This is a genomic window from Halococcus sp. PRR34 (assembly GCF_028617175.1).
In the GTDB taxonomy this organism is placed as follows: Archaea; Halobacteriota; Halobacteria; order Halobacteriales; family Halococcaceae; genus Halococcus; species Halococcus salifodinae.
This window is the reverse complement of record NZ_JAQJDA010000009.1, coordinates 55,526-108,442: the sequence shown is the minus strand read 5'-3', so window position 1 is coordinate 108,442 and position 52,917 is coordinate 55,526. Positions and strand designations below refer to the sequence as shown.

Genomic DNA, 52,917 nt, shown 5'->3' with positions numbered 1-52,917 from the left:
TCTCCCGCTGGCCGAGTCATATCCGTCAGGCCGGCACTCTGCCCGGTGAACAGCGCCATCGCCTCGATATCGCCGGTCACGTCGGGCGTGGCGAGCGCCTCGTCGTAACGCTCGATCTGCTCGCCACCCTCTCCCTCGGCGACGACATCGGTCTCGCCGGGCCGCCGCCCGGATGCGGGGCGATCGGCGTCCTCCCAGCGCTCGATCGTTCCGTTCCGCACGACGCGGTGGGCCATCCCTGGCCACCCCTTGTCGAATAGATCGGTGTACTGGGTATCGGTCTCGTCGATTTCGGCGACCCGTTCCCGGTACGTGTCGTGGACGTTCGCCTCCCGAGTGGCGAGAAAGCGCGTGCCGAGCCAGACGCCGTCGGCACCGAGTGCGAGCGCCGCCGCAATACCGCGACCGTCGGCGATGCCGCCCGCGGCGATCACCGGGACCGATACTGCGTCGGCCACGCGCGGGACCAGCGCCATCGTGGCCACCTCGCTCTGGATGTGGCCGCCGGCCTCCCAGCCCTGCGCCACGACGACATCGACGCCCGCCTCGGCGGCTTCCCGAGCCTCGGCTGCGCTGCCGACGGTCTCGATCACGACGGCACCCGCGTCGTGGACCCGGTCGACGTGCGGTGCCGCCTCGCCGAACGAGAACGAAACCACGTCGATGTCTTCGGCGAGGCAGGCGTCGATGTGGGTTTCGGTGGCGACCGATTTCGCGCGTTCGTCGAGGACGACGTTGACCCCGATCGGCGCGTCGGTCAACTCCCGCGTCTCCCGGATCGCGGATCGAGCGTCGGCCCCGTCGCGCCACGTGACCGCGAGGGTGCCGAGCCCGCCGGCGTTCGCGACCGCGGCGGCGAGTGCGGGGCAGGTCGCGCTCCCGATCGGGGCCTGGACGATCGGGTACTCGATCCCGAGAACGTCACAGAGTGGAGTTCGGAGGGTCACAGTTCCTGCTTCCGTTTCGTCACCACGTGCACGTTCTCGATCGTGGTCTCGGGATACTGCCCGTCCTCGTCCTTCTCGGCGGCTTTCGTCATGTCCCAGATCGTGTTCAGTCCGGTGGTCACGCCCTGCAACGCCTCCATCTCACACCCCGTCTTCCCCGTGGTCTCGACCGCGACTTCGAGGGTCACGATCTCGTCGCCGAGGTCGAAGTCGGTCTCGACGTTCGTGATCGGGATCTGGTGACACAGCGGGATCGTCTCCCACGTGTGTTTCACCGCCTGTATCGCGCCGATCCGTGCGGTGGCGAGCACGTCGCCCTTCCCGATCTCGTCCGCACGGACCGCCGCGACGGTCGACTCGCGCAACCGGATCGTCCCGCACGCTCTCGCCTGGCGCGCGGTGTCGGGCTTGTCGCCGACGTCGACCATCTGCACGTCGCCCTCGTCGGTGGTGTGGGTCAGGTCGTCGCCGGTCGCATCGCCGTCGTCACTCGTCATCGTCGCCCCGGATCGCGTTCGGCACCGCGTCGAGCAGTTCGGAGGCGAGCAGCCCGTCGCCGCGCCCGAGGCGTTCGGCCGCCCGGCCGTTGGCGTAGGGGGCCATGCAGGCCGCATCGAACGGGTCGTGGGTGGCGAGGAAGGCCGCCGTGATCCCCGCGAGCACGTCGCCGGTCCCGCCGACGGTCATGCCCGGCGTGCCGGCGCGACAGATCCGGGTGGTCTCGCCGTCGGTGATCACGTCGTCCTTTGCCTTCGCCAGCACGACGTGACCGAGATCCGCGGCGAACGACTCGATTTCGTCGGTCGCGCTCCGGAGGTCGTCGACGTCCGGTCCGCCCATTTCGGCAAGTTCGTGGCGATTGGGAGTGCAGACCAGCGTGGCGTCGGTGTCGATCCCGGGCACCACTGAGAGCGCGTCGGCGTCGACCACTGCCCGACCGTCGAACTTCTGGAGGAACTGCTCGACGGCTTCGAGCGTCGTGTCGGCGGTGCCGAGCCCCGGGCCGAGCACCACCACGTCGTCGTGGTCGGTCGCGGTCTCGACGAGGCCCTCGGCCTGGTCGGGTGAGAGCTGCTCGGCGTCGTAGGGCTGGACGATGAGATCCTCGGCGTAGCCCGCGATCGGCTCGAAGACCTGCTGTGGGACCGAGACGAACGCGAGGTCCGCGCCCGCACGCAGTGACGCCTCGGCCGCGAGCGCGGGTGCGCCAGTGTAGGGACCGCCGCCGATCACGAGCACTCGTCCCGAATCGCCTTTTTCGGCGTGGGGATCACGGGCTTTCGTCCGGAGATCCCCAGGGCCGACGAACCGCTCGGCAGCCGCCGGGATGCCGATGTCCGCCACGCGTACCGTGGCGTCGCGCTCACCGAGTCCGGGTTTCGCGTCGTGAAACGTCACGACCTGATCGGCCGCGACCGCGCCGCTCGCCACCTCGCCGGTGTCGGCGTCCACACCCGAGGGAACGTCGACGGCGACCACGGTCGCGTCGGTAGCGTTGATGGCTGCGGCGGCGGTAGCCTCGGGCTCGCGGAGCGCACCCGTGACGCCCGTCCCGAGCATCGCGTCGATCACTACGTCGGGATCGTCGAGGTCGAGAGCGCGCGAATCTCGCACTTCCGTGGCGTCGTACTCGCCCTGTTGGAGTGCGTCCCAGTTCTCGCGGGCGATCTCGGTCGTGATCGTTTCGGCTCGTCCGAGCAGCCGAACGCGGACGTCGTACGTGTCGAGAAATCGGGCGGCCACGAACGCGTCGCCGCCGTTGTTGCCCCGGCCGGCGACGATCGTGACTCGCGCGCCTGGCTCCGCGACGTCGCGGACGGCGCGCGCGACCGCGTTGCCGCTCGACTCCATCAACTGTTTCCTGGGGACGCCGAGCGCCGCGGCGTTCGCGTCGACGGCGGCCATCCGATCGATTGTGATCATGCCCGATCCGTCGTCCGCCGGCGGATTAAGCGTGCGGGCTATCGCCGGATCTCGAAGCCCGACTCGTCCTCGGGGTCGGCGTATTCGACATCAACGTCCTCGACGCTGGCGGCATCGCTGCCCGTGTGACACCACTCGACCATCGACTCGACAGCGTCCGCCTCGCCCTCGAAGACCGCCTCGACCCGACCGTCGTCGAGGTTTCGCACCCAGCCGTCGACGCCCTCCTCACGGGCGGCGTCACGGGTGCTCGCGCGGTAGTAGACTCCCTGCACGGTTCCAGAGACGAACACGTGTGCGCGGGTTCGATCCGTCACGACTGGCTGTTCGGCCACCGGACACAAAACTGTCTCCCGATCCGGATGGAATCCAACGGCTCGGCGATCAGGCGTTGTCGGGAACGTCGCCACCACCTCGGAGGTAGTGGAACACGTGAGTCTGGACGTAGCCAGCGTACTCGCCGCCGAACGCCCGACGAATGGCTCGTGAGGTCTCGGTGTAGGAGCCACGATCACAGTCAGGAAAGTGCTCGGCGATCGCGGTCTGGATCCACGTATCCAGTGGGACGGCTTCGAGATAGCCGAGCGAAAAGAGGAGCACGCAGTCGGCCACCTTGTCGCCCACGCCCATGAACTGCTTCAGATGCTCACGGGCGTCCTCGTACTCGCGTCCGCGGGCGTTCTCAGGTAATACCTCACCGCTCGCGACGAGTTCGGCGGTGCGCTCGACGTAGGGTGCGCGATACCCGAGCGAACAGTCCCGGAGCTCTGCCTCTGTCGCGTCGGCCAACTGTTCGGGCGTCGGGAAGGCGTGGTAGGTCTCGCCGTCGAATTCCACGACTGAGCCGAACTCCCGCGCGAGCGCGCGCTGCATTCCGTGGATCCGCCCCACCCGCATCTGCGCCGAGCAGATGAATGCGATCAGGGTCGCAAAGGGCGGGTCGCGGACGAGGCGCAGCCCACGGTAGGCGTCGAGGGCGGCGTCGATCAGCGAGTCGTCGGGTGTCGCCGCCCGGAGCGCGTCGAGGTCATCGTCGAGTCGGAGCAGGTGTGTCAACGGGGTGACCGCGTCGGTCGTCGCCTCCCATTCCAGTCGGCCGTCGATCTGCCGCACGCGAATGACCTCGCGCTCGCCCGTGAATCCTTGCGGGAGCGCGGTCGTGTACCACGCTGATCCACCGGAGACCGCCGACTGTTCGTAGGTTCGGCCGTCTTCGCGGGACCAGCAAAAGGACTGGCCGCTTTCGAGTGTCGCCTGGAGGTCGATCCCGCCTGCGAGGCTGTCGAGATCGATCGTCCCGGTTTCCATCGTCGACATCCACGGTTCGGGACGGATTGGCGCTTTCGACTCGGCGTGCCCCCAACGTTGATACCGTCAGACTGAGAAGAGTACACATGGATTGTCGAGTCGTCGTCGAGGCCGCCGTGCCCGTCTACGACGTCGAGACGGCCGACGAGGCCGTACGGATCGGCATCTCGAAGACGGGTGAGATGCTCAACCCCGACCTCAACTACGTCGAGATCGAGATGGGCACGCGGACGTCGCCCTCGGGCGAGGAGCTGGAGCCCGCCTTCATCGTCGCCGACGAGGCACTCGTCGCGCTCGAACTCGAAATGACGGTGTTCAGCGTCGAACGCGAGGAGCACGCCGCGCGGATCGCGCGCACCGAGATCGGTCAACGTCTCGAAAACATCCCGCTCGAAGTGCTCGAAATCGAGGTACTCGACGACGATGGCGACGCCGAGGAAACCGAAAGCAACGAAGGAGAGTCTGAAGAGAGCGAAACCGAGACCGATGAAACGGACGACGTCCTCCCCGAGTTCGACGAACTGCTCGACGACGAATCGGAGTAGACGGCGCTGACGCTATGGAGTGTGAGGTCGACAGGAACGCCGTTGTGCCGTTCAGTCGGCAGCTGCCGGGACCGTCTCGCTTTCGGTGTGACGCATCTCACCGGTGATTCCTTCGGCGAGCGCGAAAACGGCTTCCTTGTGGTCGGTCTTCGATTTGTGAATCGATGTCGGTCGGACGCCGAGGGATTCGTACCCCTCGTACTCGACCGCCGTCCCTGTTCGAGCTTGGTGGTGTTTGCGTACCTCTGCAAGCAGGCCGTGGAGGTGGATGAGCTCCTGCTTTTTCATAGGCAACTGGTTCTAGCGACTGGAGGGTTATAGTAGTGTATTGAGGTCCGTTAACACACGACCGCGGGGAAACGGCGGCTCAGCCCCGTTTTCGGCGAATAAGAATCATGAACGACATGCACGGCTGTTCGGGGTTCGAACGGGACGGTGACGCGGGGTGACTACTGGAGCTGTTTGAGCGTACTGAGATCGCGATCGGTCCGCATGAACTCGGCGATCCGATAGCTCGCGTGGCAGTTCGGACAGTGAAACACCGATCCCTGGGCGGGAAGCTCGCGTGGCGTCGATCGCCAGTTCTTCGCACACTCCGGACACAAAAGCTGGACGGCTGCTTCGTCCATGTCATCGACCGACACGCGAGAGCTACAAAAAGGTTCGCGTCAGTCAGGCTGCCATCACGTCGCCCTCGGCTTCGAGGAGCTCCTTGTACCGATTGCGGATGGTGACCTCGGAGATGTCGGCGACCTCCGAAACAGCGCCCTGGGTGACTTTCTCGTTGGTGAGGAGCGCAGCGGCGTAGACCGCAGCAGCCGCCAGCCCGACGGGGCTCTTCCCGCTGATGATACCCTCTTCCTTCGCGGTGTCGAGGAGCTGTCGAGCACGTCGCTCGGACTCCTCGGAGAGGTCGAGATCGGAAGCGAACCGGGGGACGTAGCTCGCGGGGTCGGCGGGCTGGATCTCGAGGCCGAGCTCGCGCACTACGTACCGGTACGTTCTGGTGAGCTCCATCTTCCCGACCCGGGAGACGGTAGCGATCTCGTCGAGCGATCGCGGGGTACCGGCCTGCCGTGCCGCCGCATACAGCGCACTGGTCGAGACACCCTCGATGGAGCGCCCAGGCAGAAGGTCCTCGTCGAGCGCGCGGCGGTAGATGACGCTCGCGGTCTCGCGCACGCTGTCGGGAAGCCCCAGAGCGGAGGCCATCCGATCGATCTCGCCGAGGGCCTGTTTGAGGTTTCGCTCCTTGGAGTCGCGGGTGCGGAAGCGCTCGTTCCAGGTGCGGAGGCGCTGCATTTTCTGGCGCTGACGGCTGGAGAGACTGTTGCCGTAGGCGTCCTTGTCCTGCCAGCCGATGTTGGTCGAGAGGCCCTTGTCGTGCATCATGTTCGTGGTGGGGGCCCCGACGCGGGATTTCTGGTCGCGCTCGGCGGAGTCGAAGGCGCGCCACTCGGGGCCGCGATCGATCTCGTCGGCCTCGACGACGAGTCCGCAGTCAGTACAGACGGTCTCGCCGTGTTCGGTGTCGCTGACCAGTCGGCCGCCACACTCCGGACACACCAGCTCGTCCTCGGGGGCCTCCTCTTCCTGTTCGGTTTCGGCTTCCTGGGTCTCTTCCTCGCGGTTGATTCGGGTCGTTGTGTCGCTCATGATTGAGTTAGTGGGGTCTGAAGCGGTCGGCTGCTGGGGATGGTTCGTTGACAGTCCCAGAACTCGGTGCTTAACCAATCGTTAGTCCGTAAAGCACTTAAATCTGTCGGAGAACGGCGGCTGAGAACGGCCGTCTCACAGCCTAACGAGCGCGTAATCGCGCACCTCAAAAACCCTGGCAAATCGATGGTTTTTGGTGGGCTGATCGGCCCTGAGCGTCCGTGGTTCGGACCAGTCACGCTCGGCTCTCGGATAGCTCGTGGCAAGCCTTCGATCGTCGTCGCCGAGCGATCGTCGTTCGAATCTGAAGAATCGCTTCGACGTTTCGAAATCAGTCCCACGTGACCCACGTGAGAAACGCGATGCCGGCGAATTCGAGGGCACGCAGCGTCAACATCGCCTGCTGGGCGATCGTTGGCACGAAGCTCGGGTCAGTGACCCACGCCGTGAGGCCCTCGAAGTTGAAAACGAAGAAAACGATCGACAGCGCGTTCTCTGCGAGGAGCAACACGGCGAACACCAGCAGGCCGAGCGTGTGCTTCGAGCGGAACCGATAGAAGTTCCGCCCCCAGACGTACCCGAGGCCGATGAGGAGGGCCACGTTGAGCGCGCTGAGCACGCGCATCGCGTCGATCAGGACGGCCATCTACTGTCTCCTACCCTGTACGGCTGCATATACTCTTTCCCAATTCGTACCATACTCACTCCACCTGCTCCATGATTTCCTCGATGGTGTCCCAGTGATGGCGCGCCTGATCCGTCGGCAGGTAGATCGCGCCGTAGTCGTCGCCGCTGTCTTGTAGCACGCCGTTGTCTTCGAGCACGTCGAGGTGGTGTCGGACGGTTTTGTAGTCGAGTTCGAGGTCCTCAGCGAGCTGGTTTGCATTTCGCGGTCGCTCGTCGAGGGCGCGGAGGATGCGCACGCGGTTCGTGCCGCCGCGAGTACCCGTCAGCACGTACCACAGGACGGCCTCCATCGAGCGAAACTGACACACCCACCCCTTGTAAGCGCACCGACCGCGCACGGCGTTTCACACCGTGAATAGGTCATCCTCCGTGGGAACCACGAACAGCCCGATCCGCGCGCCCGCATCGAGCCACGCGTGGCCGTACGAAAACGCCGCGAGCGCGTTCACCATGTCGTCCGTTTCGCGGAAGTGCCGGCCGTCGTCGAGGTACGACTGCGCCATCTCCTGGTACTCGGCCGCGAATTCGGCCAGTGGAGTTCCGTCCGGCGGCGCGACGCTCGCCGCGTCGAGCGCGTCGGCGAGGAGGCGTTCGTAGCGATCGGTCTTCTCGTCGAGATCGGCGGGCATACCGATCGAAGCGGCGGTCGTGACCTAAACGCTTCGAGCGTCGCCGCGTTCGAGCACAAGGTAGTTGTTCGTGGCTGGCCTACTCGAATCCATGACTGGAGGCTCGGAGCCGGAGCACCACCGGCTCGTCGTCGCGGGGTCGGGGATCGCGGGACTGACGGCGGCGATCTACGCCGCGCGCTCGAACAACGCGCCCCTCGTGCTCGAAGGGCGCGAGCCGGGCGGCCAGCTCACCCTGACGACCGACGTCGCGAACTACCCGGGCTTTCCCGAAGGGATCGGCGGCCCCGAACTGGTGAACGACATGCAGGCCCAGGCCGAGCGCTTCGGCGCGGAGATCCGCCACGGCGTGATCGAGCACGTCGACGATTCGGACCGCCCCTTTGAGATCGAACTCGCCGACGGCACGCGCCTCACCGCCGACGCCGTGATCGCCGCGAGCGGCGCGAGCGCGCGGACACTCGGCGTGCCTGGCGAGGACGAACTGATGGGCTACGGCGTCTCGACGTGTGCGACCTGTGATGGAGCCTTCTTCCGCGACGAGGAGATGATCGTGGTCGGCGGCGGCGACGCCGCGATGGAGGAGGCAACCTTCCTCACGAAGTTCGCCTCCAAGGTGTATCTGATTCACCGCCGCGAAGCGTTCCGCGCGGAGGACTACTGGATCGATCGGCTCGAAGAGCACGTCGAGGCCGGCGAGATCGAGGTCGTGCGCAACACCGAACTCACCGAGATTCGCGGAACGCCCGAGGATGGCATCGGGGGCGCGTCGCTCGTCCGCCACCCCGAAGGCCACCCCACAGAACGGCTCGACGATCCCGAAACCGAACGCTTCGAGATGGACGTCGGCGCGGTTTTCCTCGCCATCGGCCACACGCCGAACACCGGCTATCTCGGAGATACGGGCGTCGAGATGGACGACGCGGGCTACCTCGACACCCGGGGCGGCGCTGGCGGCGGCCAGACCAGAACGGGAGTACCAGGAATCTTCGGCGCTGGCGACGTGGTCGACTACCACTACCAGCAGGCCGTGACTGCCGGCGGGATGGGCTGCAAAGCGGCGCTCGACGCCGACGACTACCTCGAAACGCTCGACGAGGAGCCCGCGACCGATGCCGAGGCGGCGCTCGCCGAGTCCGACGACTGATCCACAGCTGAAGTTTCGAACCGCCGACAGCGGACTATTCTTGTGATTTCGCCTCAGAGATAGTCGAACGCACCGTCGTCGACATCGAACGCGGCGCGGTCGTGGGACCACTCGAAAGTGGCCGGATCGTCGAGGTCCTCGAAGTAGCGCACGATCTCCGTGCCGACGTCCTCGCCGTAGAGGCGCGGCCCCGACCCGAGGCGGTCACGGGTGGCGTCGTTGGTGAACGCGTACTCGACGATTTCGGCCATCGATTCGCCGGATACGGGCGGGACCAGCAGGTTCGTGTTGGCGTCCATCACCGTCTCGGGGCGGTCAGTGTTGAACCGGGCGGTGAGACACCGCGTCTCCCGGATGTGGTTGAGTTCCTCCTGGACGCTACCGGAGTCGGTGAGCGCCGCGAAACACTGCCCCGAGCGGAAGAACTCGTAGACGTGGGCGTGCTTCTTCCAGAGCCCAGTAAAGAGGAAGTTGTCGTTGTCGGCGGCGAGGCGTTCGAGTTTCTCGCGGAGCCCGTACTCGTCGAGCGCGGTGCCCGTCGCGTGCAGTTCCACGAAGTTGACGTTATAGCCCGCCTCGACCAGGCGGATGACACAGTCGACGATCGCACGGAACCGATCGGGGAGGAGGTTCGCGCGGCGGTGGACGTCCACCCGTATCCAGTCGTCGCGCTCCTCCAGTTCGGGGTAGACGTCGAAGACCGACTCCCCGCCCTCAGCGTCGGCTTTCAACTCGATGGCATCCACGACGGAGTTGCCGACCACCGGGATGCGCTCCTCACCGTCGACGGCGGCGGGGTAGCCCTCGCGTGTGAGGTGATCGCGGTTCAGATCGACCGGCGCGAAGTGATAGAGGCAGGCCGCCGAGCCGACGAACGTGTCGTACTGCTCGGGGAACGGTTCGGAACGATCGAGGGACCACTCGCCCTCCCACTGATCGCGGACGAATGCGGCGGCGTCCACGTCGTCGGCGGCGTAGGCGTCGAACGACGGAGCCATGCCACGGAGGCCCGCCTCGTTGTGAGCGGCGTACTGGTTGGTGGCGAACGCCCACGCCTGGGGAACGACGCCGGCGGCGTGCGTGTCGCCGTGGACGAGGGGGAGTATCGTCGTCTCTGGGTAGTGCTCGTCGAGGTGGGCGGCGACGTCGGCGACGCGGGTCGTGACCTGAGCCGTCTTCTCGGAGAGGCCGCCGCGCACGCCGAGATCCACCGCTATCGCGTCGTCGATGCCGTACTCCACGAGGCCGTGCCCGAGCACGTCGTCGTAGTGTTGCCCAGTGTGAAGAACGAAACACGGGAACCCGCGGTCACGCGCGGCGGCGACGACGGGAGCCTGCTTGTAGAAGTCGGGTTTGGTCGCCGTCACCACCGCAAGGGCGAGATCGGCGTCACCGCCGTCGAGTGCTGCATCGAGTCGATCCTCGTGGATCCGAAGCCCAGCCATTTCGTGGTCGTTTCCGCGTCGCCAGCTTATACGCTTCCCTTCCGCTTCCGACAGCTTCGTCGGCTCCTTCGGCGGGAAGACACGGGCGAAACGCTCAATCCGCGACGGTGTAGGAAAGAACGATACCGTCGTCGAGTCGGTCGGCGGCGGCCAATGTGAGCTCCGGAAACTCGTCGACGAACCCCTCGCCGTCGGCGAGCGTCGGCGCGTCGCGTCCCCCGATGATCTGCGAGCCGACGAACACCGAGAGCTCGTCGACTACTCCCGTCTCGAACGCCGAAAACAACAGTTCGCCGCCGCCCTCGATCAGTAGCCGGTCGATCCCGTCGGTTTCGAGTTCGGCGAGCGCCGCGGCGAGATCGACGCGCTCCGTGCCAGCGGTGACAAGGTGTGCGTCGGCGTCGCGGAGTGCGCCGCACCGATCGTCGGGGGCCGTCTCGCCAACCGCGACGTAGGAACGGGCCACGTCGTCGAGCACGCGGGCATCGGGTGGTGTTCGTGCGCGCGTATCGGCGACCACGCGGGCTGGATGGTCGGAATCGCCGCGCTCGCGTCGCTCGGCACGGAGGTCGGGATCCTCGACGGTGAGGTGGGGATCGTCGGCGAGGACGGTCCCGACGCCGACCATGACCGCATCGCAGTCCGCCCGGAGCGCGTCGACCCGCGCGAAGTCCTCGTGGCCGCTGATCCGGATCTGCTCGCGTCGGCGTGAGGAGAGCTTGCCGTCGGCGCTCATCGCCGCGTTGACTACGACGTGCATGAGGGGCTTCCCCGTCGCTCGGGAAAGCCGCTTTCGGTGGGATGGCGGAAGCGGTGGCCAGAAAGCGGTGGCCGGGCCACAGACTTTTGCGCTATCCCGTCGTCGCGTGCGTATGGACTCCGACGTGGTCCACACCGACGACGTTCCGGTGACCGACCTCTCAGAGATCGACGAGCTCCCGCCCGACCTCGACATCCGCTCGATCGACGACGCCCTCGGCACCGACGAAACGAACTGCAAGCTCTGGTACTTCGATCCCGGCGAGGAGATCACCTATCACGCCCACTCCGAGCAGGAAGAGCTCTACTACATCATCCAGGGTGAGTTCTCGCTCAAACTCGGCCGGTCGGGCGAGGAGGAGTACCACGAGGTCGGCCCGGGAACCTTCTACGCCGCCGGTCCCGAGGTCGGCCACGGCCACCGGTATCTCGGCGACGATCAGGGGATCGTCCTCGCCATCGGCGCACCGTCGGTCGAGGACCCCGGCCTCGACCCCCACGAGATCGACTGACCGCCTCGCCGGCCGCACGACACCGCTACTCGCCACCACTGCGCTACTCGACGTCGATTTCGGCCCCGGGTGCGTTCCGGCGGACGCTCCGCAGCCCCTTCAGTGCGTTCTGCTTCGAGGCGTACCCCTCGCCACCGTCGGCGATCACGTTGCCGTTGCGGTGGACGAGCCGCCACCGCCACTCGTCGGCTCGATCGCGAAACACCTCGAACCGCGCGAGGCTCTCACTCGCGGTCTCCTCGCCGGTCACCGACGGCGCGTCGGTCGTCTCGTCAGTGCCGTCGTTCTCGTGCTGCACGACGCTTTCCTCGCTTGCAGGTTCTGACCACTCGATCTCGACCTCGAACTCCACGTCCGATCCCTCGTCGGTTCGCTCGCGCTCGAGTTCGATCTCGATCGTCGACCGGTCGGGCGGTCGTACGGTCACCGATCGGCCGTTGTCGGCGAGCGTCACCGTCCCGTCGTCGAACTGATCGGCCAACGACCGGAAGATCGCGGCGATCTCGGTACGGTCGCGGGTTCGCTCGGTCTCGAAGAGAGTCTCCTCGGCCATACTCCTCCGTTCGCCGGGCGAACATATGAATGCGACTCCCCCACTCACCCCTGCCGACGAAGTGGTTCGTTCGTCAGGCCGCGTAGGAGGTGTCGAGGTATTCGACGATCCGTTCCGATTCGGCCATCGTGATCCCGCGGTCGTCGTCGACGAGCACCGGAACCGCGCGCTGGCCCGACACCCGCTTGACCTCGTCGCGCTTCGAGTGGAGACCCTCGGTCCAGACGCTCTCGAACTCGACGTCGAGTTCGTCCAGTCGATCGACCACGAGTTCGCAGTACGGACAGCCTTCGAGCCGGTAGAGCGTGAGGCTCATACTCCACCACGGAGTGCCACGGGCAAAAGCGTGTTCCGCGCGGCACACTCACCTCGACGACCGGAGGCTTTTCGCCCACGGCGGCCGATGGCGGGGTATGCCACCGAGCGAGGGCGAGCGCGCGCCGGATTTCGAAGCGCTGCTGTGCGACGGCGAGACCTTCCGACCGCGACGGCTCGCCGACGTGCTCGACGGCGGCTGTGTAGTCGTCTTCTACGGCTTTTCGTTCAGCGCCATCGCAGAGAACTGGTGGAAGCGCTACGACCGTGCCGGCTGGGACGCCTTCGACGTCCCGGTGGTCGGCGTGAGTCGCGACGGACCGTACGCCCAGAACGCCTTCCTCCGTGATCTCGACAGCCCGTTCCGCCTGTTCAGCGACGTCGAGGGCACCGCCGCCGATGGGTACGACCTGCTGACCGAACGCAACGGGATGGGATCGACCCGGACCGCACGCCGCGCCGTCTTCGTTCTCGACGCCGATCGACGTGTCGTCGATCGCTGGCTCGCCGACGACTGGATCTCACCGGTTCCCCGCGAGGAGATCGAGGCCGCGGTCACAGAGACGACACGATAACGTTCGGGAAAATCGGAGACTACCGTCGAGTTCAGTCGTTCGTCTCTGGCTCGACAGGCAGCAGTTCCGAGAGTTCGGAATGCTCGGAGAGAAGCGTCGACTCGTCGCGGTAGTCCGCGTACACGTCCTCGGCCCACTCGCGGGCAGTGGGGGAGGCGGTGTCAATGTACGTCTTCAGGAGTCCGGTTTCGTCGTCGTAGAGCCCGATCCCGATCCGGTCGTCACACAGTGTGAGCCCGAACGGGATGTCGTCGTGGACTCGCAGCGTGAGATTGCCGCTCTCGAAGGCCTCGTGGGCGCGATCCGGATTCGATTCGAGAAGCGATTCGACGACGTCGGGGAGGAAGATCGCGTCGGTCTCCATCCCTGCGACGATGCGTGCGTGAAGCCCGTCGAGATGGAGCGGGTGGATCGCGGTCGGATCGACCCCGCGAAGGCGCTCGGAGTCTTCGACCAGCGACATGAACCGGCGCACTCCTCTGTACGGATCACCCGGTTCGGCGGTCGTCACGGTCGCATCGCCGAACGCCTCGCGGACGAACGCCGGATCACCGTCCGAAACGACCTCGAACACCGGTTCGACCCGCCGTGCGGTCTCGACCGTCCGCCGAAACTCGGCGACGGCCTCGGCAACGACTTCCCCCATCGGCGTCAGCGAGAGCTCCCCTGACGATCGCTCGACGAGTCCCTGGTCCTCGAACGAGCGTGTGAATCGGTGAGCCGTCGGCCGGGACACCCCCAGACGCTCTTGGAGCTCCCGTCGGTCCAGCGCCCCGTCGCGCAGTACCGCAAGCGCCGACGCCCGTCTGGCGAGCTCGACCAACTCATCGGACATCGGTTATCGTGGCATATGCAGCCACAACACTTAAATTGCTACCAAAATCTCCGAAACGGACCCGTTCAGCGAGGGCGTTCTGTCCGCTGCCGCGACGGAGCACCGATGGGAACGAGATCCCGTTCATCTCCGTGAGAGCGATCGATGATAACAGCCCCTCGGCAACCATTCCAAGAAGTAACTGATCGCTGTTCAAACCTGCTGGAACGACGATGAGCGACGACACCACGATGGCGACGACTGCGATGCCAACCGCCGGGGAAAGCCCGGCCACCACCGTCGGTAGCGCGGCCGGGAGCGAGGCCTTTCGTTTCCTCGCGTTCGAACAGCCGGGGACGTACACCTACGAGGTGACGACGGGCGGTGCAGACGGTCAGAAGCAGAGCGGTGAGTACGTCATCGATGTCGTGCAGGCAGCCGAGGACCAGTACGAGGTGCAGGTGTCGTTCTCGATGGGTGAGATGTCGAACCAGCAAACGTTCACCGGCACTCGCCAAGCGATCCAACAGCAGATGCTGAGCAGCCAGGTCGGTGCTTTCCTTGCGCCGCTCGCGACGATGACTGGGTTCTACGGCGGTCGTCCGCTCCAGGTCGGTCAGAGCTGGTCGTACTCGTCCCAGCAGGGAACGGTGGGCTTCGAGGTCACGGGCGAGGACTCCTACGCTGGCGTCGACTGTTTCGTCCCGCAGGCCAGTGTGAACGGCACCACCGTTCACGAAGCGTGCGTTTCGCCCGACAGGGGGCTGGCTCCCTACACCGCCTACTACGACGAGAGCGGCACCCTCACCTTCGAAATGGAGCTCACCAGCTACGAAGCTGGGTGAAGACAGCGGGAACGACTATCCACCCGCTCTCCATCGACTTACGGAACGGAACCGGAAGTGACCAACCCGCTCGTGGTCGACGCCGACGATCGCTCGACCACCTCGAATCACGGCGAAGCGTTATCCTCACGCCGGGAGACGCACCGACATGCGACTCGACGGCGTTCGCGTGCTCGATCTCACGCGCTACCTCCCCGGCCCGTACGCCACCCAGCTCCTCGCCGACGCCGGCGCGGACGTGCTGAAAATCGAGGACACGGACGGCGGTGATCCGGTTCGTGGGATGGCGCTCACTGATGCCGACGGAACCCTGTTCGACGCCGTGAACCGTGGCAAGCGAAGCGTCGCGCTCGATCTCAAGTCCGATGCGGGCCGCGCAGCGTTCTTCGCACTCGCCGCCGACGCCGACGTACTGATCGAGGGATTCCGGCCCGGCGTGACCGACCGTCTCGGGATCGGCGACGATTCCGTCCGCGAGCGCAGTCTGGATATCGTCTACTGTTCGCTGTCGGGCTACGGCGCGACCGGGCCCCGGCGAGCGCGCGCCGGTCACGACCTGAACTACGCCGCGTTCTCGGGGCTGCTCGACATGACGAGACACGGTCCCGACTCGCGACCGTCGATCCCCGGCGTCCCCGTGGCCGACATGGCTGGCGGCCTCTTCGCAGCGTTTTCGATCGTCGGCGCGCTCTGCTCGCGTGAACTCGGCAACACCGGTGGCGAGTACATCGACGTCGCCATGACCGACGTGTTGCTCTCGTTCTCACAGGCGATCGCGCCCGACGCGTTCGTGGACGAATCCGCACGCCCGCGACCCGGCGAGACCGCACTGACCGGCGCGCTGCCGTGGTACGACGTCTACGAAACCGCCGACGGCGGCTACGTGACTCTCGCGGCGCTCGAACCCGCGTTCTGGCGGGCCTTCTGCGAGGCGGTCGACCGCGAGGACCTCGTCGACAGTCACGGAAGCACCGATCCGGCAACCCGGACGGCACTGCGCGAAGAGCTCGCCGAACTGTTCGCCACCGAGACCCGCGCGGAGTGGGACGAACGGTTCGAAGGTATCGATGCGACCGTCGAGACCGTCCGCACCCTCTCGGAAGCGATCGATCACCCACAGACCGCCGTCCGCGGCGTGATCGAGCGGCCCACGAACGCACCGCCACGGATCGGGTTTCCGGCACAGTCGTCCGACCACGCCGACGCCGCCGAACGCGTGCCGGACCACGGCGAGCACACCGCTGCGGTGCTCCACAAGGTGGGCTACGACGATGCCGACCTCGAACGTCTCCGCGAGACGGGGGCTGCGGGGTTCGGCGACTGATCAGGCTCCGTCCGAACCAGGTCCGCGACGGTCGACCAGCATCGACCGATCGAGCTCGTCGAAGCTCGTATGTCCCGAGAGCGCGAGCGTCAGGTCGAGATCCGCGAGGAAGTCGTCGAGGACGCTCCCGACGCCAGCCTCGCCGTCGATCACGAGACCATAGGCGTAGGGTCGTCCGAGCAGAACGCTATCTGCCCCGAGCGCGATCGCCTTCACGACGTCCGCCCCGCCCCGGATCCCGCTGTCGAACAGTACGGGAACGTCGACGGCCTCGACCACGCTCGGCAGCGCTGAGAGCGCGCCGATCGCGCCGTCAACCTGGCGGCCGCCGTGGTTCGAAACGATCACGCCGTCCGCGCCACACTCGACCGCGCGCTCGGCGTCCTCGGGGTGGAGCACGCCCTTGACGACGAGTGGCAGGTCGGTCTCCTCGCGGAGTGCGGCGAGGTCGTCCCAGGTCAGTGACGGATCGCCGAAGATATCGATGAACTCCATCACCGCCGAGCCTTCGTTCTCCTCCGGTGGAACGTCGAGGCGATCGCGGAAGGCCGGGTCCGAGAAGTAGTTTGCCACGCCCTTGCCGTCGAGGAAGGGGAGATAACCCTGTTCGATGTCGCGCTCGCGCCAGCCGAGGAGGGGCGTGTCGAGCGTGACCACGATACCATCATACTCCGCCGACTCGGCCCGGTCGATGAAGCTGTGGGCGATGTCGGGGTCGGCCGACCAGTAGAGCTGAAACCATTTCGGCGTCTCACCGAGCTCGTCGGCGACTTCCTCCATCGTATAGGACGACGCCGAACTGAGCACCATCGGCACGTCGCGGTCGGCGGCCGCCCGCGCGACCGCGAGCTCGCCCTCGTCGTGGACGATCGAGAGCACGCCGAGCGGAGCCAGCAGGAAGGGGACTTCGATCTCGTCGCCGAAGAGGTCGACCTGGAGGTCGCGCTCGGCGACGTCACGGAGCATTCGCGGGACGATTCGCCAGTCGTCGAACGCGCGGCGGTTCTCGGCGACCGTGCTCTCGGTGCCGGCCCCGCCGGCGACGTAGGCCGCGGCCTCCTCGCTCAGCGCCTCCTTTCCTTTGCGTTCGAGGTCGGCGTACCGAACCGGATAGCCGGGCGGATCGTCGGCGAGCATCCCGGAGGCGTAGACGTCGCGCTGTCGGTTCTCCCCGTACGGCTCCGACGACTCCGACGGTTCGTCCGTCATCGTCTCACATGCACTCGCCCGACGGAAGTAGGTTTACCCGCCTGGCCATCACTCCGACTTTTCGACGCCGACGAGAGCGAGCACGTCTCGGGGATCCCTGATCCGGTGGTCCACGACGGGATCGTCGGGGTCGGCGTCGGCCGCGCTCCCGCCGAACGCCGCAGTATGAATCCCGGCTCGCGACGCCCCAACCATGTCGTTCTCGTAACGGTCGCCGATCATCAGCGTCTGTGTGGGCTCGATACCCGCTTTTTCGAGAGCGGTCGCGAACATCGCTCCGTCGGGCTTGGTGCGACCGACTTCTTCGGAGGTCGTCACGGCGTCGAGGTGGGCCGCGACGCCGAACTGTGCCAGCAGCCGCTCGGCCTCCCACGTGTCGATGTCGCTGACGATGCCCTGGTGGACTCGTCCGTCAAGGGCGTGGATCGTGTCGACTGTCTCACTCACGGGTTCGAGCTGCTCGCGGGTCGCGCGCTCGAACGCCGGTAGCCAGTCGTCCTCCGCTACCTCGTGGCCGACCACTCCTTCGATCGCGCGCTCGTAGCCCGTCCGGGCGCTCCGGAACACGTTGCCGTCACGTTCGCGGAAGTGGGTGCCGAGCTCGTCGCGCCACGTTTCTAGCGCCGTCGCCTCGTCGAGATCGTACTCGTCGGCGAGCGCCCCGACGAACGCGCGGTGGCCCGCCCGAACCGAGCCGAGATCGAGGAGCACGCCGCCGATGTCCCAGAACACCGCCTCGTAGCGTGTTTCGTGGCTGTCAGTCATCTCCCTCCAACGACAGATCCCATGCGTATCGAACTCCCGGTTTCATCCCAACAACAGTTATACACCGTGAGCACACTCCCAAACATGTAAAAAAATAAAACCATTGTTCCATTGGAGACGTTCGCGTTGTTCGTCATGTGTCCACCGCTGGCGCTTCTCGCGCTCGTTCTTTTCCCAGTGACGTTGCTGGTGGTGTCTCAGCGACCTCGTCCGCGACCCTTACCCCTCCCTCGTCCTCTCTCGCCGCCCCGCCCTCGACCGCTCCCGCTGCCCCGACCGCGGTCGTCGGCTGCATCGCCTGGATCGTAGACCCAGATCATGTTCGGCGGATCGTGGCTCGCTTCGGTGCTGTCCTCGCCGATGATGACCCGGCCGTCGGGCATGACGACGATGTTGTCCGGGTTGGCGATGGTGTTCTCGGGATCGACCGCCGAGTTCGAGCCGAGCATGTGGGTTCCGAGCACTCCCGAAGCCTCCTCCTGGTTCGGGTTGAACGAACAGTCCGCACACACGCTGCTTGCCGAGTTGGGGCTCGCGTCGTAGGGACAGCCACCACAGATGTTCGCGTCGGGCCCACCGGTGACGACCGGCTCCATCCGCCCGACGTCGTAGTTTTCGTCCAACTGCATCCGATAGACCGCGCCGTAGTCGTTGCCGGCGAGCTGCACGTCGTCCTCCTCGTCGCTCATCGTCTCGTTGATCTCCGACATCGCCATGTAGAGGTGGTCGCCGGGTCGGGCGTCTCGTTTGATGTTGACGCCCTCCATCTTCCGGAACTCGTCGGTCGCACCGACCGCGGCGGCCGCCTTCCGGGATTCGAGGAAGGCCACGCGGTCGTCGTCGGCGTTCCCGTTCGCCCACGCCTCGATCTCGCGATCGGTGATGTAGTCCGGGTCGTTCTCGGGGTCTTGGCCGTCGTATTCGGCGATCCACTCCTCGATTTCGTCGTCATCGCCGTGGGCGAGTTCGATCCATTCGAGCGCGAACCCGACCGCTGCGGGGTCGTCACCGGATTCCTGACTCGCTCTCGCGGCGTAGAGCGTTCCCGCGGAGAGGTCGCCCGGCTCGTCCGCGACGAACTTGAAGAACACCGTCCCGGTACCGTCGTCGCTCATGTAGGCCGTCCGGCGATCCGGCATGACGACCGCGTTCTCGTGGGCGAACCGCCCCATCGTGAAGTGTTTCCGGGGTTCGGGCTCGGCGGTCGGTTCCTCCAGTTCGACGATGTAACCGTACCGATAGGCGTTGCCGAAGTCGCCGAGATACTCCTCCATCGTCTCCTCGCGGTTCCCGTAGGTCTGCTGGTCGGGCTCGAACCACGCCTCCGCGTCGGGTTCGTACTCCTCTGAGGTCAGGGGTGTGCCCCACGGGCTCACCGTGCCGAAGCAGTTGTTCCAGGTTCCCTCGACGTCCCGGAAGTCGATGTTCCGCTTGCCGAGGACCTCCCACTCGTGGTTCGTACTCTTTCCGCGCCGACCGGGCATTCGGAGATGGAGTCGGCTCACCATCCCCGGGGCGGTCTCCCAGTTGGTGAACAGATACGCCTCGTTCGGGTGGTCACCCGGAACGAACCCGTTGTAATCGGGCGTGTTCCCGTCGGTCATCGGATCGCCCGCTGCCGAGTACGGAACGCCAAACTGCTCCCCATCGTCGGTCGGGTCGCCGCCGTTGGCGAGCGGCTGGTGGCGACCGACGGCGGTGTGGACCGTCCCGCTGGCCTCGTCGTCGGGAACCTGCACGCTGGCGAAATCCGACGGTAGGTCGTGGAGGTTTGCCCCGGTCAACGCGCCGACGGTACCCTCGTCGTAGGGGTCGTCGTTCGTGGCGTCGGGATGCTGGACGTTGAAGAAAAACCGTCCGTTCCGCGTGAGGAACATGCCGGTGACTTCCGCGCCACGGACCGTGGTCGCGAGGCGGTTGAGTGTCGGACCGTCCTCGTGATCGTGGTCGTGCCCGCCTCCCGGGCCACGACCGCGCGCAGCGATCGGCTCGCTTGCGATGCCGCCGAGTCCCAGTGCCGTCAGAAGCCCGATCACGTCGCGTCGCGAATGATCTGACATCTGTTCACGCGTTTCGTGGGTATCTTATCAAACTATGGTTATCAATACAACTCGACAACAACCGGAATTTTCCGAATGTTTCTCTACTGTCGACGTCCGGGCTCCTCCCAGCGATACGGGCGGACGTTCGGGCACGATGTCACCTGGCTACCGGGATTTATTATCGCTCCACCCGTCGCATCCGACGCGATGACAACAACCACGCGGAGGTGGACGCGGTGACGACCGACCAGTTCAGCGTCGACGGCGACACCGCGATCGTCACGGGTGCATCGAGCGGGATCGGGCGGACGATCGCGGAGCGGTTCGCCGCCGACGGCGCGGACGTCGTGATCTGCTCGCGCGAGCAGGACAACGTCGATCCGGTCGCCGAGGGGATCAACGAGAGTGACGGCGGCCGCGCGGTCGCGGTCGAGTGCGACGTGCGCGACCGCGAGTCGGTCGAGGCGCTGGTCGACGCCACCGTTTCCGAGTTCGACGGGCTCGACACGCTGGTGAGCAACGCGGGCGCGAGCTTCATGGCGAACTTCGAGGAGATCTCCGAGAACGGCTGGAAGACCATCGTGGACATCAACCTCCATGGCACGTACCACTGCGCACAGGCCGCGGGCGAAGTGATGCGCGAGGGCGACGGCGGCACGATCGTCAACTTCGCGAGCGTTGCGGGCCAGCTCGGCGCACCCTACATGAGCCACTACGCCGCCGCGAAGGCGGGGATCATCAACCTCACGTCGACGCTCGCGTTCGAGTGGGCCGATCATGGAGTCCGAGTGAACTGCATCGCGCCGGGCTTCGTCGCCACGCCCGGCGTCGCGAGCCAGATGGGCGTCACAGCCGAGGAGATCGACAGGGACGACGTCGATCGCCGGATCGGCACGAGCGAGGAGATCGCCGATATCACGCAGTTCCTCGCCAGCCCCGCCTCCTCGTACATCGTGGGCGAGACGCTCACCGCACGCGGCGTGCCGGACATCATGGAGTCCACGCCCGAGGCATGACCGATTCCACTGACTCCGCTGATCCCGACGCCGACCGCGAGGTGTTCCTGCCGGTGGCGGCCCAGCCGAGCGTCGATGCGCTCTGTGAGCAGGCCGTTCGAGCCGAACAGCGGGGCTACGACCGGGCGTGGCTCCCCGAGACGTGGGGTCGCGACGCCGTGACCGTACTAACGAGCATCGCCCACCGAACCGACGAGATCGGGATCGGGACCTCGATCGCACCGATCTACTCGCGCTCGCCCGCGCTGCTCGGTCAGACCGCCGCCACACTCCAGGAGGTCTCGGAGGGCCGATTCCGGCTCGGACTCGGCCCGTCAGGTCCCGCAGTAATCGAGAACTGGCACGGCGTCGACTACGGCAACCCGCTCCGGCGCACGCGCGAGACCGTCGAGATCGTGAAGGGGGTGCTCGCCGGCGAACCGGTCGAGTACGACGGCGAGTACTTCGACCTCTCGGGGTTCCGTCTGCGGTGTGAGCCACCCTCCCCGCCGCCCGCGGTCGATGCGGCCGGGATGGGACCCAAGGCCGTGGAGCTCGCCGGCCGGTTCGCCGACGGCTGGCACGCGCTGATGGTCACCAGAGAGGGGGTTCGGGAGCGCCTCGCGGATCTCGAACGCGGGGCCGACCTCGCCGACCGGGACGCCGACGAGGTGCGGGTGACGCTCTCGCTGACCTGCGCGGCGCTCGACGACCGCGAGCGTGCCCGCGAGTCGGTCCGTCAGCACGTCGCGTTCTACGTCGGCGGGATGGGAACGTTCTACCGCGACAGCCTCGCCCGCGTCGGCCACGAGGAAACGGCCAACGAAATCTACGACAACTGGCAGGACGGCGACCGCGAGGCGGCGATCGCGGCCATCGACGATGACCTGCTCGACGCGCTCGCGGTCGCCGGGACACCCGACGAAGCCCGCGAGCACTTCGAGAAGTTCGCCGCCATCGATGGCGTCGACGCGGTGTCCGTATCCTTTCCGCGAGATGCGACGATGGAGGAAATCGACGCGACCATCGAAGCACTCGCTCCCTGACACTCTCCCACGGTCGTATCGATTCGAACTGACGGCATGGTTTCATGCCGGAACGAACGCCGTGTTCCGCACGGATCAGGATCGCCGAAACGGGCCGTATCTGCGCATGGCTGTCGATGTGAATCGACCACAAACGCCCCAATCGAGCTGTCTCCGTCCTGATTCGTCTTCCCGAGATCGTGGGATTTACCCGTCCAAACGCGCTCATGCCGAGCACTGTTCGTGAGCGATCATCGACCGACATCGTCGACCGAACGGAACCGGTTGTGGCATCGGAACTGTCGGAATAATTTACTACCTCGAAGGCGGGACGATCCCGGCCGGCGTGACCGACCGTTCGTCGCTACACCCCCGACACAGTTCCATCCCTAACGATGGATCTGTGGCACGTGTTCGGCCTCGACGAGGCCGACTGGGGCGAGACCGGGCTGTTCTTCGTGACGATCGGGGTGTTGGTGGCGCTGGTGACGGTCGGACTCGTGAACCCGACGCTGTTGACCAGCACGCTGAACGGCGCGTACGACTGGGTGTTGCACAACTTCGGGTGGTGGTTCATGCTGCTCGGCGGCGTCATGATCGTGTTCGGCCTGTTCATGACGCTCTCGCGGTACGGAAAGATCCGCATCGGCGGGGAGGACGCCGAGCCCGAGTTCGGCCTCTACTCGTGGATCGCGATGGTCTTTACCGTGGGCTTCGGGAGCTCCATCGTCATCTGGGGCGTCGGCGAGCCAGTACAGATCGTGAACAACCCGCCACCGCAGCCGTTCCCCGTGGGTGGAGCCGCGCTCAAACCGCTCGCGCTCGCGTTCATGTTCCTCCACGAGTCGTTCCCGGGGATGGCGATGTGGTACATTCCCGTGACGCTTTCGTTCGCTCTGATGATCTACACCCAGTCGGTCTCGGAGTACAAGCTCAGCTCGATGCTCGACGTGGTGTTCGATCGGGAAGAGCACGGCTGGCTCTACTGGCTCGTCGATCTCTCGGCGCTGGTGGCGATGGTCGGCGGCATCGCGACGTCGCTCGGCTTCACCGCCCAACAGCTCGCGACGATCCTCGATACCGTCTACGGATTGCAGGCGACGACACTCACCTACGGGCTGTTCGCTCTCATCGGCCTGGTCTTCCTCGGCGACGTCTGGCTCGGGCTTCGCAGCGGGATCCAGAACGCGGCCCGGCTGACGATGGTGTTCATGGCGCTCGCGGCCGCACTGTTGCTGGTCGTCGGCCCGACGCTGTTCACCCTGAACCTCACGCTCGACGCGACCGGGATCTGGCTCAACAACCTCCCACGCCTGATGTTCTACGCTGCACCGACCAGCGGCGGAAGCTGGCCACAGCAGTGGACCAGCTTCTGGTGGGCGTGGTGGGTCGCATGGGGTCTGTTCGTCGGGAGTTTCGTCGCTCGCGTCTCGAAGGGCCGCACCATCCGCGAGACGTTCGTCGCGCTGGTGCTCGTCCCCTCGGGGCTGGTCTGGGCCCAACACGGCATCATCGGCGGCTGGGTGCTCTCGCCGGAGTACTTCGGTCCCGTCAGCGACGCCCTCGCCGCGAACGACATCCCGGCAGCCGTCGCCAAGGCCATCAGCATCACGCCGTACGGCAACGTGCTCGGCGTCCTGCTCGTGCTCGTGATGGTTGGGTATATCCTCACGACGCTCGATTCGGCGGTGTTCATGCTGTCGGCGATCACGCTCGGCGACGAGAACCCGAACGCGCGCAACCGGGCGTGGTGGGGCGTGTTGCTCGCCTTCCTCGGTGTCATGACGCTCCAGCTTCCGGCGTTCAGCGCGATGCAGTCGTTCTCGCCGGTGATGGCGCTGCCGTTCACGCTGTACTTCCTCGTCTTGGTGTACGGGAGCTACATCACCGCTCGGGACTACTACCGCGAAGAGCTCGCCACGCCCGACGAGGAGCCGTTTTTCTCTTTCACCACCCGGACGGAGTCCACGACCGGGGGTGAACCGGGAAGCGGTGGTGATGGCTACACCACCGACGGTGCAGGAACCGAAAACGACGACTGACGCGCCGACGACGGTCGCCGCGACCGTCAGGCAGTCTTCTCAGCGAACTTCTCGCGGACCTTCTCGATCTTCGGCTGGGCGTGGAACGAACAGTAGGCGTCCTCGGGATTTTTCTCGTAGTAGTTCTGGTGCTCCTCACTCGCCTCGTAGAACGTCTCAAGGGGCTCGATCTCGGTCACGACTGGATCGTCGTAGCCACCCTCGGCGTCGAGCGCGTCGATGTACGCTGCGGCCGTTTCGTGCTGGGACTCGTCGTGGGTGAAGATCGCCGAGCGGTACTGGGTTCCGACGTCCGGACCCTGTCGATTCAGCTGTGTCGGGTCGTGGACGGTGAAGAGCACGTCGAGCAGGTCCTCGTACGCGATGCGATCGGGATCGTATTCGATCTGGACGACCTCTGCGTGGCCGGTGTCACCCGAGCAAACCGCTCGATACGTCGGATTCTCGGTGTGACCGCCCGCGTAGCCCGAGGTCACGTCGTGTACGCCGTCGAGTTCCTCCATCGGGGCCTCGATACACCAGAAACAGCCGCCGGCGAGCGTGGCTCGCTCCGTTTCGGTTGCCATGATTGAATTTGGTCGCGCGCGGACGAAAACCCATCGCTCCGCGGGAATCCGGTACCACAGCTGTCGAGACACCAGCAGCGGAGTGAACTATTTCACCGCGGCGCACGATCGAACGATCATGACGGATTATACCGGCGCGGACCTGTTCGTGGATGCGCTCGCCGAGTACGGCGTGACCCACGTCTTCGGAAACCCTGGGACGACGGAACTCCCCGTGGTCCACGCGATCGCCGAGAGCGAGATCGAGTACGTCCTCGGGCTCCACGAGGACATCGCGGTCGGGATGGCGGGCGGCTACGCCCAGACCCGCCGGTATCACGCCCACCACGACGATAGCGTTCTCCCGCTGGGCGTGGCGAACCTCCACACCACGCCCGGCCTCGCTCACGGCCTCGGGAACCTCTACGCAGCGAAGATCGCCGGCGCGCCGCTGCTCGTGACCGCCGGAAATCATAGTACGGATTTCCGCCACGAGGAGCCGATCCTCTCGGGCGATCTCCTCAGGTTGACGCGCCAGTTCTGCAAGCAGAGCCACGAGGTGCTCGACGTGAGTGCGGTCCCGACGATGGTCCGCCGGGCGGTCCGGACCGCGCTCACCCCGCCGACGGGCCCGGTCTTTCTGGGGCTGCCGCTCGACACCATGATGGCCGAAACCGACGCCCGCCCCGAGCGCCTCGGCCCGATCCCCACGGCTGGCGGCGGCGACGCCGCAGCGATCGAGCGTGCGGCCGACCTGCTCGTCGGGGCCGACGCGCCGGTGTTGGTGGTCGGCGATCACGTCGCCCGCGCCGGGGCGGACGCGGTCGCGGCCGCGGTCGATCTCGCGGAGGCCGCCGGCACGCGGGTCCACGGCGAGATTCTGTCCTGTGAAGTCGACTTCCCGATGGATCACGACCAGTGGGTCTCGCCGATCCCGCCGGACGAGGACCTCGCGCGGACGCTGCTCGACGCCGACACGGTGGTGTTCGCGGGCTGTTCGACCAACACCACGCTGACCCGCCACGAGCACGCGCTGGTGAGCGACGACACGACGTGCATCCACCTCAGCGACGCCGTCCGCGAGATCGGCAAGAACCAGCCCGCCGACGCTGCGGTGATCGGCGATCCGGGCGTCGTGCTGGGCGAGCTCGCCGCCAGGGTGCGCGACCGGCTCGACGAGGAGACACGCGAGGACCGCCTCGAAGCGGTCGCGTCGGTGAAGGAGATGGTCGAGGCCCAGATGGCGTCGATGGGGGCGGGCGAGGAAGCGGACGATGACGATCCGCGGGCCTCGAAGGACGAACTCGTCGACGCACTCCAGGAGGCCGCGCCGGAGGCGTTCGTCGTGGATGAGGGCGTGACCGCGAAATACGCGATGCTCACGCGGTGGCCGCTCCAGCCCGAGCAGTACATCTCGAACAAGGGTGGCGGCCTCGGCTACGGCCTCCCGGCGTCGGTCGGCGCGGCGTTCGCCGAGAGCCAGCGCGACGACCCGCGCGACGTCCTCGGGTTCGTCGGCGACGGCTCGTATCTCTACTACCCCCACAGCCTCTACACCGCCGCGCGCCACGACCTCGATCTCACAGTTGTCATCCCCGACAACCGCAACTACCGCATTCTGAAGGACAACACGCTCGACCTGCTCGGCGGTGAAGAAGCCGACTACGACTGGGTCGGGATGGAGTTCGAGCCGCCCGTCGACATCCCGACGAACGCCGAAAGCCACGGCGCACGCGGCGAACTGATCGAGTTGCCGGACGAAATCACGCCCGCGGTCGAAGCCGCCCTCGATCGCGACGGCCCGGACGTGCTCGACGTTTTGGTTCACGACTGATCGTCGACGGATGATTTATACACGCGATGTGCTAACCATCAACAGATGGATCGTTCGGTTCGCGTCGCGGCGGTGCTCGTGCTGGCGGTCGTCCTCGCCGGCTGCAACGGTCTCGCGCTCGGCGGTGACGGGACGCCCACGCGGACGGTCACGCCCGCGGCCGTTCCGACGGACGAGCCGACGCCGACGCCCCGTCCGGAGCTTGCGCCGGGGCTCACCGGCGATGGCGTCGTCGATCCGTTCGCACTCGGGAACGCCCATGCCTCGGTCCTCGACGGATCGTCCTATACCCTCCACGAAAACAGCAGCGTAGTGTATCCGAGCGGGATGATATACAGCAACGGAACGGTCGCAGCGCGGATCACGCCGGACGAGGATCGCTACACCGTCGTCCGGACCGGATCGCAAACGAGCGCCTCGTTTCCCGTGATCGAGGAGCGGTTCTGGTCGAACAGCAATCGAACCCTCTCCGTACGGACGACCACCGACGAGACGACGTACGGGATCGCCGACGGCGACGATGGACCGCTCTCGGTCCGGCGAGTGGTGGCCGGCGATCCGACCAACAGCGAACGGATCGCAGCGCTGCTCGGCGCGATGGAGACACGCGTCGTCGGACAGGCGGTCCGAAACGAGACGCAGCTCTACCGCGTCTACGGGTCCAACCTGACGAGCGCGTACGCCCTCGACACCGAACAGGAAGCGCCCGGTAACGTCGCACTCGTCGCTCTGGTCGATCGCCGCGGGCTCGTCCACGAGTACCGCCTGAACTACACCGCGTCGATCGACGGCGATCCGGTTCGGGTCAGTCGTCGGGTGCGCTACACCGACGTGGGATCGACGACCGTCGATCGTCCGTCGTGGTACGCGGCAGCTGTCCGGAACGCCACCACGACCACCCAGAACGTCACCACGACACCCTCGAACGGGACGGACGCACCGACCACTACGACAGCTACGGCCGCCGGTGTTTCCATGATCACCGCGGTGCCGATCACAGCCGGTGTCGGTTCCGCGACCTCCGCCTCGAACACGTCGGCGGCTCCGACGACGGGATCGGCGACCACGGGAACGACGACGTAGCTCGCCGAACCGAGCGTCAGTCGGATGAATCGGTCTGGTGTCGCTCGTCGCCGTCGTCGGCTGCGGGGAAGATTTTGCCGGGGTTCAGCGTGCCGTTCGGATCGAGCGCCCGCTTGATCGCTCCCATTGCTTCGACCGCCCCCTCGCCGTGTTCGGCGATCATATACCCTCGCTTGCCCCGGCCGACGCCGTGCTCGCCGGTCGACGTCCCGCCCATCTCGATCGCGCGCTCGACCACGGCGTCCGAGATCTCTCGGCCCGCTTCGAGTTCTTCGGCATCGTTCGGGTCCACGAGCACGTTGTAGTGGACGTTGCCGTCGCCGGCGTGGCCGAAACACGGCACGTCGAGGTCGTGTTCCGCGCCGAGTTCCTTGGCATAGCGAACGAGGTCGGGGTACCGGCTGATCGGGACGGTGACGTCGCCCGGCTTCGCGGGTCGACGCGGTGGGTCGTAGGCCAGGAGTGCGTTCGCGAGGTCGCGGCGCGCAGCCCACAGCTCGTCCATCTCCGCCCCGGCCGCCATCGCGAATCGCTCGACGCCGTGCTCCTCGAAGATCTCGCGACAGGCATCGATCTCGGTATCGATCCCGTGATTGGCGTGGAACTCGACGAAGGCGGTCGGCGCGTCGGGCAGGTCGGTGCCGGAGTAGGCGTTCGCGATCTTCGTGCTCACCGGATCGAGGAGTTCGATCGTGGCGACGTCGACGCCCGCCTGCATCGTCGCTGCGATCGCGGTCGCGGCGTCGTCGAGCGTCGCGAAGACCGCGCGACCGCCTCGAATCTGTTCGGGTTTGCGTTCGAGTTCGAACGTCGCACGCGTGACGACCGCGAGCGTGCCCTCGCTCCCCACGAGGAGGTCGTCGAGGTTGTACCCGCTCGACGTTTTCTTCGCCTTGCTGCCCGCCTCGATCACGGTGCCGTCGGCGAGGACCGCTTCGAGGGCGAGCACCCAGTCGTGGACCTCGCCGTACTTCACCGTCTTCGCACCGCTGGCGTCGGTGGCGATCATCCCGCCGACCGTCGAGATGTCGGCGGACTGCGGGAGTGGCGGCAGGAACAGGCCGTGTTCTTCGAGCGCATCGTTCAGCGCCCCACCGATCACACCCGGTTCGACGTCGATCTGGAAATCCGCGGGGCGAACGTCGAGCACGCGGTCCATCCGCGTGAGGTCCATGCTGATCCCGCCTGCGGCGGGGACCGCGTTGCCTTCGATCCCCGTCCCTGCCGCGTAGGGAGTAACTGGAACGTCCCGATCGTTCGCGGCCGCGAGCACCGCCGCCACGTCGGCCGTGGACTCGGGCCAGCAGACCGCGTCAGGTCTGATTCGATCGTCCTCTGGCGTGCCCCAGTCGCCGGCGTGGGAGTCACGGTCGTCGTCGCCGATCGAAATCTGGCCGTCGTCGAGAACGCCAGCGAGAAACGAGCAGTCGTGTGACATACGGAACCCATGCGCGTATCGGAGATAAAACTCCGGTGCCAGCGGAGTGCCGGCAGTCGCGATCGCTGCTGCGAGCGATCGTTCGTGACTGCGTACTGCTGTTCGGTTGTCACCGATGCACCGACACCGGCGGGGACACGTCCGGCAACGACAGCGGTCCGGATAGCCGAGCGGGACGGGTGGTTCGAGCGACTGAGACACCCGCTCGCACAACGGGTATTTACGCCGGCCGCGCCTCCCTCGCACATGGCCAGCGTGCTCGACGGCTACGACCGCTCGCGAATCCCGCTGTGGCTGGTGGCGATCGCCCTCGGGGCCGCGCTCGCGTTCGTCGTCTATCGGTACATCGGCACGTTCGTCCTCGGGCTGTTCGTTTATTATATCACGCGCCCGATCCACCGCCGGATCGCGGACTGGATCCCGACATCGAGCCTCGCTGCGGCGGTCTCGCTGCTGTCGATCACGCTCCCGATCATCCTGCTCGTCGCGTACACGGTCTCGGTGGCCGTCACCGAGCTCCAGAGCCTCGCCGGCACCAACGCGGACCAGCTCGACGCCCTCGTCCAGCCGATCCTCGCGGATGGCGGGCTCGGGATCGACAACCTGCGCGAGCTGGTGACCTCGGCGGTACAGAACCCCGAGCAGTATCTCGGGCCGGGCGGGCTCGAATCCCTCGGCGAGGCGCTCGGCACGACGACGGGGTATCTCGGTGCGGTCGGCAACGCACTCCTCCACCTGTTCATCGTGCTTGCGCTCGCGTTCTACCTCCTCCGTGACGATCACAAGCTCGCTGCGTGGTTCCGGACCGAACTCGCGGGCGAGCGAACGGCGGCGTACGCCTACCTCAATGCGGTCGATCGCAATCTCAAGACGATCTACTTCGGGAACATCCTCAATGCCTTCGCGACCGCGATCCTCGCGGCGATCTCGTACAACGCTCTCGACGTCGTCAGCCCTCCCGAAATCGGGGTCCCGTCGGCCACCCTGCTGGGACTGCTCACCGGCGTTGGCAGCCTCGTTCCCGTGGTGGGGATGAAGATCGTCTACATCCCTGTGGCGCTCGTCCTCGCCGGCCAGGCCGCCCTCGTCGACCCGACGCTTCTCTGGTTCCCGGTGGTGTTCGCGGCGGTCTCGCTCGTGATCGTCGACACCATTCCGGACCTCGTCCTCCGGCCGTACGTCTCGGGCCGCTCGCTCCACACCGGTTCGGTGATGATCGCGTACATCGTCGGCCCCCTCCTCTTTGGGTGGTACGGCCTGTTTCTCGGCCCGCTCATCCTCGTGTTGGTCGTCCACTTCGCCAGGATCATCCTGCCCGAACTCGTCCGCGGCGAGGCGGTGACAACGCGGGCGACCGCGGGCAACCCGCTCGATCCCGACGACGTCATCGACGTCCCGGAGCCCGAACCGGTCGAACCAGCGGGCGAAACGGACCCGGAAGACGGCTTCGAAACGGACACGGATATCGAAACCGAGGTCGACGAGCAGCCACAGCAGTCATCGCAGCCGTCGGACGACGGAACCGTCGAAGACGAGTAAACCACGGCCGGATGGTTTATCCGGATGGCGCGGCAAGAAACGGTGATGCAGGCCATCGAAGTCACCAAATTCGGCGGACGTGACGTCATCGAGACGACCGACCGCGACATGTCCGAGCCGGGCCCCGGCGAGGTCCGGATCGATGTCGCAGCGGTAGGCGTCAACTTCGCGGACATCATGCAGCGCCGGGGTCATTACCAGGGCGGGCCGAGTCCGCCCTACGTGCCCGGAATGGAGGCTGCCGGCACGATCGACGCAGTCGGTGAGGGTGTCGATCGCGAGGTCGGCGAGCGCGTGGTCGCGATGACCAACGAAGGCTACGCCGAATCCGTCACCGCCGACGCCGCGGGGCTGTTCGACGTTCCCGAACCGATGGAGTTCACCGAAGCCGCGGGCTTCCCGGTACAGTTCCTGACTGCCCACAACACCCTGTTCGAGTGGGGTGGATTGGAGGAGGGCGAGCGCGTCCTGATCCACGCGGCGGCGGGCGGCGTCGGCACCGCGGCGACCCAACTCGCGAGTGAGGCCGGTGCTGAGGTCTTCGGCACCGCGAGCACCCAGGACAAGCTCGATCTCGCCGAACGCCTCGGCGTGGATCACCCGATCAACTACACGGAGACCGACTTCGCCGAGGAAGTCAATGATCTCACCGACGTCAAGGGCGTCGATCTCGTGCTTGACGGGATCGGTGGCGACACCACCACCGAGAGCCTCGACTGCCTCACCCACTTCGGTCGGATGGTTTCGTACGGCGCGGCGAGCGGCGAACCGGGCTATCCCGACACCAGTACGCTGCTGTTCAACAACTACACCGTCTACGGCTACCACCTCGGACAGTCGATGCAGCGCGACCCCGAGCGTGTGCTGAGCGCCGTGCCGAATCTCACCGAACTGCTGACCGAGGGTGACCTCGAAGTGATCGTCGGTGAAACCTTCCCGCTCGAAGACGCTGCCGCAGCACACGAGCACATCGAGAACCGCGAAAGCACTGGAAAAGTCGTTCTCGAACCCTAATCGCCCGTTCCTCGCTACTTGATCGGCAACGCCCCGATATCGATCCCGTCACGCCGTCCATCGAGCACGGTGAATCGCTCGTCACGGCGGCGTTCGAGCCAGTACAACAATCGTTCGGCCCACGTGAGTTTCTGCTGTTTCATCGCGTCCACCGAGTCGTCGTCGAAGTCCCAGCCGACGAACTTCAGACTACGCGCCCCACAGTGATCGGCGAGGAAGGCCGCGCGGTCGCCGTCGGTGAATCCGCCGAAATTTTGGACCGGTCCGACGGGTGCGGCTTGAGTCGTCGCGAGCACGTTCGTCGCGTCGAGCGTCGGGACGACCTCTCGGACCAGCGGTTCGTTGTCACCGTGGGCGTGGACCGCGACCGGCGTTCCGCGTGCAGTGAGATCGCGCACCGTGTCGGGGTTCTTGTCGAGATCTGTAACCATGCAGTCGATCTCGAAGCCGATCTCGTGAAGACGATCGGCCGCGGTCGAGGCGGCGAACACGGTTCCCTCCGAGAGCAGTTCGTCCGATAACGAGTCGAGGTCGGTTTCGAGTGAGGGGCCAGCGCCGGCGATCACGACTGATTCGCCCGTGAGGTCGAGTCGATCGAGATCGAACGGTTCGGCGAAGCCGGCGAGGATGTCTCGCACGCGCTCGTCGGCCACGCGGTCGAACCCGAAGTCGTCGAGGATGGCTTCGTAGACTGGCTCCCACGCCTCGAACTGCATCTCAGGCCTCGGCCGTGACTCGTTCGCGCCGATCGCCGAGCGCGTCGCCGATCAGCGCCGCATCGCGAGTTTCGGCCACGTCGTGGGTCCGGATGACGTGTGCGCCGCGCTCGACGGCCAGCGCGGTCGCGGCGAGGCTGGCCGGGAGTCGCCCCTCCGTCTCATGATCGACGATCTCGCCAAGGAAGTTCTTCCGGTTGATCGAAACCAGCATCGGCCGATCGAGATCGCGGAACTCGCCGAGCCGGTCGAATATCTCACGGTCGTCCTCCAGGGTTTTTGCCTCGCTCCACCCGCCGAAGGCGGGATCGACGATCGTCTTCGGGGTGAGTTCGCGGTCGAGCGCGGCGTGGATCTCCTCGACGGTGGTGAGCGCGCCGGGCCGTTCGAGGTCGGGCGGGCTCGCCATCTTCACCACGGCGGCGTCTCGCGCTTCGCAGACCCGTGGCATGTCGGGGTCGGCAAACCCGCAGACGTCGTTCACCATGTCGAATCCCGCATCGAGAGCGGCCGCGGCGACCTCGTGATAGCGGGTTTCGATCGAGAACACCGCGTCGTCGCGGGCGCGCTCGATCGTTTCGAGCGCGGTGTCGAGCCGGTCGCGTTCCTCATCGGCCGAAAGCACATCGAAGCGCTTGTTCGCGGATTCGAGGCCCACATCAATGATGTCCGCCCCTTCGGCGATGAGGTCGTCGACGTACTCGGCGGCCTGGTCGGGGTCGGCGAAGACGCTCGGATCGTAGGGTGACTCGTCGCTGACGTTGAGCACGCCCATGATCCGTGGCGGGTGATCGTCGCCGATCGGAAGGCCGGCGGCGTCGACGGTCATGTGGGTTGGACGGCTTCGTCGTACAAAGCCGGCCCGGTCTGTGGTTTTCGGAACGATGGATGTATTCCGTCGGCCGATGACCACCCGACGATGGAGTGGACGAACGACTGGATGCTCCGCGTTCGAATGGTCGTGGCCGTCGGGTCGCTCGCCGTCGTGGCAGCGGCGCTTGCCGGCGTGCTGTTCGTCGCGTTCTCGTGGCTGGCCGCCCTCGCCGCGCGGAACGGCTACCTTCCCGGTGGACTGACTGAGGTCGCCGGCGCGGGTGCGACGATCGTACTCGTCGTCGCCATCGTCGTCATCGAAGGGCGCTACGGCGACTCGCTCGTCCTCCGGGGCGTCGACGCGCGTGAGCCGTCCCCCGAGGAGTTCCCCGATCTCCACCGTCTCGTCAATCGCGTTGCCCGCCAGGCAGACCTCCCGGTTCCGACCGTACTGGTGGCCGAGACGACCGCGCCACGGGCCTTCACGACCGGTTACACCCGGGACGGGGCGACGCTCGTCGTCTCGACTGGGCTGCTCGACGTGCTCGACGGAGACGAGCTGTCGGCGGTCGTCGCTCACGAACTCGCCCACGTCAAGAACCGCGATGTCGCGGTGATGATGGCGATGGCGTTGCCGCTGGTCGTCGCACAGACGCTGATGGACTGGGCGAGCAGCGGCTGGGAGGACCCGAATCACGAGAGCAGCTCGGTCGGCGGCATCGTCGGAGCCGTCACCTTCGCCGTCGCGGGGCTGTTCTGGGTTGTCGGCCGGGTGATGTTCCGTCTGCTCTCGCGACACCGTGAACTCGCGGCCGACCGCGGCGCAGTCGCCATCGCCGGCTCGCCGGCCGCGCTCGCGAGCGCGCTGTCGACGCTCGACGAAGCGGCCACGGGAATCCCGACCACGGACGCCCGCGCGAGCGCAAGCATCGCCGCCTTCTCGATCGTTCCGCTCGAACCGGCCGAAGCCGAGTCCCGAGAGCCGATGATGCTCGGCCCGGAGGGCGATCGCGCGCCGTACCTCTACCGCGAAACACAGCCGCTCAGGGAGATCGCCGCACGAATCCTGCGAACCCACCCGGACACCGACGATCGGATCGCCCGGCTACAATCCCTCCAGCGGTCGTTGTAGCTGTCAGGCGGGTCCGCGACACGCGCGACTTTTAGGCGCGAGTCACTTTCTCGCGGTATGGGCAAGGTAAGTATCGGGCTGCGGGGCTGGCGGTTCGACGAGTCGGCGGTGTTCACCGACGACGGCGAGATCATGGCGATCGACGCGATGGACCCCGAGACCCGCCAGCGTGTGGCTCGGCTCCGAGAGGTGATCGGATCGCCGTGTCACGCCTGCTGGCTGCTTCATGGCGACGAGAACCTCGACGCGTGCAACGTGGCTGCGGCGGTCTACGGCGAACCCCTGAGCGAGGTCGTGGTCTGTGATGTCCACGAGCCCGACTTCCTCTACTGGTATCGTGAGGAGGGCGGCAGCGAGCGCCGCGGTGAACCCGAACTCCAGGACGCTTTCCACGAGTGGTTCCTCGACGGCGGCCGCGCGCCGGAGGACTACGCCGGCCTCGAACACGTCGACACCGATCCGACCGCGGTGCCACAGGTCTCGGGCACCACGTCGGCCGCCGAAGCCGAACGGGAGGCGAACACGGTCGACCTCGACAGTCTCGACATCGACTGATGGGCGAGGTAGTGGTCGCCGTCGTCGATCCCCAGACGCCAGGCAACGTCGGGACGATCGCGCGGGCGATGAAGAACTTCGGGTTCAGTGATCTGAAACTGGTCGATCCGCCCGAACTCGACCCCGACGGCGAGGCGTACGGCTTCGCCGGCCACGCACGCGAAGACGTCCTCCCGAATCACGACGTCGTGAGCTTCGAGTCGCTCGTCACCGATTTCTACACCATTGGCTTCACCGCAACCACGAACCGCGACGGGCGAAAACACGTCCGCTATCCGTTCAAAACCCCGGCCGAACTCCGCGACCATCTCGCCGGGGTCGAGAGCGACGTGGCGCTGGTGTTCGGCCGCGAGAGTACGGGATTATCGAACGAGGAGATCGTGCGGATCGACGAGGTGTGTTCGATCCCTGCGAGCCCCGAGTACCCGGTTCTCAATCTCGGCCAGGCCGCGACGGTCGCGCTCTACGAACTCCGTGATCTGCATCTCGACGGGAGCCAGCATCCCGGCAACCGACACGAACGCGCCGACGAGCGCGCGCTCGAAGGGCTCTACGACCAGTTCGACTCGTTCCTCGACGCGATCGACCACCCCGAGGAGAAGCACGCGAAGACCGGTCGCCTCATCCGGCGGTTGCTCGGTCGTGCTCATCCCACCGGCCGGGAGGTCACGACGTTTCGGGGTCTCTTCCGCCAGGCCGAAAGTCGGATCGAGCGCGCTCGAAACGAGGACTGAGGGCGTAGCGACTGTGGTGTGGCGGCGGTTGCGGCGGCGCTGTGGCCGCGATGCAAGTTGTAGTGCGGTTGCGGTGCGGGCCTGGTGGACCGAGGGCGAGGCCCGAACGAAGTGAGTGGCCGAGGGCTCGGGCGGTGCTGTGCGTTGGCGGCCGCGGATGATGTTTAGAAGTTCTACCGTGAGCGAGGCCGCAGGCCGAGCGAGCGGGTGTTTTTCATGAACGTTTTTGCAAGCCGAGCGGGACGGCTCCGCCGTCCCGCTGGCCGTGCGAACGGGCGGCTTCGCCGCCCGTGAGCAGACGGGGGTGGGCGACCGAGCGGAGCGAGGGAGCGCACCCCCCGCAGTAAAAAGGTTCAGCCGATGTACCGAAGGTTGTCGTCGGTGGCCTGCTGGCCGCCCTCCATCTGCTGGATCTTCTGGACGACCTCCTCCATCTCGTCGGCACGCTCTTCGAGCGAGTCGAACTCGACCTCGAAGCCGATGGCTGCTTCGAGGATTTCGAGCACGGCGCGTGCGCTCTTGGGATCGACGAGATAGCCGCTGGTCTCGCCCATCAGACAGGCTGCGTCGAGGTCACGGCGCGCACCGAGGCCGAGAAGTAGGCCGGAGACGCCGACGATGCCGCCGGCGGGCTGGTCCTCGCGAAACTCGACGCCCGCATCCTCGAGCTCGTCGATGACGCCGTCGTCGGTCGCGGCTCCGATGACGTCGTACTCGTCGATCAGTTCGCCCGTCGGAACGCCACCGAGCGCGAAGACCCGATCGACCCCGAGTTCGGTCGTCACGTCGAGAACGCGGTCGGTCAGGTGATAGTGGCCGGTGGATTCCTGGGGCTGGTGATCGCCGGTGAGCACGAGGAGGTCCTCGTTGCCCGCCTCCACTGCGTGGAGTTCGACGCAAGCGAGTTTCGCGCGGCCGTCCTCGACGTTGACCTGGGGTGGGAAGTGCTCGGAGTAGATCCGTCTAACCGGCTCGCTCTCGAACTCTTCGAGGAGATGTTCGGCCGCGAGCTTGCCGACGTGGCCGACACCCGGAAGCCCCTCGATCAACACCGGATCGGAGAGCGACGGCTCCGCGAGCGTTTCGACTTCGAATTCGTTCATGGGCTATTCGGACTCGCGGCGCTTAAGAGCACGTCGGTACTCACCGTGGGGGTCTTCGGGGTTGTAGGGGGCTGGCGCGCTGTTGACCGCCGGCCCGCCACACTCGGGGCAGGTCTCCGACAGCGTGTACACCGGGCGATCGTGGGTCGAGCGCCACGCCTCGCACACGAGAATAGCGGATTTCATGCGGTAGTGCGCCGCGTTACTCGTCGTCGCTGCGGCGTTCGCGGTGGAACTCCGCAGTGCCGCCGCGATCGGTGATGGCAGTCGACGCGCGTTCGGCGCTGGCTTCGAGCTGGCTCTCGGCGGTCTTGTAATCGGGAGCCTGCACCCGAATGCGGTACTCGGGTGCGCCGACGTAGGTCACCTCGAGCTCGACCTCCTCGGGCACACCGGAAGGCTCGCTTTGCTGGCCTTCCGAGCCCTCGTTCGTTCCGCTCACGAGGACCTCGCCGTTGCCTTCGGCCGCATCGAGTGCCTCCCGAACGAGATCGACGCCGGCGCTCTCGGCGCTGGTGAGATCGACGTAGCCGCTGACGGTCACGTACGGGACCGAGACGTTCTCGCGGGCGGTCTCGACGATCAAATCGATCTCCTCGTCGTCGAGATCGGTATCGTCGAGTGCCTCGGTCCCGTGGATGGCCGCCTCCTCGAAGCCCGCGTACAGCGAGCCGAACTCCGCGAGGAAGGCGTTCGCGACCGTGGCGTACTGCTCGTCGGCGATGTCCTCGCCGAACGCGATCGCCATCCAGTTGTCGGCCTTCCGTTCTGCCTTCCAGTCCTGGATCGTCTCCGAGCGCTGGTGGTCGTTGACGTCCTTGAGCGAGAGATCGATCTGCTGGGACGACTCGTCGACGTCCAAAACTTTCGCCACCACGGTCTGGTCGAGGCTCACGTGGTCGCGAACGTTCTTGATCCAGCCCGAGGCGACCTCCGAGACGTGGACGAGACCGCGTTTGTCCTCGTACTCCGAGAGGGTGACGAACACGCCGAAATCGGCGATCTCGTCGATCTTCCCGACGACCAGATCGCCCGGGTCGGGCCACCCGCTGTAGTTCATGTCCCAGTGTCCGCGAGCTCGCTGCCGGTGTCGCGGCGCTCGACGGTCTCGATCACCTCGCCTTCGAAGGTCGCGTCGCCGCCGGTCGATCGGGCGAGCGTCGTGCCACAGACAGCACACGCCACCGTGCTCGCGGCCTTGCCGAAGACGATCTGTTCGTTCTCACAGTCCGGACAGCGCACGGAGTAGAAGTTCCCCGCCATGATTACTCCTGGAACTCCACGCGGCCGGCGCGCCATCCCTCGCGGAGGTGGGCGGTGCCGCAGTCACTACACCGGTACTTGAGGTTGGTCTTCTTCGTGGGTTTGTCCCCACCAGGCACCTTCGAGAACTTCCCGGTGTTGCCGATGACCGCGGTGGCGCGCTCGCGCTGGCGGTCGGTCCACTTCATTCCAGTCTCGCGCCCGCTGCGGACCTTCTCGACCTCGTGTTCGTGGTGGGCGTTGCAGTGTGGGCAGTACGTGTTGAACCGACGTGGTATCTGCATGGTTACTGGATGGCGGTAGCGCATCGGAGGGTAAAACCCGTTCGGTGTCGCGGCGGGTCCGAAGCGCTTAGGTTCCCGTCGGGCAACCTCCCAGCATGAAGCGGCTCATCATCGAGGGCGACCCTGGCGTCCGGAAGGGCGGGATCATCGAGCACGACGGTGAGGAGCTGGTCTGTTTCGGCATCTCCCGTCAGGGCGAGTGGCACGGCCCCACCCAGGTTCAGCTGTGGTGTACGGTCGGCACCGAAGACGAGACCGAGGACTTCGAGCGCCGGAACTTCATCCCGATGCACCTCGACGTCGAAGCACTCGACGCCGACGACGTCACGGTCACACAGCGCAAAGGCGAACTCACTGTCTAAGCACCCACTTTTTTTACAGAGGGTCCTCCCTCGCGCCTGCGGGCGTCGTCAGAAATCGAAGATTTCTGACTGCCAATCAGAACGCTTCGCGTTCTGATGACGCTCGGTCGAACCCTCTCCAAAAACCTGTTCTCCAGAGCGAAGCGAAGGAGAGCTTGGAAGACGCGAAGCGTCTTCCGGTGGACTAAAAACACCCGCTCGCTCACTGCGTTCGCTCGCGGTAGGGCTACTGGCGCTTTCCGCGACCGCCCACACCGCAACCGCACCGCCGAAGCCCTCGGCGTGCGCTCACTCCGTTCGCTACTCACTCCCTTCGGTCGATCGCACCCCTCGCCCTTCATCCACCAGGAGAGCGTTGCTCTCCTGAGCCCTGACTCGCTTCGCTCGTCAGGACACCGGGGCCAGACAATTTACCAGCGTCCGCGCCGTACCCTGGACCGCTTATGAACGTACTCGTCGCTGGCGCGCACGGCAAGGTCGGCCAACACATCGTCGATGTCCTCGACCGAAGCGATCACGACGTCACGGCGATGGTCCGCACCGACTCCTACGCATCGGATATAGCGGAGTACGACGCCGAAACCGTCGTCGCGGACCTCACGGAGGACGTCTCCCACGCGGTCCAGGACCACGATGCGATCGTCTTCGCCGCGGGATCGAGCGGCGAGGACGTCGAAGGTGTCGACCGCGACGGCGCGATCCGGATGATCGAGGCGGCCGAGGAGCACGGCGTCGATCGGTTCGTGATGCTCAGCGCGATGAACGCCGACGATCCCGAATCGAGTCCCGACGCGCTCGAAGACTACCTGATCGCCAAGCAGGAAGCCGACGAACGGCTCCAGGCGAGCGAGCTGACGTACACGATCGTCAGGCCTGGCGCGCTGATCGACGAACCGGCCACCGGCGAAATCCGCGCGGCCGCAAAGCTCGGTCGGGGCGAGATCACTCGTGCGGATGTCGCCCGAACGCTGGTGGCGGCGCTCGACATCGAAGAGACGTACGGGAAGACCTTCGAGATTCTTGCCGGCGACGCGCCGATCGAGACGGCGCTCGAACACCCCACAGAGGAAGAATAGCGCGGTCTCGAACTCCCACCGGGATTCCCCCTATCAGCCGCCGAACTCTTCGTTCGTGATCCGGACCACGAGGGTGTCGTCGACCTCCGCGAGGTCGTACTCCGGGAGACCGTTCGTGCGGACGACGTACATCGGTTCGACGAGTTCGTCGTCGCTCACGCCGTAGATCTTACAGTTCTCCCCGGTCTCGTCGGGCGCGATCCGCTCGTCGCGCACCGCCGTCGCGAGATCGCGCGAGAGCCACTCCGTTTCGCTGATCGACGGTTCGAGCACGAGCGCGTCGCTCGCAAAGCGGACGAGATACCAGTTGAGATCGTTGAGCAGCGACACCGCCGCGCCGAGACTCACCGTATCGAGGGCGAGCGTGTTCGCGTAGGGTTCGTGCAGGTCGTACGTCGAGAGCGCCTCGCGGGCGGTCTCACGGGAGAGCAGTTCGTAGCGCACCGCCACGTCCGACGCGCCGACGATACAGACCTGGGTCACGCGAGAGCGCAGGCCCGGCCCGCCTAAAGCCGTTTCGTCGGCGGGTTCGCGGCGTGCCGGCCGTGCTCCGCCGATCGGGACGGCAGCCACACCCCGAATCACCGCTCGCCGAGGAATCGCTCGGCGGTGCGGCCGAACAGGTCGCGAAGCGTCGCCGTCGAGAGCTCCCGATCGAGCAACCCGGCGCGCTCGGCCGCGTAGGGGTAGGGAATGTTCGGATAGTCCGAGCCGTAGAAGATCGATTCGGAGAGTGTCTCGAACGCGTCGTCCTCGATCCCGACGGTAGAACCGACGTACTCGCTCGCTGCGGTAGAGGTGACGAACGACGTGTCGAGAAAGGCGTTCTCGTGATCGCGAGCGAGCGCGAGGAAGGCGTCGGTTTCGAACGCGCCCATATGCGCGCAGGCGGCGCGGACGTCGGGATAGGAGTCGAGGAACGTCTCGAACTGTTCGACCCCGACGTGTGGGCTATCCTCGAAGTGTGGGGCCGTCCCCGCGTGGAAGAGGATCGGGCGGTCGTACTTCGCGGCGAGTTCGAAGGCGGGATCGAGTCGCGGATCGGTAGGTCCACACTCCTGGACCGGACACTGGAACTTCAGCCCCCGCGCACCCGCCGCGAACGCCGCCTCGACCACGTCCGCCACGTCGTCGTCGCCGTGGACCGTCGCGAACGGCACCGCCATCTCCGACTCCGCCGCCCGCCCGAGCACCCACTCGTTGAGGTCGGCCGCCATGTCGGGCCGGTGGGCATACGGAAGTGCGAGATAGCGCTCGACGCCCGCGGCCGATAGCGCGGCCTCCATCGCCTCCTTGTCGGTCGGATGCACGAAGCTCCACCCCGCTTCTGCAGTGAGCGCGTCCCGGATCGCGCGCATGAGCCGGTCCGGCATGAGGTGGACGTGGCCGTCGATCGCCGGAGCGAACCGATCGTCGACCTCACTCTCCGATTCCATACCCTCGATCGGCCGCCGCTCGGGATGAACCCTCGGCCGGAATGATCGCTGCGACCACGAACTTCCGATCGATCTCCGGGAGCGCGAATGATGCCACGAGAGAACGGGAAGCCCCGCCCACGATCCGCTCGTCATCCGTCTATACTATTCTATAGGTGACAGTAGTCTAGATATCTAGCCCGTTTTGTTACGTACCTTGGGCTCGTTGTGGTATCTACATGACCATCACAACGGACGTGGATCTGATCGAACAAAACGTATCGGCCATCTGTCGAGCGGTACTCGACGACGCGACGGAAACCGTTCTCGCGATGGGGTTCTCGGCCGACGGGGTCGAGGAACTCCTCGGCGTGCTCGGCGATCACGACGACCCACCGACCGTCCGGCTCCTCGTGACCGAATCGGTGCTCAAGACGGTCACGAGCGATTTCACCGTGGCAGGCACCGCAGCGGATCTCGTCACGGCGGACGTTCTCTCCCTTCGCACGACCGAGAGCCGGCTCGACGGACCGCTGTTGTGTACCGACGACGCGATCGTTTCGGTCGTCGCGGCCGACGGTCAAGCCGCCGGACTCATCACGCGCGACGAGGAGTTCGTCGCGACCGCGCGGAGCCAGTACACGGAGCGGTGGGAGGCAGCCGACACGTTCAGGCTCCGGACACCACCGCTCGACCGCGTCCGCGAGACGCTCGACGACGAGTTCGGCCCCGATCTCCGGGCTGACTTCGAACGGATGCGCACCACACTCGGTGAGGAACGCGGTACGAGCGATGTCGACGAAGTGGTGATCAGCCTGCTCGCCGCGGCGAGAAACGAACAGCTGCTCTACGACATCAGCACGTGGGGTGAGAACACCGGACTCGCCAGCCGGGCCACGTTCTCGCGCAAGAAGGCCACCCTCGAAGAGCACGGCCTGATCGACACCGAGAAGGTGCCGATCGACGTCGGACGGCCACGTCTGCGCCTCCTGCTCGGCGACGAACGCCTCCGCCAGGCCGACACCGACGAGCTCGTCGGCGTCGCCCAGAGCATGCTCTCGACGACCGGTTCGTAGTCCGCCTTTTCCTTCCCGAGCCGCTCCGATCGGGCGCACGAACCCCGAAGCCAGATGGCCGAACGCACCGCCACACCCGGAATCCGGTCGGTTCGAACCGGATCATTATACCTGCGGCGTGCCAAGCCGGGCTATGGCCAAATACTCGACCGGAGACGATTCAGGCGGCGGGGGGAGCTGTGAGCTCTGCGGCGCGACCGATTCGGACCTGACGACCGCGACCGTCGCGGGCGCAGAGCTCGATCTCTGTCCGAACTGTCTCGATCACGGCGAGACCGACGATCGCGGCGGATCGACACGCGATACCGGCTCCAGCGACGACCGCGACAGCGATCGCGACCGCCGGCAACGCGCGGCCCGGAACACGGCGAAGCTCGCCGATCGGAGCGGCGACTCCGCGCGATGGGAGCGCGAGGGGACCAACTACGACCGCGATCAGCTCCCCTATCTCGTCTCGGGATACGGCGAGCGCGTGGAGCAGGCCCGCGAAGATGCCGATCTGGATCGAGCGGAACTCGCCGACGATCTCGATGTCGCCACCGACGATCTCCAAGCAGTCGAGGAGGGCCGTGCGGCGCGGGCCGACGTCGGCGGGTCGCTCATCAGCGCGCTCGAAGACCGCCTCGACGTGACGCTCGTCGACGAGTGAGCCGGTAGCGGCGGAATCGACAAGCATCTTGTGTGGGGCGCTGGTAAGCAGCCACCACGGAGCGGGTAATTTTTGCCCCTCGCCGCCGTCCGGTGGGTATGAATCTCACCGACGAACAGCGCGCGATTCGGGATGTGGTTCGAGAGTTCGCCCGCGAGGAGATCAGGCCGGAAGCCGAGCGGGCCGACCGCGAGGAGGAGTTCCCAGAGGACGTCTGGGATGGGCTCGCCGACCTCGATATGACCGGGCTCACGGTGCCGGAGGAGTTCGGCGGCTTCGACGCCGACACCGTCACCTACAGTCTCGTGAACGAGGAGCTCGCGGGCGGGATGTTGGCGGTGGCGACCGCGCTCTCGGTCCACTGTCTCGCCACCTCTTGTATCGCGGAGTTCGGCGACGAAACCCAGCGCGAGCGGTGGCTGCCGGAGATGGTCGACGGCCGGCCCGTTGGCGCGTTCGCGCTTTCGGAACCCCACGCCGGCTCGAACCCCGCCGCGATGACGACCGAAGCCCGGCGCGAGGGCGACGAGTACGTCATCAACGGCACCAAGCAGTGGATCACCAACGGCGAGCGGTCGGGAGTGGTGATCCTGTTCGCGCGTACCGACCGCGACGACCGCGACTCGATCACCCAGTTCGTCGTCCCGAAAGATACTGATGGGCTCTCGGTCGGTCCCACGGAGGACAAGCTCGGGCTCCGCGCGAGCGACACCACCAGCCTCGAGTTCGACGACGTTCGGATCCCGGCGGAAAACCGACTGACTGAGGAAGGACGCGGCCTCTCGGCGGCGCTCTCGATTCTGACTGGCGGGCGGGTGGCGATCGCTTCTCAAGCTGTGGGCCTCGCCCAGCACGCTCTCGACGAGTCGCTGGCGTACGCCGACGAGCGCGAACAGTTCGGCAGCGCGATCGGCGAGATCCAGACGATCCAGCACAAACTCGCCGAGATGCGCACGAAGACCCAGGCCGCACGCCTCCTGACCCGTGACGCGGCGCGGCGGGCGAACGCGGGCGAGAACTACCGCGAGGCCGCGAGCATGGCGAAATACTTCGCTGGCGAGACCGCCGTCGAGGTGGCGAACGAGGCGATCCAGATCCACGGCGGCTACGGCTACACCACGGAGGGCGGCGTCGAGCGGCTCTACCGCGACGCCAAGATCACCACGATCTACGAGGGAACCTCCGAAATCCAGAAGAACGTGATCGCGCGCGAACTCCGCGACTGACCAGCCCCCGCGATCGAAGCCGACTTCTCTTGGCCCCCGTTTTTCAGGGTATGACTGTCACCATTCCCGACGACACCGAGGCCGTCGTCTACGACCTCGACGGGACGCTCGTGCGCCTCGCGGTCGACTGGGACGCGGCCGCGACGGACGCCGCCGCCGCGCTCGACGGCTGTGGCGTCGACACCGACGGGATGGACCTCTGGCGGATGCTCGAACGCGCCGACGAACTCGGCCATCGCGACGCGGTCGAGGAAGCGATCGCCGGCCACGAACGCGAAGGCGCACGTCGCTCGGAGCGGCTGGCGTTCGCCGACGAGCTGGTGACCGATCGCCCAGTGGGCGTCTGCTCGCTGAACTGTGAGGACGCCTGTCGGATCGCGCTCGATGTTCACGATCTCGCCGAGCACGTCGCGTGCGTCGTCGGTCGGGACACCGTCGCAACGTTCAAACCCGACCCCGAGTCGTTGCTCGCCGCGGTCGAACATCTCGATGCGACGCCCGAGCGGACGCTGTTTATCGGTGATTCCGAGGGCGACGCCGAAACTGCCGATCGGGCGGGAACGCGATTCTCGTACGTCGGCGACGGGCCGACGACCTACTGATCCGCTGGCTCCTCGGTCGTCCGGTGTGCGTAACCGTAGACCGCTACTGCGACGAGCACCCAGACCACCGCACCGACTCGGACCGCAAAAGAGAGGCGCGCGTTCCACGTGTCAAGCGGAGCGCCGAGCGAGAGGACGGCGACGATGGGCGCGCCCACCGCGATCGTGAGCACGAACGTGGTCTGCATGACCCAGCCGTAATCCACCCCCTCTGGATCGCTTGTCTCGACGAGCTCCGGCACGACTCGGGGTTGGCACGCGCAGCGATAAGCCTTTCTCGCCGGTTCGATGCATCGATGACGACGAACAGCGTGGATCGCTATCGTGGGGTGAGATCGAACGCGTCGGCGAGCAGCTCGTGTGATTCCAGGACGTTGTCGGGGTCGGCGATCTGGTTCTGGATCACGACCTCGTCGACACCGACCTGTGCCGTCATCTCGTTCAGTAGATCGCGGACCGTCGACGGACTCCCGGAAATCTGGCGGGGCCACTCGCCGGCTTCGATCGGGGTCGGTGTCGGCTCGGGCACCCTGCCGAGTTCCTCGATCGCCTCGTCGGCCGACCGGATCGGTGGCTTGTCGAGTTCGCCGCGCTGGAGGCGCTGTCGTGACGCCTCGGCGGTCGCGCGTCGCCGGGCCGCCTCCTCGTCGGTCTCGGCACAGGTGACGTTCACTGCGAGCGCTCCTTTCGGCTCCGCCGGTCCGGCCCCGTACGCGGAGGGTTCGAACCGGTCACGATAGGTCTCGAACGCCTGGACGGCTGGCCCGGGTCTGATGAACGACGCGAAACAGTACTGCAGCCCGAGCTCGCCCGCGATCGCGGCACTCGATGGGCTGGAGCCGAGCACCCATACGTCGGGAACGCTGTCGCGCGAGCGGGCAATCTTCAGGTCGTCGAACGGGTGGTCGTCGTCGAACCCGTCGTAGAGGTGGGCCGCGACCTCGTCGATCTTCTCGGCGTGGTCGTCGCTCCGGCACTGCTGGCTCCGATCTTCCTGGAGCGCGCGGTCGCTAACGGGGTTCCCCGTTGCCCGCCCGAGCCCCAGATCGATACGGTCGGGTGCGAGCGCATCGAGCACGCCGAACGATTCCGCCACCTTGTACGGGCTGTAGTGGTTGAGCAGCACCGTCCCGGAACCCACCCGGATCTCGTCGGTCTTCGCGGCGATGTGCGGGATGAGCACCTCGGGCGTGGTGCTCGCGAGTCGGTCGGTGAAGTCGTGGTGTTCGGCCACCCAGAAGCGCAAGTAGCCGAGTTTCTCGGCGTGCTGGGCGCGCTCGACGGTGTCTTCGAACGCCTCGGTTGCCGTGCCGTTCTCCGGGATCGGTGCGAGGTCGACGATCGAGAGGTCCATTCGTGGTGGTCACTCCGGTGTCGGACAGTCGGTTTCGTCACACGTTGCTGGAAGCGCGGCGACTGTGATCGACGGGCCGATCACAGGGCGTTCTCGACGCTCTCGTAGGTGTCGATCGTGACACCGTCGGCGGTGATCGTCGCGAGCGTGAGTCCGTTGCCGCTGGCGGTGTCGCGCTCGGTCGCGCTCTGGACGGCGCGGGCCGCGATGGTTTTGGCGTCCTCGACGCTCGTTCCCACGTCGTACTCCTGTTCGAGCACGCCGAGCGCGAACGGCGATCCCGATCCGCTCACGGCGTAGTCCTCCGCCATCACGCTCCCACCGGGACCGATGCCGTAGACGTGGCTGCCGTCGTCGTCGACGCCGCCGAGCACCGGCTGAACGATCTGGAAGTTCCCGCTCCGCAGGAGGTTCGCGGTGAGGTTCGCGAGCGCTTCGAGGCTCATCCCCGTATCGCGACGAGTCTCGTAGAGGCGGACCTCCGCTTGCAGCGAGTTCACGAGCGACTGGGCCGCGCTCACGCTGCCCGAGATGGTGAGCGCCGCCGTCGGATGGACTTCGAGAACCTTCTGCGCGTCCTTGCTCGCCACCATGTTGCCGGCGCTCGCGCGCATGTCCGCAGCGAGAACGACGCCATCCTCGGTCGTCAGGCCGACGGTCGTCGTTCCCGTTTTGAGCTCCTCGCCGCCGGCTCCCTGTGACGAAACGTCGAACTCGGGGGCGGTGGCGTTCGCTTCGATATCGATTCCGCTCGTCGGATGAAGCTCGTCACTCATCGTCGTCCTCGAAATCGATCTCGTCGAGGTGTGCTTCGATCTCGCTATTGTCGAGCGTGCGGTACTGCTCCGTTTCGACGTCGATCGTCGAGATCACCACCTCGCTCGACTCGAACGCGTCTCGTTCCGACGCGAGCGCGTTGAGCGCGGTGTGGATGCCGCCGTCGAGGTCCGCATCCGGGCGGTAGTTCGTTTCGAGGCTGTCGAGGATCTCTTCGCGGTCGGCACCGACGGCGCTCGCCGCCCACTCGGTCGCGGTGCCGGACGGGTCGGTCTCGAAGAGTCGGGGCTGGCCGTCCTCGACGCCGGCGATGAGCAGCGCGACGCCGAACGGCCGCGCACCGCCGGTTTGGGTGTACTCCTGAATGTGATCGGTGACGGCCCCCGCGAGGGTCTCGACGCCGATCGGTTCGCCGTAGCGCAGGCGATCGACCTGTGCTTGCTGACGGGCGAAGTCGGTCAACTGTCTCGCGTCGGCGACGTGGCCCGCCGATCCGACGGCGACGTGATCGTCGACCTTGTGCAACTTCTCGATGCTCGACTGTTCCATCAGTGGCGATCGGACCCGTTGCTCGGCGACGAGCGCGACGCCGTCCTCGGTCCGGACGCCGAGGCTCGTACTCCCCCGCTCGACTGCCTCACGGGCGTACTCGACCTGGTACAGCCGGCCGTCCGGCGAAAAGATCGTGGTTCCGCGGTCGTAGGCTTGCTGCTGGTTTTGTCCTTGCATAACGTGATGGCGCTCCGCTCGAATTCACCAGAGGTTAGTGATTTTCGTATATAAATGCACCGGTAGAAGTGGTTCCGCCGACGCAGTCATCGACGACCGATGAAACGGCCGTTTAATGGTTTCTGAGACGCTGTCTGGATGGTTCGACTGTAGGCTCGCAACCAGCCACATAGCGGCTCGGCTACAGGCAAATACCGAGCGTGGTCCAACGGGTATCCGATCGGTCGTCGTAGCTGTGGGGGTGGAGTACACGACACTCGGCGATACGGGAATGACTGTGAGCAAGATCTGCCTTGGCTGTATGAGCTTCGGCGGGTCCGGGGGCGGCGAGGCGTTCGACTGGACCGTCGGCGAGGAGCAGGCGACCGAGGTCATCGACCGCGCGATCGAACTCGGGATCAACTTCTTCGACACGGCGAACGTCTACTCCGACGGGGAGTCCGAACGAATCCTCGGCAACGCCCTCGGCGAGTACGACCGCGACGAGCAGGTGGTCGCCACGAAGGTCTGGGGCCAGATGCGCGAGGACGACCCGAACTCGGGCGGGCTCTCGGGGAAGACGATCGATCAGGAACTCGAAAACAGCCTCGATAGGCTCGGGATGGACACGGTGGACCTCTATCAGATCCATCGGTGGGACCCCGAGACGCCGATCGAGGGGACTCTCGGGGCGCTCGACGATGCCGTTCGGCGGGGCAAAACCCGATATCTGGGCGCGAGTTCGATGTGGGCCCACCAGTTCGCGGACGCGCTCCACACGAGCGACCGCCTCGGCTTCGAGCGCTTCGCGACGATGCAGAACCACTACAACCTCGTCTACCGCGAGGAGGAGCGAGAGATGCTGCCGCTCTCCCGGAAGGAGAACGTCGGCGTGATTCCGTGGTCGCCGCTCGCGGGTGGCTATCTCGCCCGCCCGCACGAGGAAAGCGACGAGATGCGCGACATGACCGCGGATCGGTACGACACCCCGCAGAGTAGAGAAATCAACGAGCGCGTCCAGGAACTCGCCGACGAGCATGACGCCAGCATGAGCCAGATCGGTCTCGCGTGGCTGCTCCACAAGGATGGCGTGACCGCGCCGATCTACGGCACGTCGAGCGTCGAACATCTGGAAGACGCGGTCGAGGCGGTCGAACTCGATCTCTCGGATAGCGACGTCGAGTACCTCGAAGAGCCCTACGAGCCGATGGCCGTCCTCGGCCACGAGTAGCGGACCGCGTGGCGGCGCCCTCGATTGAGAAACTCCCCGAGAAACCCTGATTCCTACGGCTCGCGGTGTGGATTCGGAGTCGTTTACTCCCGTCGCGTGTGAGGATCGCTCATGCCGACGACTGTGCGGGAGTTCCGTTCGGGGACCGAGACGCCGCTCACGATGTTGACCGCTTACGACGCGCCGACGGCGGCGGCCTGCGAGGCTGCGGGCGTCGACGCGATCCTCGTCGGCGACAGCATGGGCAACGCCACCTTGGGGTACGACTCGACGCTGCCCGTCACCGTCGATGAGGTCGCGAGCCGGACCGGCGCGGTCGCGCGCGCCACCGACGAGCCGCTCGTGATCGCCGACATGCCCTTCCTCAGTTTCGGTGTCGACGAAGCAGAGAGCCTCAAAAACGCCGGTCGAATGTTGAAGGAGGAGGGCGCGCATGCGGTCAAGATCGAGAGCGGGTCGCATACTGTGGAACTGACCGAACGACTCGCCGATGTCGGGATTCCGGTGATGGCCCACCTCGGCCTCACCCCACAGAAGGTGAACCAACTGGGGTACAGCCGCCAGGGAACGTCTCAGGAGGCCGCGAACGAGATCGCCCGTCTCGCGCGCGAGCACGAGGACGCCGGCGCGTTCGCGCTCGTGCTCGAACACGTCCCGGCGAACCTCGCGGCGGGGATCACCGACGATCTCTCGATCCCCACCATCGGGATCGGTGCTGGCTCCGACTGCGATGGCCAGGTGCTCGTCGCCAACGACGTGCTCGGGCTCGGCGACCACCAGCCACCCTTCGCCGCAGCGTTCGGTGACGTCCGCGGCGAGATGGAGCGGGCGGTGTCGGGCTACGTCGAGGCCGTCGAAGACGGCGAGTTCCCGGCCGAGGAGCACAGCCACGTCGAGTCGGATCTCGACGACCTGTACTGAGGCGGCCAGCGGGGGCGGCCGCTGGGCGGTGCGGATGGCGGTCCTGGTGGATGAAGGGCAAACCCACGAACGCCGGAGCACGCTTCGCGCGTGGTTCGAGGGAGCGAAACTCCCTCGTCATCACGAAAGGCGCGAAGCGCCTTTCGAACGACTCCGAGCATCCGCTCGCCTTCGGCTCACGGGAACGGAGTGAGTGACTGAGGGCTTTGGTGGTGCTGTTGGAGTGCGGTGCAGTTCCTGGTGGATCGAGGGCGAGCGACTAAAAGGAGCGAGGGCTCGGGCGGTGCTGTGCGGTCGCGGTGGTCGACAGTAATTGTCCCGCGAGCGAACGTCGTGAGCGAGCGGGCCGAGGAACCCCCGAAGTTCTCGTGAGCGAAGCGAACGAGAGCACGGAAGAGCTTCGCTCTTCCGGAGGGGGTGACGAGGCTTTTGGTGGAGATTTTGCCAGCGAGGCCGCAGAGCGGCCGAGCGTAGCAAAAGGTCCTACATGTAGCCGAGGTCGCGCAGGCGCTCCATCAGGTCCTCTTTGTCCTGGGCGCGGCCCGCGCGCTCGGTCGTGCCTTCGAGGTCTTGCAGCCACGCGGGGTCCTCGTCGGCTTTCTCCGTACTCACTTCACTGCCGAGCGATCGGAAACCAGCGAAGTACTTCGGACTGATCGGGATATCCTCGTTGGTGATCCCTTCGGGCAGGTCGTCGGCGCTCTGGGGGACGTACCCCTCGTCGGGATACTCCGCGACGGTCTCGGGCACCGCGAAGTTCCAGAAGGCGTCCCAGACGTCGCGCTCGGCGAACTGGAGGATCGGCTGGATGCGGTCGTGGGGCGGGTAGATCTCGGGGTCGTGGCGTGGGCTGAAGAACGTCTCGTCGGCGCGGGCTTCCTGTTCGTCCCAGCGCACGCCCGAGATGACGCCGTCGACGCCGTACTCTTCGAGGGCGTCGTTGAGCGCCACGGTTTTCAGGAGGTGGTTGCCGACGTAGGTGTCGAGCAGGAAGTCGAAGGTGTCCTCCTCGTATTCGAGGATGTTCCGGACGTGGTGCTGGTTGTGCTCGGAGAGGTCCTCGATGGGGATGTCGTCACCGGGTTCGAGGCCGTGCTCGTCGACGTATTCGCCGACGTTCTCGTTGCGCGCGTAGCGCACCTCGAGGTCCCACTCGTCGGCCCACTTCTCGACGAAGTCGTGGATCTCGTCGAAGTGCTGGTAGTGGTCGATGAAGATCGCGGGCGGAACCTCCAGATCGAAGCGCTGGGCGACCTCCTTGATGAAATAGAGGGTGAGCGTCGAGTCCTTCCCGCCGGTCCACATCACTGCGGGGTTGTCGTACTGTTCGAGGCCGCGCTTGGTGACCTCGATCGCCTTTTCGAGCTTGTCCTCGATGCTCGGGTAATCCTCGGGGTCTTCGCCCTCGCCGTCGGTGTAGTCGACGTCGAGGTAGTCGGGGAACTCGTCGGACATTTCGTAATGAGATATAATTACCGGCGTAAAAGTCCTTGTGGCTTCGCTTCGGGCTGGTATGCGATCACACCACGATCGGCGGATCGGACGATTATCGCCCGCTCGTTCGGTGCTGGCCGTACTGGGTGCCGATGGCGAGGCAGAGCAGTCCGAAGACGACCATTGCGGGCAGGACCATCATCAACACGGTGCCGGTCGCCATCACGCCCGAGACGAGCAGGCCACCGACGCCGATCGCGATGAGGGCGACGAATGCGATGGCGGTCGTGGTCGAATCGAACTCCATGGTTGGCGTACGGCCCGGCGAAAATAATCGCTTTCGGAACCGGTACGGCCGAGGCTTACCAGGGAGCGAAGTCGGGATCGACCTTTCGGTCTTTCCTGTCGATCCCATCGATCGTTGCGACGTCCTCATCGTCGAGATCGACGCCGAGCGAGCCCCAGTTGTCCTCGATGTGGTCCTCGCCCGTGGCCTTCGGAATCGCGGTGACGCCCTTCTCGCGGAGCCACGCGAGGCTGATCTGGGCCGCGCTGGCGTCGTGTTTTGCGGCGATGTCGGTGAGTTCGTCGACCTCGAAGACGTCGCCGCGCGCGAGCGGCGAGTACGCCACGAGTTCGATGTCGTGGTCGTCGGCGTACGTGCGGAGCTCGTCCTGGGGAAGGAGGGGATGGCACTCGACCTGGTTCGCGAAGATCGGCCCGTCGAGTACCTCGCGTGCGGTGTCGAGATGCTCGGGCTCGAAGTTCGAGACGCCGATTCGGTCGATGTCGCCGCGGTCCTTCAGCTCGGCGAACGCCGGCAGGGTGTCCTCAGCGTCGTACTCCTCGGCCGGCCAGTGGGTGTAGAGGAGATCGACCGACTCGACGCCGAGTTTGTCGAGGCTCTCGGTCGTGGTGTGGATCACGTCGTCGTAGTTCAGGCTCGACTTCCAGACCTTCGTCGCGAGGAAGACGTCCTCGCGCGGGACGTCCGCCTGGTCGATCCCTTTGCCCACGGCCTCCTCGTTGCCGTACGCCTGGGCGGTGTCGATATGTCGATAGCCCATTTCCAGCGCCGTTCGGACGCTCTCGACGCACTGCTCGGGGTCTTCGTTCTGCCACGTGCCGAGGCCGAGCATCGGCATCTCGTTGGCGCGCGGGACGCTGTCGGGACTGCGTTGCTCTTGAGACATACACCGAGAGAAAGGACTGGCGACCGAAAAGCCGTTCGGGAACCGGCGAATCAGGCTGATTGGGAGTGGTTCACGAGTTGGTAGTGGTGGTAGTTGTGGGCCGGTTGCGGGGCGGGCCTGGCGGATGAAGGGCGAGCGACCGAACGGAGTGGGGGAGCGAGGGCTTCAGCGGTGCTGTGCGGTTGCAGTTGCGGTAGTCACAACGACTGTACCGCGAGCGACCGAAAGGAGTGAGCGGGTGTTTTTAGTCGAGGTTTTTGCAAGCCGAGCGGGACGGCTCCGCCGTCCCGCTGGCCGTGCGAACGGGCGCGAAGCGCCCGTGAGCAGACGGGGGTCGCCTGTGGCGACCCCCCGCAGTAAAAAAGTCGTTCAGAGGGAGCTCTTGATCTTCTCGAAGAACCCTTCGGCGACTTCGACTTCCTCGCCGCCGGCCTCGGCGAACGCTTCGAGCGCCTCGCGCTGCTCCTCGTTCATCTCCTCGGGCGTCACGACCTGGACCTTCACGAAGAGGTCGCCGTTGCCACGTCGGCGCAGCCGGGGCATCCCCTTGCCTTCGAGCCGGAACGTTTCTCCACTTTGAGTGGCGGATGGAATATCCATCTCGACCGACCCATCGAGCGTGGGCACCTCGACAGTGGTGCCGAAGGTGGCCTGCGGGAACGAGATCGCGGCGCGGTGGGCGAGATCGTCGCCGTCGCGGTCGAAGTCGGGATGTTTGCGAATGCTGATCTCGATCAGGAGGTCGCCGTTGGGTCCGCTGTTTTCGCCGGGCGCACCC

General features: G+C 66.1%; 62 protein-coding genes (2 of these 62 only partly in view). 24 read left to right on the top strand and 38 right to left on the bottom strand.

Annotated elements, in window-relative coordinates:
• The 5 genes from PHA81_RS12465 to PHA81_RS12445 form a co-directional block, all read right to left on the bottom strand.
• A protein-coding gene (locus PHA81_RS12465; RefSeq protein ID WP_005043127.1) for a nitronate monooxygenase crosses the window boundary here: on the bottom strand, nucleotides 1-947 show its 5' portion. The gene continues 70 nt to the left of window position 1, outside the view; only the first 947 of its 1,017 coding nucleotides appear in the window; it begins with the start codon at nucleotides 945-947; the stop codon falls past the left edge of the window.
• Nucleotides 944-1,444: a cyclic pyranopterin monophosphate synthase MoaC gene (gene moaC / locus PHA81_RS12460; RefSeq protein WP_005043126.1), complete on the bottom strand. Its 501-nt coding sequence runs from the start codon at nucleotides 1,442-1,444 to the stop codon at nucleotides 944-946. The genes PHA81_RS12465 and moaC overlap by 4 nt, the downstream gene beginning before the upstream one ends.
• Entirely contained in the window at nucleotides 1,434-2,870 is a 1,437-nt protein-coding gene (locus PHA81_RS12455) for an NAD(P)H-hydrate dehydratase (protein WP_273836971.1), read from the bottom strand. The genes moaC and PHA81_RS12455 overlap by 11 nt, the downstream gene beginning before the upstream one ends.
• Before the next feature lie 38 nt (nucleotides 2,871-2,908).
• The gene (locus PHA81_RS12450; RefSeq protein ID WP_049910054.1) at nucleotides 2,909-3,187 is read right to left on the bottom strand and encodes an acylphosphatase; all 279 of its coding nucleotides are present in this window, start codon (nucleotides 3,185-3,187) and stop codon (nucleotides 2,909-2,911) included.
• 67 nt (nucleotides 3,188-3,254) lie between these two features.
• Entirely contained in the window at nucleotides 3,255-4,178 is a 924-nt protein-coding gene (locus tag PHA81_RS12445) for a DNA glycosylase (RefSeq protein ID WP_049910053.1), read from the bottom strand.
• 86 nt (nucleotides 4,179-4,264) lie between these two features.
• Between PHA81_RS12445 and PHA81_RS12440 the strand changes: the two genes are divergently transcribed.
• Complete coding sequence (locus tag PHA81_RS12440) at nucleotides 4,265-4,723, top strand: DUF555 domain-containing protein (protein ID WP_005043114.1); 459 nt, start codon at nucleotides 4,265-4,267, stop codon at nucleotides 4,721-4,723.
• A 51-nt stretch (nucleotides 4,724-4,774) separates the two neighbouring features.
• On the opposite strand, the gene PHA81_RS12435 is transcribed toward PHA81_RS12440, so the two are convergent.
• The 6 genes from PHA81_RS12435 to PHA81_RS12410 form a co-directional block, all read right to left on the bottom strand.
• Nucleotides 4,775-5,011, bottom strand: coding sequence for a UPF0058 family protein (locus tag PHA81_RS12435; RefSeq protein ID WP_005043113.1), 237 nt, complete (start codon nucleotides 5,009-5,011; stop codon nucleotides 4,775-4,777).
• Nucleotides 5,012-5,172: 161 nt separating this feature from the next.
• The gene (locus PHA81_RS12430) at nucleotides 5,173-5,352 is read right to left on the bottom strand and encodes a hypothetical protein (RefSeq protein WP_005043112.1); all 180 of its coding nucleotides are present in this window, start codon (nucleotides 5,350-5,352) and stop codon (nucleotides 5,173-5,175) included.
• 43 nt (nucleotides 5,353-5,395) lie between these two features.
• Nucleotides 5,396-6,379, bottom strand: a complete 984-nt coding sequence (locus PHA81_RS12425; protein ID WP_273836970.1) for a transcription initiation factor IIB — start codon at nucleotides 6,377-6,379, stop codon at nucleotides 5,396-5,398.
• Between the two features lie 331 nt (nucleotides 6,380-6,710).
• The gene (locus tag PHA81_RS12420) at nucleotides 6,711-7,025 is read right to left on the bottom strand and encodes a hypothetical protein (RefSeq protein ID WP_005043109.1); all 315 of its coding nucleotides are present in this window, start codon (nucleotides 7,023-7,025) and stop codon (nucleotides 6,711-6,713) included.
• A gap of 55 nt (nucleotides 7,026-7,080) precedes the next feature.
• Nucleotides 7,081-7,356: a winged helix-turn-helix domain-containing protein gene (locus PHA81_RS12415; RefSeq protein ID WP_005043107.1), complete on the bottom strand. Its 276-nt coding sequence runs from the start codon at nucleotides 7,354-7,356 to the stop codon at nucleotides 7,081-7,083.
• A gap of 54 nt (nucleotides 7,357-7,410) precedes the next feature.
• A complete protein-coding gene (locus PHA81_RS12410; RefSeq protein ID WP_005043106.1) occupies nucleotides 7,411-7,695 on the bottom strand; it encodes a DUF357 domain-containing protein in 285 nt (94 codons plus the stop codon).
• A 91-nt stretch (nucleotides 7,696-7,786) separates the two neighbouring features.
• Here PHA81_RS12410 and PHA81_RS12405 point away from each other — a divergent pair, with 91 nt between their 5' ends.
• Nucleotides 7,787-8,842 carry an FAD-dependent oxidoreductase gene (locus PHA81_RS12405; RefSeq protein WP_005043105.1) on the top strand — a complete coding sequence of 352 codons (1,056 nt, stop codon included), beginning with the start codon at nucleotides 7,787-7,789 and terminating at the stop codon, nucleotides 8,840-8,842.
• Between the two features lie 53 nt (nucleotides 8,843-8,895).
• On the opposite strand, the gene PHA81_RS12400 is transcribed toward PHA81_RS12405, so the two are convergent.
• Nucleotides 8,896-10,287, bottom strand: a complete 1,392-nt coding sequence (locus tag PHA81_RS12400) for a UDP-N-acetylglucosamine 2-epimerase (RefSeq protein WP_005043104.1) — start codon at nucleotides 10,285-10,287, stop codon at nucleotides 8,896-8,898.
• Nucleotides 10,288-10,381: 94 nt separating this feature from the next.
• On the bottom strand, nucleotides 10,382-11,047 hold the full coding sequence (locus PHA81_RS12395) for a 2,5-diamino-6-(ribosylamino)-4(3H)-pyrimidinone 5'-phosphate reductase (protein WP_005043102.1): 666 nt from the start codon (nucleotides 11,045-11,047) through the stop codon (nucleotides 10,382-10,384).
• Between the two features lie 112 nt (nucleotides 11,048-11,159).
• Between PHA81_RS12395 and PHA81_RS12390 the strand changes: the two genes are divergently transcribed.
• On the top strand, nucleotides 11,160-11,558 hold the full coding sequence (locus tag PHA81_RS12390; RefSeq protein ID WP_005043101.1) for a cupin domain-containing protein: 399 nt from the start codon (nucleotides 11,160-11,162) through the stop codon (nucleotides 11,556-11,558).
• A gap of 43 nt (nucleotides 11,559-11,601) precedes the next feature.
• Here PHA81_RS12390 and PHA81_RS12385 read toward each other — a convergent pair whose 3' ends face one another.
• A complete protein-coding gene (locus PHA81_RS12385) occupies nucleotides 11,602-12,111 on the bottom strand; it encodes an HVO_2922 family protein (protein ID WP_005043100.1) in 510 nt (169 codons plus the stop codon).
• Nucleotides 12,112-12,184: 73 nt separating this feature from the next.
• Nucleotides 12,185-12,427 (bottom strand): glutathione S-transferase N-terminal domain-containing protein, encoded by a 243-nt coding sequence (locus tag PHA81_RS12380; protein WP_005043099.1) that lies wholly within the window; start codon nucleotides 12,425-12,427, stop codon nucleotides 12,185-12,187.
• A gap of 97 nt (nucleotides 12,428-12,524) precedes the next feature.
• On the opposite strand from PHA81_RS12380, the gene PHA81_RS12375 reads away from it, so the two are divergent.
• Entirely contained in the window at nucleotides 12,525-13,001 is a 477-nt protein-coding gene (locus PHA81_RS12375) for a peroxiredoxin family protein (protein ID WP_005043098.1), read from the top strand.
• A gap of 31 nt (nucleotides 13,002-13,032) precedes the next feature.
• Here PHA81_RS12375 and PHA81_RS12370 read toward each other — a convergent pair whose 3' ends face one another.
• The gene (locus tag PHA81_RS12370) at nucleotides 13,033-13,836 is read right to left on the bottom strand and encodes a helix-turn-helix domain-containing protein (protein ID WP_005043097.1); all 804 of its coding nucleotides are present in this window, start codon (nucleotides 13,834-13,836) and stop codon (nucleotides 13,033-13,035) included.
• Between the two features lie 212 nt (nucleotides 13,837-14,048).
• Between PHA81_RS12370 and PHA81_RS12365 the strand changes: the two genes are divergently transcribed.
• Together PHA81_RS12365 and PHA81_RS12360 are read left to right on the top strand one after the other, a co-directional pair.
• Nucleotides 14,049-14,660 (top strand): hypothetical protein, encoded by a 612-nt coding sequence (locus tag PHA81_RS12365; RefSeq protein WP_005043096.1) that lies wholly within the window; start codon nucleotides 14,049-14,051, stop codon nucleotides 14,658-14,660.
• A 148-nt stretch (nucleotides 14,661-14,808) separates the two neighbouring features.
• Nucleotides 14,809-15,984: a CaiB/BaiF CoA-transferase family protein gene (locus PHA81_RS12360; RefSeq protein ID WP_005043095.1), complete on the top strand. Its 1,176-nt coding sequence runs from the start codon at nucleotides 14,809-14,811 to the stop codon at nucleotides 15,982-15,984.
• On the opposite strand, the gene PHA81_RS12355 is transcribed toward PHA81_RS12360, so the two are convergent.
• From PHA81_RS12355 to PHA81_RS12345, 3 genes are all read right to left on the bottom strand, one after another.
• Entirely contained in the window at nucleotides 15,985-17,193 is a 1,209-nt protein-coding gene (locus tag PHA81_RS12355) for an alpha-hydroxy-acid oxidizing protein (protein ID WP_005043093.1), read from the bottom strand.
• 48 nt (nucleotides 17,194-17,241) lie between these two features.
• Nucleotides 17,242-17,958, bottom strand: a complete 717-nt coding sequence (locus tag PHA81_RS12350) for an HAD family hydrolase (RefSeq protein ID WP_005043092.1) — start codon at nucleotides 17,956-17,958, stop codon at nucleotides 17,242-17,244.
• A 197-nt stretch (nucleotides 17,959-18,155) separates the two neighbouring features.
• Nucleotides 18,156-20,018 carry an alkaline phosphatase PhoX gene (locus PHA81_RS12345; RefSeq protein WP_005043091.1) on the bottom strand — a complete coding sequence of 621 codons (1,863 nt, stop codon included), beginning with the start codon at nucleotides 20,016-20,018 and terminating at the stop codon, nucleotides 18,156-18,158.
• A gap of 218 nt (nucleotides 20,019-20,236) precedes the next feature.
• Between PHA81_RS12345 and PHA81_RS12340 the strand changes: the two genes are divergently transcribed.
• The 3 genes from PHA81_RS12340 to PHA81_RS12330 all read left to right on the top strand — a co-directional run bounded on the left by PHA81_RS12340 (nucleotide 20,237) and on the right by PHA81_RS12330 (nucleotide 24,062).
• Nucleotides 20,237-21,016, top strand: coding sequence for an SDR family oxidoreductase (locus PHA81_RS12340; protein ID WP_049910052.1), 780 nt, complete (start codon nucleotides 20,237-20,239; stop codon nucleotides 21,014-21,016).
• Nucleotides 21,013-22,041 carry a TIGR04024 family LLM class F420-dependent oxidoreductase gene (locus PHA81_RS12335; RefSeq protein ID WP_005043089.1) on the top strand — a complete coding sequence of 343 codons (1,029 nt, stop codon included), beginning with the start codon at nucleotides 21,013-21,015 and terminating at the stop codon, nucleotides 22,039-22,041. Before PHA81_RS12340 ends, PHA81_RS12335 begins: the two co-directional genes overlap by 4 nt.
• Nucleotides 22,042-22,415: 374 nt before the next feature.
• Nucleotides 22,416-24,062 (top strand): BCCT family transporter, encoded by a 1,647-nt coding sequence (locus PHA81_RS12330; RefSeq protein ID WP_005043087.1) that lies wholly within the window; start codon nucleotides 22,416-22,418, stop codon nucleotides 24,060-24,062.
• Between the two features lie 26 nt (nucleotides 24,063-24,088).
• Here the strand turns inward: PHA81_RS12330 and msrA are convergent, their stop codons facing one another.
• The gene (gene msrA / locus PHA81_RS12325; protein ID WP_005043086.1) at nucleotides 24,089-24,628 is read right to left on the bottom strand and encodes a peptide-methionine (S)-S-oxide reductase MsrA; all 540 of its coding nucleotides are present in this window, start codon (nucleotides 24,626-24,628) and stop codon (nucleotides 24,089-24,091) included.
• 118 nt (nucleotides 24,629-24,746) lie between these two features.
• On the opposite strand from msrA, the gene PHA81_RS12320 reads away from it, so the two are divergent.
• Nucleotides 24,747-26,441, top strand: a complete 1,695-nt coding sequence (locus PHA81_RS12320) for a thiamine pyrophosphate-binding protein (protein ID WP_049910050.1) — start codon at nucleotides 24,747-24,749, stop codon at nucleotides 26,439-26,441.
• A gap of 45 nt (nucleotides 26,442-26,486) precedes the next feature.
• On the top strand, nucleotides 26,487-27,524 hold the full coding sequence (locus PHA81_RS12315; RefSeq protein ID WP_005043084.1) for a hypothetical protein: 1,038 nt from the start codon (nucleotides 26,487-26,489) through the stop codon (nucleotides 27,522-27,524).
• A 16-nt stretch (nucleotides 27,525-27,540) separates the two neighbouring features.
• Here PHA81_RS12315 and PHA81_RS12310 read toward each other — a convergent pair whose 3' ends face one another.
• Entirely contained in the window at nucleotides 27,541-28,962 is a 1,422-nt protein-coding gene (locus PHA81_RS12310; protein WP_005043083.1) for an FAD-binding oxidoreductase, read from the bottom strand.
• A 246-nt stretch (nucleotides 28,963-29,208) separates the two neighbouring features.
• Here PHA81_RS12310 and PHA81_RS12305 point away from each other — a divergent pair, with 246 nt between their 5' ends.
• Together PHA81_RS12305 and PHA81_RS12300 are read left to right on the top strand one after the other, a co-directional pair.
• Nucleotides 29,209-30,501 (top strand): AI-2E family transporter, encoded by a 1,293-nt coding sequence (locus PHA81_RS12305; protein WP_005043082.1) that lies wholly within the window; start codon nucleotides 29,209-29,211, stop codon nucleotides 30,499-30,501.
• Nucleotides 30,502-30,546: 45 nt separating this feature from the next.
• Entirely contained in the window at nucleotides 30,547-31,515 is a 969-nt protein-coding gene (locus tag PHA81_RS12300) for an NADPH:quinone oxidoreductase family protein (protein WP_005043081.1), read from the top strand.
• Between the two features lie 14 nt (nucleotides 31,516-31,529).
• Here PHA81_RS12300 and PHA81_RS12295 read toward each other — a convergent pair whose 3' ends face one another.
• Together PHA81_RS12295 and folP are read right to left on the bottom strand one after the other, a co-directional pair.
• Entirely contained in the window at nucleotides 31,530-32,231 is a 702-nt protein-coding gene (locus tag PHA81_RS12295; RefSeq protein WP_005043079.1) for a 6-hydroxymethylpterin diphosphokinase MptE-like protein, read from the bottom strand.
• 1 nt (nucleotide 32,232) lies between these two features.
• Complete coding sequence (gene folP / locus PHA81_RS12290; protein WP_005043078.1) at nucleotides 32,233-33,060, bottom strand: dihydropteroate synthase; 828 nt, start codon at nucleotides 33,058-33,060, stop codon at nucleotides 32,233-32,235.
• A gap of 90 nt (nucleotides 33,061-33,150) precedes the next feature.
• Here folP and PHA81_RS12285 point away from each other — a divergent pair, with 90 nt between their 5' ends.
• From PHA81_RS12285 to PHA81_RS12275, 3 genes are read left to right on the top strand one after another with little or no spacing between them, the layout of a single operon-like run.
• Nucleotides 33,151-34,176 (top strand): M48 family metalloprotease, encoded by a 1,026-nt coding sequence (locus PHA81_RS12285; protein WP_241430328.1) that lies wholly within the window; start codon nucleotides 33,151-33,153, stop codon nucleotides 34,174-34,176.
• Nucleotides 34,177-34,233: 57 nt separating this feature from the next.
• Nucleotides 34,234-34,731: a hypothetical protein gene (locus PHA81_RS12280; protein WP_005043076.1), complete on the top strand. Its 498-nt coding sequence runs from the start codon at nucleotides 34,234-34,236 to the stop codon at nucleotides 34,729-34,731.
• Nucleotides 34,731-35,465, top strand: coding sequence for an RNA methyltransferase (locus PHA81_RS12275; protein ID WP_005043075.1), 735 nt, complete (start codon nucleotides 34,731-34,733; stop codon nucleotides 35,463-35,465). The genes PHA81_RS12280 and PHA81_RS12275 overlap by 1 nt, the downstream gene beginning before the upstream one ends.
• Nucleotides 35,466-35,818: 353 nt before the next feature.
• On the opposite strand, the gene PHA81_RS12270 is transcribed toward PHA81_RS12275, so the two are convergent.
• From PHA81_RS12270 to PHA81_RS12250, 5 genes are read right to left on the bottom strand one after another with little or no spacing between them, the layout of a single operon-like run.
• The gene (locus PHA81_RS12270; RefSeq protein ID WP_005043074.1) at nucleotides 35,819-36,568 is read right to left on the bottom strand and encodes a proteasome assembly chaperone family protein; all 750 of its coding nucleotides are present in this window, start codon (nucleotides 36,566-36,568) and stop codon (nucleotides 35,819-35,821) included.
• Nucleotides 36,569-36,571: 3 nt separating this feature from the next.
• The gene (locus PHA81_RS12265) at nucleotides 36,572-36,754 is read right to left on the bottom strand and encodes an RNA-protein complex protein Nop10 (RefSeq protein ID WP_005043072.1); all 183 of its coding nucleotides are present in this window, start codon (nucleotides 36,752-36,754) and stop codon (nucleotides 36,572-36,574) included.
• 16 nt (nucleotides 36,755-36,770) lie between these two features.
• Nucleotides 36,771-37,628 (bottom strand): translation initiation factor IF-2 subunit alpha, encoded by an 858-nt coding sequence (locus PHA81_RS12260; RefSeq protein ID WP_005043071.1) that lies wholly within the window; start codon nucleotides 37,626-37,628, stop codon nucleotides 36,771-36,773.
• Nucleotides 37,625-37,831 carry a 30S ribosomal protein S27e gene (locus PHA81_RS12255; protein WP_005043069.1) on the bottom strand — a complete coding sequence of 69 codons (207 nt, stop codon included), beginning with the start codon at nucleotides 37,829-37,831 and terminating at the stop codon, nucleotides 37,625-37,627. Before PHA81_RS12255 ends, PHA81_RS12260 begins: the two co-directional genes overlap by 4 nt.
• 2 nt (nucleotides 37,832-37,833) lie before the next feature.
• The gene (locus tag PHA81_RS12250; protein WP_005043068.1) at nucleotides 37,834-38,115 is read right to left on the bottom strand and encodes a 50S ribosomal protein L44e; all 282 of its coding nucleotides are present in this window, start codon (nucleotides 38,113-38,115) and stop codon (nucleotides 37,834-37,836) included.
• Nucleotides 38,116-38,210: 95 nt separating this feature from the next.
• Between PHA81_RS12250 and PHA81_RS12245 the strand changes: the two genes are divergently transcribed.
• Nucleotides 38,211-38,477, top strand: coding sequence for an HAH_0734 family protein (locus tag PHA81_RS12245; RefSeq protein WP_005043067.1), 267 nt, complete (start codon nucleotides 38,211-38,213; stop codon nucleotides 38,475-38,477).
• A gap of 443 nt (nucleotides 38,478-38,920) precedes the next feature.
• Nucleotides 38,921-39,553, top strand: coding sequence for an SDR family oxidoreductase (locus PHA81_RS12240; RefSeq protein ID WP_005043066.1), 633 nt, complete (start codon nucleotides 38,921-38,923; stop codon nucleotides 39,551-39,553).
• A gap of 33 nt (nucleotides 39,554-39,586) precedes the next feature.
• Here the strand turns inward: PHA81_RS12240 and PHA81_RS12235 are convergent, their stop codons facing one another.
• Both PHA81_RS12235 and PHA81_RS12230 read right to left on the bottom strand, forming a co-directional pair.
• Nucleotides 39,587-40,036, bottom strand: a complete 450-nt coding sequence (locus PHA81_RS12235; protein ID WP_049910044.1) for a DUF5804 family protein — start codon at nucleotides 40,034-40,036, stop codon at nucleotides 39,587-39,589.
• A gap of 98 nt (nucleotides 40,037-40,134) precedes the next feature.
• The gene (locus tag PHA81_RS12230; protein WP_005043063.1) at nucleotides 40,135-40,989 is read right to left on the bottom strand and encodes an amidohydrolase family protein; all 855 of its coding nucleotides are present in this window, start codon (nucleotides 40,987-40,989) and stop codon (nucleotides 40,135-40,137) included.
• Nucleotides 40,990-41,207: 218 nt separating this feature from the next.
• Between PHA81_RS12230 and PHA81_RS12225 the strand changes: the two genes are divergently transcribed.
• From PHA81_RS12225 to PHA81_RS12210, 4 genes are all read left to right on the top strand, one after another.
• Nucleotides 41,208-42,044 carry a DUF5821 family protein gene (locus PHA81_RS12225; RefSeq protein WP_005043062.1) on the top strand — a complete coding sequence of 279 codons (837 nt, stop codon included), beginning with the start codon at nucleotides 41,208-41,210 and terminating at the stop codon, nucleotides 42,042-42,044.
• Between the two features lie 133 nt (nucleotides 42,045-42,177).
• Nucleotides 42,178-42,693: a multiprotein-bridging factor 1 family protein gene (locus tag PHA81_RS12220; RefSeq protein ID WP_005043060.1), complete on the top strand. Its 516-nt coding sequence runs from the start codon at nucleotides 42,178-42,180 to the stop codon at nucleotides 42,691-42,693.
• Nucleotides 42,694-42,791: 98 nt separating this feature from the next.
• On the top strand, nucleotides 42,792-43,919 hold the full coding sequence (locus PHA81_RS12215) for an acyl-CoA dehydrogenase family protein (RefSeq protein ID WP_005043059.1): 1,128 nt from the start codon (nucleotides 42,792-42,794) through the stop codon (nucleotides 43,917-43,919).
• Nucleotides 43,920-43,969: 50 nt separating this feature from the next.
• Complete coding sequence (locus tag PHA81_RS12210) at nucleotides 43,970-44,521, top strand: HAD-IA family hydrolase (protein ID WP_005043057.1); 552 nt, start codon at nucleotides 43,970-43,972, stop codon at nucleotides 44,519-44,521.
• Here PHA81_RS12210 and PHA81_RS12205 read toward each other — a convergent pair.
• The 4 genes from PHA81_RS12205 to psmA form a co-directional block, all read right to left on the bottom strand.
• Entirely contained in the window at nucleotides 44,515-44,763 is a 249-nt protein-coding gene (locus PHA81_RS12205; protein WP_005043055.1) for a DUF5822 domain-containing protein, read from the bottom strand. The two genes, PHA81_RS12210 and PHA81_RS12205, sit on opposite strands and share 7 nt — an antisense overlap.
• 77 nt (nucleotides 44,764-44,840) lie before the next feature.
• Nucleotides 44,841-45,875, bottom strand: a complete 1,035-nt coding sequence (locus PHA81_RS12200; RefSeq protein WP_005043054.1) for an LLM class flavin-dependent oxidoreductase — start codon at nucleotides 45,873-45,875, stop codon at nucleotides 44,841-44,843.
• 80 nt (nucleotides 45,876-45,955) lie between these two features.
• Nucleotides 45,956-46,651, bottom strand: coding sequence for an archaeal proteasome endopeptidase complex subunit beta (psmB, locus tag PHA81_RS12195; RefSeq protein ID WP_005043052.1), 696 nt, complete (start codon nucleotides 46,649-46,651; stop codon nucleotides 45,956-45,958).
• On the bottom strand, nucleotides 46,644-47,381 hold the full coding sequence (gene psmA / locus PHA81_RS12190; RefSeq protein ID WP_005043051.1) for an archaeal proteasome endopeptidase complex subunit alpha: 738 nt from the start codon (nucleotides 47,379-47,381) through the stop codon (nucleotides 46,644-46,646). The genes psmB and psmA overlap by 8 nt, the downstream gene beginning before the upstream one ends.
• Before the next feature lie 241 nt (nucleotides 47,382-47,622).
• Here psmA and PHA81_RS12185 point away from each other — a divergent pair, with 241 nt between their 5' ends.
• Entirely contained in the window at nucleotides 47,623-48,591 is a 969-nt protein-coding gene (locus tag PHA81_RS12185; RefSeq protein ID WP_005043050.1) for an aldo/keto reductase, read from the top strand.
• 111 nt (nucleotides 48,592-48,702) lie between these two features.
• Nucleotides 48,703-49,512 (top strand): 3-methyl-2-oxobutanoate hydroxymethyltransferase, encoded by an 810-nt coding sequence (gene panB / locus PHA81_RS12180; protein ID WP_005043049.1) that lies wholly within the window; start codon nucleotides 48,703-48,705, stop codon nucleotides 49,510-49,512.
• Between the two features lie 483 nt (nucleotides 49,513-49,995).
• On the opposite strand, the gene PHA81_RS12175 is transcribed toward panB, so the two are convergent.
• The 4 genes from PHA81_RS12175 to dnaJ all read right to left on the bottom strand — a co-directional run.
• Nucleotides 49,996-50,967 (bottom strand): phosphoadenosine phosphosulfate reductase family protein, encoded by a 972-nt coding sequence (locus PHA81_RS12175; RefSeq protein WP_005043048.1) that lies wholly within the window; start codon nucleotides 50,965-50,967, stop codon nucleotides 49,996-49,998.
• 91 nt (nucleotides 50,968-51,058) lie between these two features.
• Nucleotides 51,059-51,253, bottom strand: coding sequence for a hypothetical protein (locus PHA81_RS12170; RefSeq protein ID WP_005043047.1), 195 nt, complete (start codon nucleotides 51,251-51,253; stop codon nucleotides 51,059-51,061).
• A 55-nt stretch (nucleotides 51,254-51,308) separates the two neighbouring features.
• Nucleotides 51,309-52,139 (bottom strand): aldo/keto reductase, encoded by an 831-nt coding sequence (locus tag PHA81_RS12165; RefSeq protein WP_049910042.1) that lies wholly within the window; start codon nucleotides 52,137-52,139, stop codon nucleotides 51,309-51,311.
• 369 nt (nucleotides 52,140-52,508) lie between these two features.
• On the bottom strand, nucleotides 52,509-52,917 hold the 3' portion of the coding sequence (dnaJ, locus tag PHA81_RS12160) for a molecular chaperone DnaJ (RefSeq protein WP_273836964.1). It continues 785 nt past the right edge of the window; 409 of the gene's 1,194 nt are visible here — the last part of the coding sequence; the start codon falls outside the window, past its right edge — the gene reads right to left on this strand; the stop codon is at nucleotides 52,509-52,511.

Excerpts from the sequence above, each read along its gene's own strand:
- PHA81_RS12390 (WP_005043101.1), top strand. The coding sequence starts at position 11,160 with ATGGACTCCGACGTGGTCCACACCGACGACGTTCCGGTGACCGACCTC.
- PHA81_RS12265 (WP_005043072.1), bottom strand. The coding sequence starts at position 36,754 with ATGAAATCCGCTATTCTCGTGTGCGAGGCGTGGCGCTCGACCCACGAT.
- PHA81_RS12300 (WP_005043081.1), top strand. The coding sequence starts at position 30,547 with ATGCAGGCCATCGAAGTCACCAAATTCGGCGGACGTGACGTCATCGAG.
- msrA (WP_005043086.1), bottom strand. The coding sequence starts at position 24,628 with ATGGCAACCGAAACGGAGCGAGCCACGCTCGCCGGCGGCTGTTTCTGG.
- PHA81_RS12420 (WP_005043109.1), bottom strand. The coding sequence starts at position 7,025 with ATGGCCGTCCTGATCGACGCGATGCGCGTGCTCAGCGCGCTCAACGTG.
- PHA81_RS12320 (WP_049910050.1), top strand. The coding sequence starts at position 24,747 with ATGACGGATTATACCGGCGCGGACCTGTTCGTGGATGCGCTCGCCGAG.
- folP (WP_005043078.1), bottom strand. The coding sequence starts at position 33,060 with ATGACCGTCGACGCCGCCGGCCTTCCGATCGGCGACGATCACCCGCCA.
- PHA81_RS12230 (WP_005043063.1), bottom strand. The coding sequence starts at position 40,989 with ATGGAATCGGAGAGTGAGGTCGACGATCGGTTCGCTCCGGCGATCGAC.
- PHA81_RS12315 (WP_005043084.1), top strand. The coding sequence starts at position 26,487 with ATGGATCGTTCGGTTCGCGTCGCGGCGGTGCTCGTGCTGGCGGTCGTC.
- PHA81_RS12385 (WP_005043100.1), bottom strand. The coding sequence starts at position 12,111 with ATGGCCGAGGAGACTCTCTTCGAGACCGAGCGAACCCGCGACCGTACC.
- PHA81_RS12455 (WP_273836971.1), bottom strand. The coding sequence starts at position 2,870 with ATGATCACAATCGATCGGATGGCCGCCGTCGACGCGAACGCCGCGGCG.
- PHA81_RS12215 (WP_005043059.1), top strand. The coding sequence starts at position 42,792 with ATGAATCTCACCGACGAACAGCGCGCGATTCGGGATGTGGTTCGAGAG.
- PHA81_RS12400 (WP_005043104.1), bottom strand. The coding sequence starts at position 10,287 with ATGGCTGGGCTTCGGATCCACGAGGATCGACTCGATGCAGCACTCGAC.
- PHA81_RS12430 (WP_005043112.1), bottom strand. The coding sequence starts at position 5,352 with ATGGACGAAGCAGCCGTCCAGCTTTTGTGTCCGGAGTGTGCGAAGAAC.
- PHA81_RS12425 (WP_273836970.1), bottom strand. The coding sequence starts at position 6,379 with ATGAGCGACACAACGACCCGAATCAACCGCGAGGAAGAGACCCAGGAA.
- PHA81_RS12345 (WP_005043091.1), bottom strand. The coding sequence starts at position 20,018 with ATGTCAGATCATTCGCGACGCGACGTGATCGGGCTTCTGACGGCACTG.
- PHA81_RS12200 (WP_005043054.1), bottom strand. The coding sequence starts at position 45,875 with ATGGACCTCTCGATCGTCGACCTCGCACCGATCCCGGAGAACGGCACG.
- PHA81_RS12435 (WP_005043113.1), bottom strand. The coding sequence starts at position 5,011 with ATGAAAAAGCAGGAGCTCATCCACCTCCACGGCCTGCTTGCAGAGGTA.
- PHA81_RS12380 (WP_005043099.1), bottom strand. The coding sequence starts at position 12,427 with ATGAGCCTCACGCTCTACCGGCTCGAAGGCTGTCCGTACTGCGAACTC.
- PHA81_RS12330 (WP_005043087.1), top strand. The coding sequence starts at position 22,416 with ATGGATCTGTGGCACGTGTTCGGCCTCGACGAGGCCGACTGGGGCGAG.
- PHA81_RS12335 (WP_005043089.1), top strand. The coding sequence starts at position 21,013 with ATGACCGATTCCACTGACTCCGCTGATCCCGACGCCGACCGCGAGGTG.
- panB (WP_005043049.1), top strand. The coding sequence starts at position 48,703 with ATGCCGACGACTGTGCGGGAGTTCCGTTCGGGGACCGAGACGCCGCTC.
- PHA81_RS12440 (WP_005043114.1), top strand. The coding sequence starts at position 4,265 with ATGGATTGTCGAGTCGTCGTCGAGGCCGCCGTGCCCGTCTACGACGTC.
- PHA81_RS12280 (WP_005043076.1), top strand. The coding sequence starts at position 34,234 with ATGGGCAAGGTAAGTATCGGGCTGCGGGGCTGGCGGTTCGACGAGTCG.
- PHA81_RS12405 (WP_005043105.1), top strand. The coding sequence starts at position 7,787 with ATGACTGGAGGCTCGGAGCCGGAGCACCACCGGCTCGTCGTCGCGGGG.
- PHA81_RS12260 (WP_005043071.1), bottom strand. The coding sequence starts at position 37,628 with ATGAACTACAGCGGGTGGCCCGACCCGGGCGATCTGGTCGTCGGGAAG.
- PHA81_RS12165 (WP_049910042.1), bottom strand. The coding sequence starts at position 52,139 with ATGTCTCAAGAGCAACGCAGTCCCGACAGCGTCCCGCGCGCCAACGAG.
- PHA81_RS12350 (WP_005043092.1), bottom strand. The coding sequence starts at position 17,958 with ATGACTGACAGCCACGAAACACGCTACGAGGCGGTGTTCTGGGACATC.
- PHA81_RS12175 (WP_005043048.1), bottom strand. The coding sequence starts at position 50,967 with ATGTCCGACGAGTTCCCCGACTACCTCGACGTCGACTACACCGACGGC.
- psmB (WP_005043052.1), bottom strand. The coding sequence starts at position 46,651 with ATGAGTGACGAGCTTCATCCGACGAGCGGAATCGATATCGAAGCGAAC.
- PHA81_RS12305 (WP_005043082.1), top strand. The coding sequence starts at position 29,209 with ATGGCCAGCGTGCTCGACGGCTACGACCGCTCGCGAATCCCGCTGTGG.
- PHA81_RS12410 (WP_005043106.1), bottom strand. The coding sequence starts at position 7,695 with ATGCCCGCCGATCTCGACGAGAAGACCGATCGCTACGAACGCCTCCTC.
- PHA81_RS12355 (WP_005043093.1), bottom strand. The coding sequence starts at position 17,193 with ATGACGGACGAACCGTCGGAGTCGTCGGAGCCGTACGGGGAGAACCGA.
- PHA81_RS12245 (WP_005043067.1), top strand. The coding sequence starts at position 38,211 with ATGAAGCGGCTCATCATCGAGGGCGACCCTGGCGTCCGGAAGGGCGGG.
- PHA81_RS12415 (WP_005043107.1), bottom strand. The coding sequence starts at position 7,356 with ATGGAGGCCGTCCTGTGGTACGTGCTGACGGGTACTCGCGGCGGCACG.
- PHA81_RS12395 (WP_005043102.1), bottom strand. The coding sequence starts at position 11,047 with ATGCACGTCGTAGTCAACGCGGCGATGAGCGCCGACGGCAAGCTCTCC.
- PHA81_RS12210 (WP_005043057.1), top strand. The coding sequence starts at position 43,970 with ATGACTGTCACCATTCCCGACGACACCGAGGCCGTCGTCTACGACCTC.
- PHA81_RS12270 (WP_005043074.1), bottom strand. The coding sequence starts at position 36,568 with ATGAACGAATTCGAAGTCGAAACGCTCGCGGAGCCGTCGCTCTCCGAT.
- PHA81_RS12275 (WP_005043075.1), top strand. The coding sequence starts at position 34,731 with ATGGGCGAGGTAGTGGTCGCCGTCGTCGATCCCCAGACGCCAGGCAAC.
- PHA81_RS12375 (WP_005043098.1), top strand. The coding sequence starts at position 12,525 with ATGCCACCGAGCGAGGGCGAGCGCGCGCCGGATTTCGAAGCGCTGCTG.
- PHA81_RS12240 (WP_005043066.1), top strand. The coding sequence starts at position 38,921 with ATGAACGTACTCGTCGCTGGCGCGCACGGCAAGGTCGGCCAACACATC.
- PHA81_RS12250 (WP_005043068.1), bottom strand. The coding sequence starts at position 38,115 with ATGCAGATACCACGTCGGTTCAACACGTACTGCCCACACTGCAACGCC.
- PHA81_RS12360 (WP_005043095.1), top strand. The coding sequence starts at position 14,809 with ATGCGACTCGACGGCGTTCGCGTGCTCGATCTCACGCGCTACCTCCCC.
- PHA81_RS12170 (WP_005043047.1), bottom strand. The coding sequence starts at position 51,253 with ATGGAGTTCGATTCGACCACGACCGCCATCGCATTCGTCGCCCTCATC.
- PHA81_RS12365 (WP_005043096.1), top strand. The coding sequence starts at position 14,049 with ATGAGCGACGACACCACGATGGCGACGACTGCGATGCCAACCGCCGGG.
- PHA81_RS12445 (WP_049910053.1), bottom strand. The coding sequence starts at position 4,178 with ATGGAAACCGGGACGATCGATCTCGACAGCCTCGCAGGCGGGATCGAC.
- PHA81_RS12285 (WP_241430328.1), top strand. The coding sequence starts at position 33,151 with ATGGAGTGGACGAACGACTGGATGCTCCGCGTTCGAATGGTCGTGGCC.
- PHA81_RS12295 (WP_005043079.1), bottom strand. The coding sequence starts at position 32,231 with ATGCAGTTCGAGGCGTGGGAGCCAGTCTACGAAGCCATCCTCGACGAC.
- PHA81_RS12310 (WP_005043083.1), bottom strand. The coding sequence starts at position 28,962 with ATGTCACACGACTGCTCGTTTCTCGCTGGCGTTCTCGACGACGGCCAG.
- moaC (WP_005043126.1), bottom strand. The coding sequence starts at position 1,444 with ATGACGAGTGACGACGGCGATGCGACCGGCGACGACCTGACCCACACC.
- PHA81_RS12255 (WP_005043069.1), bottom strand. The coding sequence starts at position 37,831 with ATGGCGGGGAACTTCTACTCCGTGCGCTGTCCGGACTGTGAGAACGAA.
- PHA81_RS12370 (WP_005043097.1), bottom strand. The coding sequence starts at position 13,836 with ATGTCCGATGAGTTGGTCGAGCTCGCCAGACGGGCGTCGGCGCTTGCG.
- PHA81_RS12220 (WP_005043060.1), top strand. The coding sequence starts at position 42,178 with ATGGCCAAATACTCGACCGGAGACGATTCAGGCGGCGGGGGGAGCTGT.
- psmA (WP_005043051.1), bottom strand. The coding sequence starts at position 47,381 with ATGCAAGGACAAAACCAGCAGCAAGCCTACGACCGCGGAACCACGATC.
- PHA81_RS12225 (WP_005043062.1), top strand. The coding sequence starts at position 41,208 with ATGACCATCACAACGGACGTGGATCTGATCGAACAAAACGTATCGGCC.